Origin of the sequence: Amnibacterium endophyticum (assembly GCF_042680685.1) — a bacterium.
In the GTDB taxonomy this organism is placed as follows: domain Bacteria; phylum Actinomycetota; class Actinomycetes; order Actinomycetales; family Microbacteriaceae; genus Amnibacterium; species Amnibacterium endophyticum.
Genome location: NZ_JBHUEA010000016.1, coordinates 1 through 55291 on the forward strand (window position 1 = coordinate 1; position 55291 = coordinate 55291).

Below are 55291 nucleotides of genomic sequence, written 5' to 3' on the forward strand. Positions count from 1 at the left end.
CCCGCCGCGAGCCCGCACCCGCGCCCGCCCCGCGCCGCTCCGCCGCCCGCCTCCCCTCCCGCCGCGGGGTGCTGCTGCCGGTCGGCGCGCTGGCGGCGTCCGGCGCCGCCCTCCTCCTCGTCGGGACGCCCGGTGCCCCGAGGCCCGCTCGGACGGCGCCGGTCCGCGACGTGCAGCGCGCCGCGCTCGGCGCGAGCACCACGGAGGGCGAGCGGGAGGGCTTCGTGCGCGCCCTCGCCGACGGCGGCAGGGCCGACCTGACCGGCTGGCTCGAGCGGCACCGCCGCGCGGGCGACGCGCGCTGGGAGCACGTCGGCGCAGGGACCCGGCTGCTGCGGCTCGCGCTGCCGCGCCGAGCGGGCCGCGTCGAGGTGCTGGTGGTCGCCGCCGAGCGCGCGAGCGTCTCGTGGACGCTGCTCGACGCCGCTGGAGGCACGCCGGTCGACCTGCGCTCGCTGGTCGTCACGCCGGGCGACGTCGCCACCGGGACCCTGCGGTACGCCGCAGGAGCCGCACCCGCGCGGCTGCTCGTCACCGCCCCCGAGCAGGTCCGGTGGGGCGCAGCGGTCGTGGCGCACGCCTGACGGCTGCACAGCGGACACGCTGCGGATCAGCGGCTTCCGCACAACCTCAGCATCCATGCTTTCGGGCATGTCCCTCACCGTCGAGGATCGCGCTGCGCTCCGCCCCACCACCTGCGCCACCTGCGGGAGCCCGCTGCACGCCACCATCGTCGGGCCGCGCTGCCCCATCCACGGCGCGGACGGCGTCGTCACGCGACCGGAGCGGCGGCGCTGAGTCCCGCCGCGACGCACGCCTGGTTCGACGACTGGCTGGAGACCTGCAACCGCCACGACCTCGACGCGATGCGCGACTTCCTCGCCCCCGACGTCCGTCGGGCGGGTGCACCGCGAGGAGCGGACGCGTGGCTCGACGACGTCGCCGACCTGCTCGTCGGCTTCCCCGACTTCCGCTGGAAGCGCATCGCGCTCGTGGTCGAGGGCGACCGGCTCGCCGTGCACCTGCGCACCCGCGGCACGCACCGCGGGCCCTGGGGCGGCGTCGCCCCGACCGGCCGGCGCATCAGCTCGGCCGAGTTCGCGTTCTACCGGCTCGAGGGCGAGCGGATCGTGGAGGCGGCGGGCGGCGCCGACCCGTCGATCGCGGCGCAGCTGACGGGCTGAGCCGCGCCGCGGGACGGACCGACGTGCGCGAGGATCGGCGGGTGGACGACCCCGAGCTGCTGCGGCGGCGGCTCTACGCGCCCGGTGCCGGGGACCGCGACGTGGAGGCGTACCGCAGCGCGGCGCCGCCCCCTCCCCCGGACGCTCCCGAGGGGCCCGCTCCGCGTCCGCGGCGGCGGGCCCGTCCGCGCCTGCTGCCGCTCGGCGGCGTGCTGGCGATCCTCCTGGTGGCGGCCCTCGTCGTCGCGCTCGTGCCCCGGACCCCGCCCGCCCCGGCGGCGGAGCCCGTACCCCTCACGGCGCAGGACCGCGGCGAGCTGCTGACGAACCTCCGCGACGGCGGCTTCGCCGGCATCGCCGCCTACCTCGTCACCCACCGCTCCCCGCCGCAGCTGTCGGGCGGCAGCGGGTACCTGACGCAGGAGATCCACGGCGTCGGCGACGGCGTCCGCGGGCTCGACGGCGCCCGCTCCGCCGGCGCGACCCGGGCGACCGTGCTGCTCGTCACCGACTCGGCGAGCCGCGCGACGTGGACCGCGCTGCGCCTCACGACGCGCTCCGGCACGAGGGTCGTGGTGCTGGACCCGGTCGAGACGCGCAGCCAGGCGGAGGCCCCCGGCACGCTCACGGCCACGACGTTCCGCGTCGTCGAGGGGCGGGCGCCGGTTCGGCTGCGGATCGAGGCGGCCGACGGGGTGCGCTGGGGCGCCGCGGTCGTCTGGAGCCGCTGACCGCTCGCTAGCGTGACCTCCGTGTCCGCCGCAGCCCCGACGACCCCCGAGCTGCGCGACGCGGGGCGGGAGGCGCGGCGCCGGGTGCCGCTCGACGTGCACGCCGACCTCGAGCCGCCGCGGCGTGACCCGGTCGCGATCCTCGCGGCGCAGAACGCGACCCGCGAGCCGGACCTCGTGAGCCTGCGGATGCGCCGCACCCTCGTCGACGCGTTCGGCTTCTATCGCGGCACCGCCGCGATCATGGCGACCGACCTCGCCGCCGGGCCCGCCACCGGCCTCGAGGTCACCGCCGACGGCGACGCGCACCTGCTCAACTTCGGCGTCTTCGCCTCGCCGGAGCGCGCCCTCGTGTTCGACCTGAACGACTTCGACGAGGCCGGCGAGGCGCCGTGGGAGTGGGACGTGAAGCGGCTGGCGGTCAGCGCGCTGCTCGCGGCGCGCTCGCTCGGCGCCGACGAGGACGGGCGGCGGGCGGCGGCGGAGGCGTCCGTGGCCGGGTACCGCGACGCGCTCGCCGCGCTGGCCGGGCTCACCGTGCTCGAGCGCTACTACGTCCGCAGCGACGAGGACGACCTGCGCGCCGCCCTCGGAACCCGCCGCGGCGCGGCGCTCGACCGGATGGTGGCGGAGGCGCGGCGGCGCACGTCGCTGCGGGCCGCCGAGCGGATGACGGAGGTGCTGCCGGACGGTCGCCGCCGCTTCCTCGAGGACCCGCCCGTGCTCGTGCACCGGCCGGACTCGCAGCCCGGCCACACGGAGCGGCTGCTCGACGCCTACCTCGAGTCGGTCGACCCCGCCGTGCGCGAGCTGCTCGGCCGCTTCCGCATCGACGACGTCGCCCGCAAGGTGGTCGGCGTGGGCAGCGTCGGCACCCGCTGCTGGCTGCTCGTGCTGCGCGGCCCGGACGGCGAGCCGCTGCTGCTGCAGATCAAGCAGGCGGTGCCCTCGGTGCTCGAGTCGCACGGCGGCCGGCCGCAGCCGGGGCTGCCGCCGCTCGGCGAGCCGGGGCGCGAGGGGCTCCGGGTCTTCTCGCACCAGCGGGTGCTGCAGGCGGTGACGGACCCGTTCCTCGGGCACTTCGAGGGCCGCTCGCACGACTACTACGTGCGGCAGTACCACGACATGAAGGGCGCGGTCCGGCTGCCCGACCTCACCGCGGAGGAGCTGCGCGCCTACGTCCGCACCTGCGGCGCCCTGCTCGCGCGGGCGCACGCGCAGAGCGGCGCGGCGACCGCGATCGCGGCCTACCTGGAGGACGGCGCCGAGTTCGACCGCGCCGTCGCGGCCTGGTCCGCCCGCTACGCGGCGGTCGCGGACGAGGACCACGCCCGGGTCGCGGCCGCCTTCCCCGACGCCCGCTGACCCGCCGCGCCCCGGCCCCTCCCCCCGCCGGGCGCGATCCGACATCCCGGGCGCACTGGAGCGCCCATGTTGTCGGAGGCCGCCCGCGCAGCCGGGGTGCGGTCGTGATCGGCGGATCGGGGCGGGTTCGGACGTCGGTTCGCGCCCGGATGCGCCGATCGCGCCCGGGCGTGCGCCGGGACATTCCCGGCGCCTGCGCGGAGCTCGGAGTACGGGCGCGTCCCGACAGTGCGGGCGCGGAGGTGCGCCCGGGATGTCGGGAGTCGCCCGTGCAGCCGGACACGGGCGTGATCGGCGGTTCGGGGCGGGTTCGGGCGTCCGTTCGCGCCCGGATGCGCCGTTCGCGCCCGAGCGTGCGCGAGGAGGCTCCCGGCGCCTTCGCGGAGCGCGCAGTCCGGGCGCGTCCCGACAGTGCGGGCGCGGAGGTGCGCGCGCGATGTCGGGAGTCGCCCGCGCTGCCGGGGTGCGGGCTAGCGGCCGAGGGCGCGGCGGAGGAGGCCGGCGGGGCCGCGGTCGGCCCAGGCGGTGCACTCCTGCAGGGCCAGCTCGATCCGGTGCGCGGCGCGCTGCACGTCGAGGTGCTGCAGCTCGCGCGTCAGGTGGCGGGCGAGCTGGCCGCAGAGGTCGAGCTCGACGCGGCGGGCGGCGGTGCGGCTCGGGTGCTCCTCGAGCGCCGCGAGGTGCGCCTCGAGCACGAGCAGCAGGCCCGACGCCGGGAGGATGCGGGCCACCGCGCCGACCGGCTGGAACTGCCGCTCGGCGGCGACGAGCACCTGCTCCTCGTCGGTCAGGACCAGCTCCGACATGCGCTCGACAGCGGAGCGGAGCACCTCCTCCGTCCGCTCGATGCGGGCGAGACGACGACCGGCGGCACCGCGACGGCGGTCCGCGAAGAACTCGTCGAGGCAGGTCGCGGAGGAGAGGGGCAGCAGCACGCCGCAACTATGGCGTACCCCCGGCCGGGGGTCACGTCCCCCGTTGTCTTCCGATTCCCTGAACGTGCGGCGAGCGTCCCGGGTCAGGGCGCGACGCCGTCCGCCACCTCGGCACCGGGGATCCGCGCGAGGAGCCCGCCGGGCACGAGCAGCTTCGACCGGCGCACCCCGGACCCGACCACCACGAGGGGTTGCGCGACCGCCGCGGCGGCGACGAGCACGGGCCAGCCGGCGGGCAGCCCGAACGCGGTGATGCCCCCGAACTCCATGCCGGAGGACTCGACCGCCTGCTCACGTGGCAGGAACGAGGCCTTCCGCACGTCGAGGCGCCGGCGGACGAAGCCGTTCACGTCCGCCCGCCGGTCCGCCGGCACGAGGCAGGCCGCGACGCGCTGGTCGCCGCCGCGGGCGCCGCCGACGAGCACGCAGTTGACGAGCGAGGCCGCCTCGAGCCCGTACGCCTCCTGCGTGGCGGCGGTGTCGGAGATCGCCGGATCGATCGGGACGACGCCGACCGCTTCCAGCAGCCCGAGCGCGGTCAGGGCGTCGAGCACGGGAGCGGCGAGCAGGTCGGGCCGCTCCCCCGCGGCCGTGCCGTCGAGACCGCCGAGCACGAACGAGGTCATCGAGCGTCCGCGAGGGCGACGACCTCGCGGACCAGCGCGGCCACTAGCGCGGGGTCCTCGAGCGACGGCAGGTGGGCGACGCCCGGCAGCACCCGCGCCTGGATCCGCGGCAGGCGTGCGGCGGCCAGCTCGTAGAAGGGCTGGTCCGGCGGCATGTCGAGGTCGCCCCACGCGGCGATTCCGGGGACGTCGACCTCCGCGAGGCGGTGCCACGCGTCGATCCCGGAGGCGCCCGTCGAGCCGCCGCCCTGCAGGGCGCGGCGGGACATGGCGGCGGCGAGCTCGCGGGCCGCGCCGCCGACCCGGCCCTCGCGCTGCGTGGGCCCGTCGAGCCAGGCGTGCAGCTCGAGCCGCACCTGCCCGTCGAGGTCCCCCGAGGCCTCGGCGGCCTCCATCGCCTCGAGCAGCCGACCGGTCGCGGCATCGGGCGTCCAGGCGATCGACTCGCCCTCGTCGGTCATGCCGCTGACGGCGGAGCCGATCAGCAGCAGGCCGTGGACGCGGTCCGGCTCCGTGAGCGCGAGGTCGAGGGCGAGCCCGCCGCCCGTCGAGCTGCCGACGAGCACGGCGGGGCCGACTTCGAGGCCGTCGAGCACGTCGACGAGATCGTCCAGATGTGTGAACGCGGCGCCGGGCGCCGCGTCGGGCGACTCCCCGAAGCCGCGCCGGTCGATCGCGACGAGGTCGAGGCCGTCCGGCTCGAGCGCGTCGAGCACGGCGGCCCAGGAGCACGAGTCGGCGACGCCGGCGTGCAGCAGCACGACCCGGCGCCCGCCCGTGTCGCCGCGGCGCTCGACGGCGAGCGCCGTGCCGTCCCGCACGGCGACGCGGAGCGCGGTCACGGCCGCGATGCGGCGCGGGCCGCCGCCGCGCCCTGCACGACGACGGCCCGCGGGCGCATGAGCGCGGGGCTCAGAGCGGCTGGATGTTGGCGGCCTGCGGGCCGCGGTCGCCACGGGCGACCTCGAACTCGACGCGCTGGTTCTCCTCCAGCGAGCGGAAGCCGCGGCCCGTGATGGCGCTGTAGTGCGCGAACAGGTCGGCGCCGCCGTCGTCGGGCGCGATGAAGCCGTAGCCCTTCTCGTTGTTGAACCACTTCACGACTCCGGTGGCCATGAGATCCCCTCCGTCCTCCTCGACGGCCCGACCTTCGAGACCGTCGCACTGCGCATTCACGCCGGGGATGGCCGGGCGGACCCGGCCGGATGAACCCACCTGATTGCACGTCTTGCCTCGCAAGGGTAGTAGCCGGGCGGACACCGCCGTCAAGAGGCGGCACGGTCCGGATCCGCAGGTCAGGCGGGCAGCCAGTTGCCGTGGAAGCCGTGCGGCACCCGTACCGGCAGGTGCACCTGCGCCACGGGCTCGAGCGTGCCGGCGTCGCGCAGCTCGAGCCGGTCGGCGCCGGTCGTGCGGTCGTGGACGAACCCCATCAGCACCCCGTCGGCCTCCTCGGCGTCCGGCGAGGAGGGCACGAAGACCAGCTCGCCGACCTCCACCCCCTCCCCCAGGCTGTGCGAGGTCGTCGTGCCGGCGACGAGGTCGTGCGCGAGGATCCGGTCGTCGACCCGCCCCGTGCCGTCCTGCATCAGGCCGGTCGACCACCCGTGGCGGTAGGGGCGGCCGATGAACCGCTCGTCGATCCGCGGGAACTCCTGCTGGCGGTCGTCGACGGTCGTCTCGAGCACGGCGCCGGTGACGAGGTCGAGCCGCCACCGCGTCAGGCGGGTCGAGGCGCCGTCCGGCCCGTGGAGGTCCTCGTCGAAGGCCTTGTCGTAGCGCACCCCGTCGACGACGACGGCGGTCGCACGCCCGTCGTCATCGACCTCGTCGTACGCCCCGAGCACGTGGAAGACGAAGCACCGCGGGATCTCGAACCAGCGCACGGCGGCGCCCGGTGCCTCCCGCGGCAGCACGCCGAGCCGGCTCGGGTGCTCCGGCGACCAGGAGTACGGCATGTCGCCGTTGCGCAGCCGGCTCGCGGCGAGGTCGGCGAGGCGGCCGCTGATCGGCACCCGGCCGATCATCCGCGACGCGACCCGCGCGCCCGAGCGGATCAGCGGCTCCGGCACCCCGACCGCCCGCATCGCGCGGGGCAGGTCGAACTCGATCGGCAGGTCGAGCACGACCACGTGCCGCTGCGTGAGCCCCATGTCGTGGATCAGCGGGCTGCCCGCGACCGGCACGTCGACGGCGCGCCGGACCGTGCCCCGCGGGTCCACGACCGTGTACTGCGCGAGCCCCGGCCGGTCGAAGCGGTACGAGATCGCGTGCAGCTCGCCGCTGACGGCGTCGAGCTTCGGGTGGGCGGTGTAGCCGCCGCCCGGCAGCGTGCCGCGGGCGTCCCAGACGCCGAGGGTCTCCAGCGTGTCGGACAGCGCGTAGCAGGCGCCGCCCGCCTCGACGAGGGCGAGCGTCGTGCCCGCGTGGCCGATCACGGTGGTGTTCGCGGCGACGCTGACCCCGGCAGAGGCGGGCCGCGCCTCCCCCAGCGCCTTCGCCGCGTCGGCGGAGCGCACCCAGCGGTTCCGGTACCACTCCGCCCGGCCGCCCCGCAGGCGCACGCCGTGCACCATCCCGTCGCCCATGAACCAGTGGAACGTCGCGGGGTCGATGGCGCCGATCGGGTTCGGCCCGTTGCGCACGTAGCGGCCGTCGAGCCATGCCGGGATCGTGCCGGTTACGCGGAGCGCAGTCACCGTCTCCTCGGTCTGCACGGGCGCGTAGGCGCCGTCCTCGGCGGGGGCGGGCTCGGCCTGCTCGGTGGTGGTCACGGGGCCAGCGTGCGCCGTCGACCTCGGATCCGCCTGCGCCGGCCCGCGATCAGGACAGCCGGAGCCGGAGGCGCCGTGCAGCGGCGAGCGCCGCGACGCCTCGTGCCGTGGCCCCGGAGGCGAGGGAGGACCGGTACGCGGCGATGCAGGCGTTCCAGAAACCGTCGCTGAACGTCGGGTACGGGTGGGTGGTCGACGTCACCTGCTCGACGGTCAGCCCGGTGCGGACCGCGAGCGCGGCCTCGCCGATCGTCTCGCCGGCCCGCGGTGCGACGACGGTCGCGCCGACGACGCGGCCCCGCCCGTCGACCACGACCTCGGTGAAGCCGCCGGTCCGCCGCGCGGCGACCGCGCGGTCCACCTCGTCGTGGGCGACGCGGTGGACGCGGTCGCCGCCGGCGGGCCGGGTGCGGCCGACCGCGGCGACCTCCGGCTGCGTGAAGGTGCAGTGCGGCACGGCGTCCTCGTCGATCGTGCGGCGGAGGCCGAGGACCGCGTTCGCCGCGACCACGGCGCCGTTCATCCCGGCCGTGTGCGTGTACTGCGGCAGCGGGGTCGCGTCGCCGGCCGCCCAGACCCTCGGGCTGGTCGTGAGCAGGGTGCGCCGGACGCGCACGTGACCACGGGGTCCGACCGCGACGCCCGCGGCGCCGAGCCCGAGCGCCGCGGTGTTGGGCCGCCGGCCCGCGACGACGAGCACGCGGTCGCAGCGCACCGGCTCCCCGTCGACCACGGCCGTCCCGCCGTCCACGCGGTCGAGCGACGCGCCGAGCCGGACGTCGATCCCGTCCGCGACGATCGCGGCGATCACCGCGGCCGACGCGTCCGGCACGTCCCGCGGCAGCAGGCGCTCCGCACGCTGCACGAGCGTCACCGCGCTGCCGAGCCGTACGGCGGCCTGGGCGAGCTCGCAGCCGGCGGGTCCGCCGCCCAGCACCAGCAGGCGTGCCGGCAGCTCCTCCAGGTCCCACAGCGTGTCGGTCGTCAGCGGGTCCTCGAGCCCGGGCACGTCGGGGACGAGGGGGCGGGACCCGGTCGCGATCACGGCCTGCGCGAAGCGGAGCGGCCGGCCGTCGACGACCGCGGTCCGCGGGCCGGTGAAGCGGGCCGTCCCCCGCAGCACCCGGACGCCGTCCGCCTCGAGGGCAGCCGCGGAGTCGACCGGGGCGATGTCCGCCGTCGCGGCGCGGACGCGGGCGAGCGCCGCGCGGTCGTCGACGCCGTCGGCCGCGGCCTCCAGCAGGGCCTTCGACGGCACGCAGCCCGTCCAGAGGCAGTCGCCGCCCGGCTGCTCGTCCCGCTCCACCAGCACCGGCCGCGCGCCGAAGGAGGAGGCCGTGCGCGCGGCGACCAGGCCTGCGGTGCCGCCGCCGATCACGAGCAGGTCGATGCGGTCGTCGCAGGTCTCGCCCATCGGGCGAGGGTACGAGTGGAGGCTCCATGCGCATCGATCCGTACGGCCCGGCCGCCCGCTGGTACGACGTCGCGTCCGGGGAGCGGCTCGTCTACCGCGCCGGACGCCTGGCCGGGCTGCGCCTGCTGCGCCCCCGCCGGGGCGACGCCGTGGTCGACCTCGGCTGCGGCACCGGGCTGAACCTCCCGCTGCTCGCCCGCGCGGTCGGCCCCGAGGGCCTGCTCGTCGGCCTGGACCGCAGCCCGCACATGCTCGCCGTCGCCGCGCGGCGGCCCGGGCGCGGCTGGCCCGGCGTCCACCTCGTGGAGGCGGACGCCACCCGCCCGCCCCTCGACCGCGTCGCCGAGGTGCTCCGGGCGGCGGGCAGGCCGGCGGGCGCCGACGCGGTGATCGCCACCTACTCGCTGAGCGTCACCGACGACTGGCGAGCGGCCTGGGCCGGCGCGACGGCGCTGCTGAGGCCGGGCGGCCGGGCCGCGGTCGTCGACATGCGGCTGCCCGCCGGCCCGGCGCGCCCATTCGCGGCGCTCGCGATGCGGCTCGGCGGCGCCGACCCCGACGCGGCGCCCTGGCGGCCGCTCGCGGAGGCCGCCGACGCCCGGCGCGTCGTGCTGCGCGCGGGCCACGTGGTGGCCGTCGCGGGGACCCCCGCCTGAGCACGCGTCCAGGCCGCGCCGCACGGGCCGTGCTCCGATGGGCTCCGATCCACGGGAGGCATGTCATGGCAGGACGGTTGGACGGCGCGGTCGCGCTGGTGACGGGCGCGTCGAGCGGCATCGGCGAGGCGGCCGCGGAGGCGCTCGCCGCCGAGGGGGCGAGCGTCGCGATCGCGGCCCGGCGCCGCGACCGGCTCGAGGCGCTCGCCGAGCGCATCGGCGGCCGCACCCTCGTGCTCGAGACCGACGTGACCGACCAGGGCCAGGCGCAGGCGGCGGTCGAGCGGACCGTCGCGGAGCTCGGCCGGCTCGACGTCGTCGTGAACAACGCGGGCGTCATGCTGCTCGGCCCGATCGAGGGCGCGCCGATCGAGGAGTGGGACCGGATGGTGACCCTGAACGTGCAGGGGCTCCTCTACGTCGCGCACGCCGCGCTGCCGCACCTGCTCGCCGCCGCGGAGGACTCCTCCCGGGGCGTCGCCGACCTCGTGAACATCAGCAGCGTCGCGGGCCGCGTCGCGCGCAGCGGCTCCGGCGTCTACAACCTGACGAAGTGGGGCGTGAACGCCTTCAGCGAGTCGCTGCGGCAGGAGGTCACGGGCCGGCACGTCCGGGTCGGGATCGTCGAGCCGGGCGCCGTGGCGACCGAGCTGCGCGACCACCTGCGCGACGAGATCCGCGAGCAGCAGGCGAAGCGGTTCGAGGGGATGGAGCCGCTCGAGTCCGAGGACATCGCCGAGGCGATCGTCTACATGGTGACCCGGCCGCGGCGGATGGCCGTGAACGAGCTGCTGGTGCGGCCCACCGAGCAGGAGGGCTGAGGCCGTGGAGCACGACGACGCGACCCTGCCGTCGCCGGCGGACGGGCTCGCGCTCGCCGTGCACACCTGGCGCCCCGCGGGCGACCCGCACGGCGCGGTGCAGATCGCGCACGGCGTCGCGGAGTTCGCGGAGCGCTACGACCGCCTCGCGACCGAGCTGACGCGCGCCGGCTGGCTGGTCGTCGCGCACGACCACCGGGGCCACGGCGGATCGATCGGCGGCGACGTGCCGCTCGGGTCGTTCGGCCCGGGCGGCTGGGCGGCGCTGGTCGGCGACGTGAGCGCCGTCTCGCGGCACGTCGCGGACGCGCACCCGGGCCTGCCGCTCGTGCTCCTCGGCCACTCGATGGGCTCGTTCGCCGCGCAGCAGGTGCTGCTGCAGCACTCGGCGGAGTACGCCGCCGCGGTGCTGACGGGCACGAGCGCGGTCGACGTGTTCGCAGCCTCGGCGGCGGAGCAGGACGGCGGGCTCACCGCGCTGAACGCCGGGTTCGAGGAGCGCACCGGGTACGAGTGGCTCTCACGCGACGCGGCGGAGGTCGACGAGTACGTCCGCGACCCCCGGTCCGGCTTCGACCTGGCCGACGACGTGATGCCGCAGATGCTGTCCACCGCGGAGCGGCTCGCGGACCCCGCCGCACTCGCCGGCATCCGCCCGGACCTGCCCGTGCTGCTGATGAGCGGCACCGACGACCCGCTCGCGGGCGGCGGCGACCTGGTGCGGCTCGTCGCGCAGCGGTACCGGGACGCAGGCCTCACCGACGTGGAGGTCGACCTCTATCCGGGCGCCCGCCACGAGGTCTTCAACGAGACGAACCGCGAGGACGTCACGGCGGACCTGCTCGGCTGGCTCGACGCCAAGGTGCCCGTCGCCCGCTGAACGGCGCCTCCCCCGGCCCGCACCCGGCGGACGGGGAGGCGCGGGGGCGAGGATCGCGCCGTGAGCGACGAGCGGCCCCCGGGCGAGCCGGACCAGCAGGACGAGACCGTGCCGGCGGAGCGGGTAGGGCCGGGCCCCGAGCACGAGCGGGTCGCGGGCGACGCGGCCTCCGCGCCCGCGGCTCAGCCGCGCGAGTCGACGGGCAGCACCAGCGCTTGACGACGCGCCCGGCGTCACGGGAATAGTGGATAGCGGTCAACTGCTCCTCTATGGTGGACACAGATCAACCAGCTTGGAGCCTCCTTGAGCCGCACCTCCTCCGCGCCCGCCCGGATGCAGACCCCCGAAGACCGCGCCCGCCACCGAGAGGTGCTGTCGGCGCTCTCCGGCCTGCTGATGGGCATGTTCGTCGCGATCCTCGCCGGCACCGTCGTCTCGACGTCGCTGCCCCGGATCATCGCCGACCTCGGCGGCGACCAGACCGCCTACACGTGGGTCGTCACCTCGACCCTGCTCGCCACGACCGTCTCGACGCCGATCTGGGGCAAGCTCGCCGACCTCGTGAACCGCAAGGTCCTCGTGCAGATCGCGCTCGTGATCTTCGTCGTCGGATCGGCCCTCGCCGGGTTCTCGCAGGACACGAACACCCTCATCGCCTTCCGCGCCGTGCAGGGCCTCGGCGCCGGCGGCCTCACCGCGCTGGTCCAGGTCGTGATGGCGGACATCGTGAGCCCCCGCGAGCGCGGCCGCTACATGGGCTTCATCGGGGCCGTCATGGCGGTCGGCACGGTCGGCGGCCCGCTGATCGGCGGCCTCCTCACCGACGGGTTCGGCTGGCGGTGGAACTTCTACGTCGCGCTCCCCTTCGCCGTGGTGGCGCTCGTGCTGATCCAGCGGACCCTGCACCTGCCCGCCCGCGCCAAGCGCGCCGTGTCCATCGACTACCTGGGCGCCGCCCTGATCGCGAGCGGCGTCGCCCTGCTGCTGATCTGGGTGTCCCTCGCCGGCAAGCAGTTCGACTGGGGCTCCGCCACCAGCTGGACGATGGTCGTCGGCGCCGTCGTGCTGCTCGTCGCGGCCGTGGTGACCGAGCTGCGGGTCAAGGAGCCGATCATCCCGATGACGCTCTTCAGGAACCGCACCTTCGTGTTCGCGGTGCTCGCGAGCCTGCCGCTCGGCGTCGTGCTGTTCGGCACGTCGGTCTTCCTCAGCCAGTACCTGCAGCTCGCCGAGGGGCACACCCCGACCGAGTCCGGCCTGCTGACCCTGCCGATGGTGATCGGCCTGCTCGGGGCGAGCACCGTCATCGGCGGCGTCATCAGCCGCACCGGCGTCTGGAAGCGGTACATGGTCACGGGCGCCCTGCTGCTCGTGGCGGGCGTGAGCCTGCTCGGCACCATCCGCTACGACACCCCCTACTGGGTGCTCGCGATCTTCATGCTGCTGCTCGGCCTCGGGCTCGGCATGACGATGCAGAACCTCGTGCTGGTGACGCAGAACTCCCTGCGGGCGGACCAGCTGGGCGCGGGCAGCGCGTCGATCGCCTTCTTCCGCAGCCTCGGCGGCACGCTCGGCGTCTCCGCGCTCGGCGCCTTCCTCGGCCCGCGCATCGCGGACCTCGTGAAGTCCGGCCTCGCGGCGCTCGACCCCGCGCTCGCGCAGGCCGCCGGCCGCTCGCTCGGCGGCGGCACCGTGCCCGTCGTCTCGTCGCTGCCCGGCCCCATCCGGACGGTCGTGGAGAGCGCCTACGGCGAGGGCATCGGCGACGTGTTCCTGCTCGCCGCCCCGCTGACGCTGGTCACGCTGCTCTTCATCGCCCTGCTGCCGAACCGGCCGCTCGGCACCCGGACGGCCGCCCAGCAGCTGGCCGAGGACGTGCGGCCGGAGGACCGCCTGCAGACCACCGAGGCCGAGCGCGTGCTCGAGCTCGGCGCGAACGAGGTCGGCTCGACCACGGAGGGCGTGCGCTCGGAGGCGCCCGAGGCCGAGACCGCGGGACGCCGCTGATGCCCGGCCCGGCTACGGTGGGCGCCGTGGCGACCGACGACGCGATCCGCACCATCGAGGGATCGTTCGAGCGGATCGCCGTGGCCGCCCGCCGGGCCGGGCGCAGCATCGCGCAGCGCTTCGACCCGGAGCTGCAGCCGGCGGCGTGGGCCGTCCTGCGCGAGCTGCTGCGCGGCGGCCCGATGCAGCCGCACGCGCTCGCGGCCGCCATGTCGATGGACCGCAGCGCGATCAGCCGGCTGCTGAAGGAGCTGCGCGAGCGCGGCCTGATCGAGGCCGAGCGCGACGAGCAGGACGGCCGCTCCCAGTGGATCTCCGTCACGCCCGCCGCGAGGGCTCGCGCCGAGGCCGTGCTCGCCGACCGGCGGCAGCGGCTGCACGAGCACCTGTCCGCCTGGGACGAGGGCGACCTCGACCGCTTCGCGGTGCTGCTCGACCGCTTCGCGGACCCGGAGTGGCTGAGCGAGACGTGACCGGCCCGCTGGTGCTGCGGGTCGGCGCGATCGACGAGCCCGACGCGGTGCGGATGACCGACGAGGTGCAGCGCTGGTACGTCGAGGTCTACGGCGGACCGGACGACGACCCGACGCCGCCCGCGGACTTCGCCGCCCCGCGCGGCCGCTTCGTCATCGGGGAGGTCGACGGCGCCGCCGTCGCGATGGGCGGCTGGACGCGCGACGGCGACGACGTGAAGCTGCGGCGGATGTACGTGCGCCCCGCCGGGCGCCGGCGTGGGTACGCCGGCCTGCTGCTCGGGGAGCTCGAGCGCCTCGCCGCCCTGGACGGGGCGAGGCGGGCCGTGCTCACCACCGGGCTGCCGCAGACCGCGGCGATCGCGCTCTACCGGGCGCACGGCTACGCCGACGTCCCGGCGTTCGGCTTCCACGCGGCGTCCTCCACCGCCGTCCACCTCGGCAAGCCGCTCGCCCTCGTCGGCGCCTGACCCGCCCAGAGGGGTGCACGCCGGAGCCGGCGAGGGCCATCCTGATCCGGTGGAGGACGCGGAGCGGGAGGCGCTGCGGCGCAGCCTCTACCGCGCCGGCGCGACGGACGAGGACGTCCGCGCCTACCGCGACGTGTCGCCGCCGCCCGCGGGCCCGGTGGCGCCCCCGCCCGCGGCCCGGCCCGGGCGTCGCGGCGTCCTGCTCGCGGGCGGGGCGCTCGTCGCGGGCCTGATCGGGGCCGCGGCGGCGGCCGGGGGGCGGTCGGCCGGTGGGGCGGGCTCCGCGACGACCGCGGCGACGGCCTCCTCGTCCTCCGACACGACGTCGACGACCTGGACGACGTCCGCGAGCGCCCCGGCGCCGCGGGTGGCGCGGCCGCCGGACCTGCCCGACGTGGTCTTCACCGAGGCCGGGATCGTCTTCACCCACGAGGGGCGCGGCGACCAGACGGTGCCGCTGCAGCCGGGGCTCGCGGCGAAGGGCGGTGCCGTCGCCGTCGCGCTCTCCCCGCGCGACCCCCGGGAGCCGACGGCGTGGCGGCTGCTCGCCGCGGGCGGTGCGGCGCCGGTGGTGCTCGCGCAGCGCGCGTGGGGCGTCCGCGATCCGGACGAGGGGCCCGTCGTGCTGCCGGGGCTCGCGTCGGCGTCCGACCGGCTGCAGGTGCTGGCGTCGAGGGACGCGCGCTGGACGCTGATCGTCACCTTCATCCGCTGACCCGCCCGTCCGCGGCGCGGGCTCACCCCACCGGGGCCGACAGGGTCGCGCTCCGGATCGCCGCGGTCAGCGCCTCCACCGCCGGCTTGGAGGCGGACGGGTTCGCGACCAGCCGGAAGTCGACCCCGCCGAGCCCGGGCAGCCCGAGCCGCGTCTCGACCTTCTGCAGGTCGGACGGGATCAGGGAGTGCGCGAGCACCGACACCCCGAGGCCCGCGCGGGTCGCGGCCAGCACGGCGCCGATGTCGCGGACCGTGCAGGCGATCCGCCAGCGGCGGCCGGCGGCGTCGAGCGCGTCGGTCGCCATCCGCCGCGTGAAGCTCGGCGACCGGTAGGCGATCAGCGGCAGCGGGTCCTCCTTCACGAACGGCTCCGCGTCCTCCGCCACCCACACGAACTGGTCGCGGAGCACGAGGGTGCCCTCCCCCGCCTCCACCGCCGGCTGCTTGAGGAAGACGAGGTCGAGGTGCCCGGCGGCCAGCCGCCGCGCGAGCACCGCGCTCTGGTCGACGGTCAGCTCCAGGTCCACCTGCGGGTTCAGCCGCCGGAACTGCCGGAGGATCCGCGGCAGCTGCGTGATCGCCAGGTCGTCCGCCGTGCCGAAGCGCAGCCGTCCGCGGGTCGGTGACGACCGGAACCAGCTCTCCGCGTCGGCCATGGCGGCGAGGATCGTGCGCGCGAAGCCGGCGAGCGCCTCCCCCGCCTCGGTCAGCCGCACCCCGCGGGTCTCGCGGACGAACAGCGAGCGGCCGACCTCGTCCTCGAGCCGCCGCATCTGCTGGCTCACGGTCGGCTGGCTGATGCCGAGCTGGCGGGCGGCGGCCGTGAAGCCGCCCCCGCCCTCGACGGCGAGGAAGGTGCGGAGCAGGACGGGGTCGTACACGGGGCCTCCCATCACGGAACGTGATGACTCATATCAGTGTCCATCACCCGGATGCATGTCCCGGCGTGCCTACCGTGGCTCACGGCATGACGCACGCGCTCCCTCTCCCCGCCCGCCTCCGCCCCGCGTTCGACGGGTTCGCGCCGCTCAAGGTCCCGAACTACCGCCGCTTCGCGGGGTCCAACGTGCTGGCGATGAGCGCGACCTGGATGCAGCGCATCGCGCAGGACTGGCTGGTGCTGCAGCTGACGCACAGCGTCGCCGCCGTCGGGGTGACGACCGCGCTGCAGTTCGCACCGATGCTGCTGTTCGGGCTGCACGGCGGCCTGCTCGTCGACCGGTACGACAAGCGGCGGCTGCTGCTCGTCACGCAGTCGACGGTCGGGCTCGTGAGCGTGATGCTCGCGGTGCTCGCGCTCACCGGGCACGCGACGGTGCTCGTGGTCTGGGCGGCCGCCTTCTTGATCGGCTGCGCCACGGTGGTCGACAACCCGGCGCGGCAGGTGTTCGTGAACGAGCTGGTCGGGCGCGAGCACCTGAAGAACGCGATCACGATCAACTCGGCGGTGTTCCAGCTGGGCGGCCTGATCGGCCCCGCGGTCGCCGGCATCCTGATCGGCGCGGTCGGCGGCGGCTGGGCCTTCGCGATCAACGCGCTCGCCTGCGCGGTGACGGTGACGATGCTCACGCGGCTCGACGGGCGCGCGCTCCATCCGGCGCCGGCGCCCGTGCGCCACCCGCACGCGCTGCGCGAGGGCCTCGGCTTCGTGCTGCGCACCCCCGCCATCCGCTACTCGGTCGTGATGCTCGCGTTCCTCGCCGTCTTCACGCTGACCATGCCGGTGCTGCTCGCCGCGTTCGCCACGGAGGTGTTCGGGCTCGGCGCCTCCGGCTACGGCCTCTTCAACTCCCTCGTCGCCGTCGGGGCGCTGGCCGGTGCACTCGGCTGCACCGCGCGGAAGGTGCTGCGCCTGCGCACCGTCGTGCTGTCCGGGCTGCTCTGGGCCTCCGTGCTGACCGCCGCCGCGCTCATGCCGTCGGTCCCGACCTTCGGCGCCGCGCTCGTCGCCTGCGGCGTCGGCAGCCAGCTGTTCTTCCAGGCGGGCAACCCGCTCGTGCAGCTCTCGAGCGGGCCGCAGGTGCGTGGCCGCGTGATGGCCGTGTGGGTGCTCGTCGTGCTCGGCGGCCAGGGTCTCGGCGGCGTGCTGATGGGCGGCATCGTGGAGGCGATCGGCGCCCGGCCCGGCATGCTGATCGCGGGCGGGGTGCCCGCCGTCGCCGCGCTCGTGCTCACCGCGGTCCTCGCGCGGCGCGGCGCGCTGCGCGTCGCGACCTCCGCGCAGCGGCCCTACGTCGCGATCGTCCCCCGCTGACCGACCGCGGAGGGTGCCGGGCTAGCCTGCCCGCCTCATGACGACGACTCGCCGCGGCCTGCTCGGGGGTGCCGCCCTGCTCGGCGCCGGGCTGCTCGCCGGCTGCACCGCGGCCCCCTCCGCGCCGACGCCGTCGCCCACGCGGACCGGGTACGGCGGGGTCCCGCTGACCCGGGCGGCGGAGCCCGGTGACGCGCCGGAGCCGACCGAGGCGCCCGCCGGGCGCGTGATCCCGCTGCCCGAGGACGGCCGCCCGTGGGGCGTCGCGGTCTCGGGCGGCACCGCCTACGTCGCGCTGCGCGGCCCCGCCCGGCTGGCGGTGGTCGACCTGGCGCAGGGCGCGGTGCGGACCGTCCCCATGGTCGGCAGCGCGCGGATGATCGACCTCGCGGGCGACGGCGGCCCGCTGCTCTACCCGGCGGAGAGCGCGAACCGGCTGCTCGAGCTGGCCCTGCCGTCGCTCGAGGTGACCCGCTCGGTCCCGACGCGGCGGCAGCCGCATCAGGCCGTGCAGGTCGGCGACGAGGTCTGGATCTCCGAGGAGTTCGGCCACGCCGTCCGCGTCGTGCGCGGCGACGACGTGCTCGCCGACCTGCCGCAGCCGGTGCAGCCCGGCGGCATCACCGCCGCGGCGGGCCGGGTCGCCGTCGTCGACGTCGCCGCGAACCTGCTCTTCGTCTACGACGCGGCCTCCCGGGACCTCGTCGCCGCGCTGCCCGCCGGGGAGGGGCCGAGCCACGTCGTGCCGACGGGCGGCTCCCGGGTGGCGGTGTGCGACGTGCGCGGGAACGCGGTGCTGACCTTCGACATCGGCGGCGAGCCCCGCCGGCTCGGCCGCGCCGCCGTCCCCGGTCGCGCCTTCTGGATCGAGGCGGACGCGGGCAGCGGCACCGTGTACACGGCGCTCGCGGACGCGAACCTGATCGCGCGGCTGCGGCTGAACGGTGCCGGCGCGCCCGTGCTCGACGGCACGATGCCGACGGTGCGGCAGCCGATCTCCTTCGACCTCGCGGGCGGGGACCTGGCGATCGCGGGCTACGCGGGCTCGCAGCTGCAGGTCGCACCGACCTCAGCGTTCGGCTGACCGCCGCACGCCCGGGGCTAGCGTGGCCGGATGCCCGCCAGTCTCACCCGCGAGGAGGCGGCCGAGCGTGCCGCCCTGCTCGACGTCACCCGCTACGACATCGACGTGGACCTCACCGGTCTCGAGGACGGCCCGACCTGGCGCTCCGTCTCCACCGTCGCCTTCGAATGCCGCGCGCCCGGCGCCTCGACCTTCGTCGACGTCGTCGCGACGATCGAGCGGGCGGTGCTGAACGGCCGGGCCCTCGACCCGTCGTCCGCGGCCGAGGGCCGCCTCCCCCTCGACGGGCTCGAGGAGCACAACGTGCTCGTCGTCGAGACGTCCCAGTCCGAGACCGACCGCGGGCAGGGGGTGCTCCGCACCGTCGACCCGACCGACGGCCTCGTCTACGTCTGGACGACCTTCGAGCCCGACGAGGCACGGCGGCTGTGGGCGTGCTTCGACCAGCCCGACCTGAAGGCCGTGCACCGCTTCACCGCGCTCGCGCCGTCCGCCTGGACCGTCACCAGCAACTCGGCGCCGGAGTCGATCGAGTACGAGGGCGACGCCCGCAGGTGGACGTTCGAGCCGACCCCGCCCCTGTCGACCTACGTCGCGGTCGTGAACGCCGGCCCGTTCCACCAGGCGCGGCGCGAGGCCGGCGACCACGACCTCGGCCTCTACTGCCGGCAGTCGCTGAAGGCGTTCCTCGAGCGCGACGCGGACGAGCTGTTCGGGCTCACCGCGGCGGGGCTCGCCTGGTTCGGCGAGCGGTTCGACCTGCCCTTCCCGCAGCGGCGCTACGACCAGGTGTTCGTGCCGGACCTCGGCGGGGCGATGGAGAACTGGGGCAGCGTCACCCACACCGACTCGGTGCTGTTCCGGAGCGAGCCGACCTACCGGCAGCGCTCCAGCCGGGCGAACCTCGTGCTGCACGAGATGGCGCACATGTGGTTCGGCGACCTCGTCACGATGCGCTGGTGGGACGACCTCTGGCTGAACGAGGCGTTCGCCAGCTGGGCCTCCGTCTGGGCGATGGCGGGAGCGACCGAGTTCACGGACGCCTGGGCGACCGAGCTGCTCGACGGGAAGCTCGCCGGCTACCGCCAGGACATGGGGCCGGCGACGCACCCGATCCGGGGCGACGTGCCGGACGTGCTGCACGCGATGGCGAACTTCGACGACATCACCTACGACAAGGGCGCGGCGGTGCTGCACCAGCTCTCCGCCTACCTCGGGGAGGACGCGTTCGTCGCGGGCCTCCGCGCCTACTTCGCCGAGCACGCCTGGGGCAGCACGGTGCTCGGCGACCTCATGGGCGCCTTCTCCGCCGCGTCGGGGCGGGACCTCGAGGCGTGGACGACGGAGTGGCTCGACCGCGCCGGCACCGACCTGCTCGTCCTCGACGGCGGCGTGCTGCGGGCGACCGCGCCCGACGGCGGCGCCCCGCGCCCGCACCGGCTGCGGATCGCCGGGTACGACGCGGACGGCGCCGTGCTCCGGCCCGCCGGTGAGACCGAGGTGGAGGTCGTGGGCCCCGAGACCCCGGTCGAGGCGCCCGGCGGCACCGTCTTCCAGGTGAACGCGGGCGACCTCGCCTTCGCCGCGGTGCGGGCCGACGAGGCCTCCCTCGAGACGCTCCGCGCGCGGGCGGGCGAGCTGCCCGACGCGCTGGCGCGCACGCTGGCGCTGACGACGACGTGGGACCGGCTCGTCAAGGGCGAGCTGACGGGCGACGCGGTCGTGGAGACGGTCCGCGCCGTCGTGGCCGTGGACGGACCCGCGGTGGTGGAGGGGCAGCTCGCGCTCGGGCTGCAGGCCGCCGAGCTGTGGACGCCGATCGAGCGCGTCCCCGCGGCGGTCGCGCGCCTGGCGGACGCGGCGGCCGCGCTCGTCGACCGGCCGGAGCACCGGCTGCCCGCGCTCCGGATGCTCGCCACCGCCGGGACGCGGCCGGAGCACCTCGCGGCGGTGGACGAGGCGGCGGGCGACGACGTCGACCTCGCCTGGCGGGTGCTCGCGCGCCGGGCCGAGCTCGGCGCCTACGACGAGGCGGCCGCGCGGGCGCTGAAGGAGCGCGACCCGGACCCGGACTCGGGCGCGAGCGCGCTCGCGGCGCTCGGGTCGCAGCCGGACCGCGCCGCGAAGGAGGTCGTCTGGCAGGCGCTGATGATCGACCGCTCGATCCCCGCGGGTCCCGCGCGGCGGCTGGTCGCGCAGCGGTTCTGGCGGCCGCTGCAGGGCGGGCTGCTCGCCGAGTTCGCCGACCGCTACCTCGACGTGCTCGCGTCGCTCGGCGACGCCGGCATGCTCGGGCAGCTGGGCCTGGTCCGCGCGATGTTCCCGTACGCGGTGCTCGACGACCGGTTCCTGGCCCGCGCCGAGGAGGCCGCGCAGGCCGACGGGGTCAACCCGACCGTGCGGACGACGCTGCTCGACGGCGTCGCCACGGGGCGGCGGATGCTCGCGGCGCGCAACGGCTGACGCCCGGGCCCGTTGCGGACAGTTGAGCCCGCCGCGGCAGGCTCAACTGTCCGCAACGGACCCAGAAGGAGCGGTCGCGCGGGTCCAGGCGGGGCTCCATACGCTGGAGCCGTGCCGACGACCGATGCCCTGACCGTCCACGGCGCCCGGGTCGCGACCGGTGACGCGGTCGTCGACGACGGGTGGGTCCGCTTCGAGGGCGGGGTCGTCGCCGCGACCGGCCGGGGCATGCCGCCGTCGGGCGGCGAGGTGCTCGACGCCGGCGGCGGCGTGCTGACGCCAGGGTTCGTCGACGTGCACGTGCACGGCGGCGGCGGGCAGGACTTCGGCGCCGGACCGGACGCGCTGCCCGCCGTGCTGGGCGCGCACCGCGCGCACGGCACGACCCGCTCCGCGCTGTCGCTGGTCAGCGCGCCCGTCGAGCAGGTGGTCGAGCAGGTCGCGGCGCTCGCGCCGGCGGTCCGCGAGGACCCGCTGCTGCTCGGCGTGCACCTGGAGGGCCCCTTCCTCAGCCCGGACAACCGCGGCGCGCACGACCCGGCCGCGCTGACCGCGCCGACCGCGGCCGAGGTGGACGCCCTGCTCGCCGCGGCGGACGGCACGCTGCTGCAGGTGACGATCGCGCCGGAGCTGCCCGGCGCGATCGACGCCGTCCGCCGCTTCGCCGCCGCCGGCGTGCGGGTGGCGGTCGGGCACACGGTCGCGGACATGAACGTCGCCGGCGCGGCCTTTGACGCGGGTGCGACCCTGCTGACGCACGCCTTCAACGCGATGCCCCAGCTCGCGCACCGCGCCCCCGGCCCCATCGGCGCGGCGCTCGCGCGGCCGGACGTCGTCCTCGAGGTCATCGCCGACGGCCTCCACGTGCACCCGGTCGTCGTCGCGGCCCTGTTCCGGATGGCGCCCGGCCGCGTCGCGCTCGTCACCGACGCGATGTCCGCCACCGGCATCGGCGACGGCGAGTACCGGCTCGGCACCCTCGACGTCACGGTGCGGGACGGCGCCGCCCGGCTCGCGAGCGGCAGCCTCGCGGGCTCCACCCTGACCCTCGACGCCGCGATCCGCACCGCGGTCGCCGCGGGCGTTCCGCTGACCGACGCGATCGCGGCCGCGACCTCGATCCCCGCCCGCGCCGCGGGCCGCCCCGACCTCGGCTCGTTCGCACCCGGCTCCCCCGCCGACGCGGTGCTGCTCACCGACGACCTCGAGGTCCGCGCGGTCTGGGCGGCGGGCACCCGCCTCCGCTGACGCGGTGCAACCCCCAGCGGCATCTGCAACCCCGCGCGGCGTTGCAGATGCCGCTCAGCGTTGCCGCGTCGCTCGACGCGGTCGGGCGATCGCCGCCGCTGCTGCGAAGTCCTCGAGCACGAAGGGCGGTCGTGAGGGGAGGACGCCGACGGCGCGCAGCACAACCGCGAGTCGAGGCGGATCCACGGCCTCGAGCCAGCCCCACCGGGCGAGGCCCTCAACCTGCAGCCGGACCGCGTCTTCGCGCCGCCGCTCCCGCTGCAGCGCGGCTCGGGCGTCCGGAGCGATGATGGGGTCGAGCAGCTTGACCGCCCCGTCGACCTCACCTCCGACACGAGTCGTCGGGAACAGCATGTCGAGGAACACCTCACGTCCGTCGGGGAGCAGGAGCCGGTACTGCAGCAGGGGCGGCTCGATGCCGAGGCGAAGGAGCCCGCACCGGCTGAGCGACTCGGCCGCGGACTCCGCACCCGGGTGCGCGAACCGGATCACCTGCTCGATTCGAGCGCGCGCTCGGCGTGCACCTGCGGTCTCCATCGCGCTGAGCAGCCGTGCCCGGTCCATCCCGCGGGAGAGGAGGGAGTCGGCGGCCATGACGCCTTCCTCGAAGGGCAGCGCGGACGCGAGGTCCACCACGGTCCTCGCCGGGACGGTGAGGAGAAGGCCGCGGTGCTCCATCACCTCGAGCGGGGAGATCGGGGCGAGGCGCGCCGAGACGCCGTCCTGACCGCGCTCGCGACGCTCGGACACGGTCGTGACCAGGCGGTCGAGTCGTCGACGGAGCACCGGGATCCCGTGCACGACCGCGGCCGACTGGTGGGAGAACACCACGGGCCGGTCCATCACGGCGGCTAGCGCTCGCATCCGCACGAGGTGCTGGCCCTCAGGACCGAGGGCGAGGAAGGCGGCGCGTTCGACGTACACGCCCTGGCGCAGCCGGAGGAGCAGCCCTCGCGCCGCATCCCTGCTGAGCGCGCTGCGTGCGGTGCCGTCGTGAGCTCCGCGAACGACGATCAGCTCGAGCAGCCAGGGGTCGACGGTCGAGGTCATGGCCGGGGAGTCTGCTGCCGAGCGGCGCGCCCTCCTGGTCCGGTTCCGAGGATGTGGGCTCGAAGAGGCCTGGGGAGGAGCGGACGTCCCGGCGTGCAACGCATCAGCGGCATGGGCGACGCCGCGCGGCGTCGCCCATGCCGCTGAGCGTTGCCCCGTGCGCGGGCTAGTCGACGCGCTGCCAGGACGGCTGGTTCGCGACCGTCCAGCGGTAGTAGTCGGCGAGGCGGAGGTCCGCGGCTGCGGCCTCGTCCACGAGCACGGTCGCGGCGGGATGCAGCTGCAGCACGCTGCCCGGGACCATCGCGGTCAGCGGGCCCTCGACCGCAGCGGCGACGGCGGCCGCCTTCGCCTCCCCCTGCGCGACGAGCACGAGCCGCCGCGCCTCGAGGATCGTGCCGAGCCCCTGGGTGATGCAGTGCAGCGGCACCGCCTCCAGGTCGCCGTCGAAGAAGCGCGCGTTGTCCTCCCGCGTCCGCTCGCTGAGCGTCTTGATGCGCGTGCGAGAGGCGATCGAGCTCGTCGGCTCGTTGAACCCGATGTGCCCGTTCGCGCCGATGCCGAGCAGCTGCACGTCGACGCCGCCCGCGTCGCGGATCGCCCGCTCGTAGTCCGCGCACGCCGCCTCGAGGTCGTGGGCGCCGCCGTCCGGCACCCGCACCCGGGCGGGGTCCATCCGCAGCGGCCCGGTCACCTCGGCGGCGATCGTCGCCGCATAGCTCTGCTCGGAGCCGGCCGGCAGCCCGACGTACTCGTCGAGCGCGAAGCCGGAGGCCCGTGACAGGTCGAGCGCGCCCGAGTCCACCCGCTCGCGCAGCGCCGCGTAGGCGCCGAGCGGCGACGAGCCGGTCGACAGGCCGAGCACCGCGTCGGGCTTCGCACGCACGACGGCGGCGATCCGCGCGGCGGCCGCGCGGCCCACCGCCTGTGCGTCGGGCAGGATCACGATCTCCATCAGTCCTCTTCTCCGGTCAGCAGCCCCAGCAGCGCGGCACCGACCGCGCGGGAGGAGCCGAAGGTGGCGACGTCCGCGTAGCGGCGGTCGGGCGACGGCCAGCCCATGTCGACGACGAGCACCGACCCGCCGCGGTCGCGGAGCGCGTCGACGACGGCGCGCACGTGCGGGTGCCGGTGCACGTCCCGGCCGACCACGAGCACCGGGCCCGCGACCTCCGGGGCCGCGCCCGCCTCGTCGGCGTCGACGTCGATCCGCGGCCAGGAGGCGAAGCGCCCGGTGTCGGAGGCCGCGGCGAAGGGTCCCCACCCGGTCTCCCCCACCGCGATGTTCGCCTCCACGTCGAGCCGCACCACGGTCCAGGCCTCGCCGGGCCGCGGCAGCACCGCGCCCGGGCGCACGTCGAACGCCGCCGCGAGCCGGGCAGGCAGGGGCCGCGGCCCGTCGGCGGCCGCCGGGACGCGGAGCGCGCGGACCCGTGCGACCGCGTCCTCGAGCCGGGCGAGGGGCAGGGCGCCCTCCTCGACCGCCGCCTCGATCGCCGCGGCCGCCGGCTCGACGTGGTGCTCGGAGTGCTTGCCGAGGCAGAGCAGGTCGGCGCCCGCGACGAGGGCCCGCACCGCGGCGGCCGGCACCCCGATGGTCCCGCTCGCGCCCGCCATGTCGAGCGCGTCGGACACGACGACCCCGTCGAACCCGAGCTCCTCCCGCAGCAGCCCGGTGAGGATGCGCCGGCTCATCGTCGCCGGGGCGTCCGGGTCGAGCGCCGGCAGGAGGATGTGCGAGGTCATCACCGCGGCGACACCCGCCTCGACCGCGGCGACGAACGGCGGCAGGTCGGTCGCCGTCAGCGCATCGAGGTCGCGGTCCACGACCGGCAGCCCGAGGTGCGAGTCGACGGCGGTGTCGCCGTGCCCCGGGAAGTGCTTCGCGCAGGCGGCCACGCCGGCGGACTGGAGCCCGCGGACCCACGCGGCCGCGTGGCGGGCGACGAGCGACGGGTCCTCGCCGAAGCTGCGGGCGCCGATCACCGGGTTGTCGGGGTTCGTGTTCACGTCGACGGTGGGCGCGAGGTCGAGCCTGACGCCCGCGGCGGCGAGCTCCAGGCCGATGCGGTGCGCGGACGCCGCGGTGCCGTCGACGTCGTCGAGCCGGCCGAGCACCCCGTTGCCGGGCTCCGGCGAGCCGTCGGGCACGTGCAGGCGGGTGACGTCACCGCCCTCCTCGTCGATGGCGACGACGGCGGAGGGCGACGCCGTCCGCACCGCGTCGGTGAGCGCGCGCACCTGGGCGACGTCCACCACGTTCGGGCCGAACAGCGCGACGCCCGCGAGCCCGTCGCGCAGCAGCGCCTCGATCGAGGCGGGCAGCGCGGTGCCGGCGAACCCCGGCAGCAGCACCCCGAGCGCGAGGCGGCGCAGGTCCGCGCTCACGCCCCTCCGCGCTCGCGGCTCACTTGTCCGCCCCGACGACGACCGAGCCCGACAGCGCCCGCTGGAAGATCAGGTAGACGATCAGCACCGGGATGATCGTCATCACGACGGCCGCGAACAGGGCGCCGAAGTCGATCGAGTAGCCGGCGGTCCCCGCGAACGCGGCCATCCCCTGCGTCAGCACGTACTTCGAGGTGTCGGGGTTCAGCGCGACCGGCAGCAGGAACTGGTTCCAGAGGCCGACGAAGTTGAGGATCGACAGCGTCGCGATCGCGGGCCGCGCCATCGGCACGATGACCTGGAAGAAGGTTCGCCACTCCCCCGCCCCGTCGATCGCCGCGGCCTCCGTGACGCTCTCCGGCAGCGCGCGGAAGAACGGCACCATGAAGAACACGGTGAACGGCAGCGCGAACGCGGAGTACGTGATCGCGAGCCCCGGCAGCGTCCCGAGCAGGCCGAGCCCCTGCAGGATGAAGAACAGCGGCACGATCGCGAGGAAGATCGGGAACGTCAGCCCGGCGACCATCAGCAGGTAGATCGCCCGGTTGCCGAAGAAGCGGAAGCGCGCGAGGAAGTACGCGCACATCGAGCCCATCAGCATCGTCAGCACGAGCGCGCCGCCCACGACGATCAGCGTGTTGGCGAAGAACCGGCCGATGCCGGCCTGCGTCCACGCGTTCACGTAGTTCTCGAGGTGGAGGCGGTCCGGCAGGGTGAAGGGCGACTGCAGCACCTGCGCGCTCGTCTTGAACGAGGACATGAAGGTCCAGAGGAACGGCAGCACCACCACGACCGTGCAGGCGATCAGGACCGCCTGCGAGACCCCGCCGACGACGCGCTCGCCGGGCGGGACGGTGCGTCGGGTGCGGGCCCTGCTGCGCAGGACCGCGGGCGCGGCGACCTCGCTCGCCATGGTCACTCCTCCCTCAGGTCCTCGCGGCCGCCGGTGAGGCGGTCGACGAGGAAGACGACGCCGGCGAACAGCAGCGTGATCGCGGCGAGGATCACGCCCATCGCGCAGGCGTAGCCGAACTGGCCCTTCGTGAAGGCCGTGGTGAACAGCTGCTGCGAGATGACGAGCGTCGAGTTCTGGGGCCCGCCGCCGCCGATCAGCCCGGACATGAACACGAACGCGTCGAGCGCGAAGATCCCGGTGTAGATCATCGAGGTGCGGATGTTCGCCCGCAGCATCGGGACGGTCACCGACAGCGCGATGCGGAAGCGGCCCGCGCCGTCGAGCCGGGCGGCCTCGAACACCTCCGCCGGCAGCGCCTTGATCGCCGCCACGAAGATGACGACGTAGAAGCCGACCGACGCCCAGATCATCACGAACATGACCGCGGGCATCGCGGTCGTGGCGTCGCCGAGCCACGGGTAGGAGGCGAACCCGTCGAAGCCGAGCGCGGTCAGCACGCCGTTCAGCAGCCCGCCGGCCGGCTGGTAGACCTGCTGCCACATGATCGCGGCCGCGATGGCCGGGATGATGTACGGGAAGAAGAAGACGACCCGGTACAGCTCGCCGCCCCTCACCCCGCGGACCGGGCCGCTGGAGGACCCGCCGATGGTGACGAGGGACGCGATGGCGAGGGCCAGCGCGATGATCACGACCGGCAGGACCAGCACGAGCGTCACGCTGTTGCGGACGGCCGTGAGGAAGACGTCGTCCGAGAACGCGCGGACGTAGTTGCCGAGGCCGATGAACGGGATCGAGTCGTCGAACCCGCTCCAGCTCGTCAGCGAGTAGTAGACGGCCTGCACGAACGGCGACAGCACCAGCACCGCGTAGACGAGCAGCGGGACGCCGAGGAAGACGGCGGCGAACGAGATCCGGTCGGCCGTCAGCCGGCGCCGCCACCGGCGGGCGGCCCCGGAGGGACCGCCCGCCCGGCCGACCGTGCGGGCGAGGGTCGTCACGACACCTTGACCTTCGTGACCGACGAGTCGTTCGCCACCTTGTCGGTGATGTCCTGCAGCCCCTTCGTCAGCTGCGCGACCGACGAGCCGCCGGAGAGGAAGGTGTTCCACACGACCAGCTGGTCCTGGTTCATGCCGTACAGGTCGACGAAGTTCCAGGAGAACACGTTCGAGCCCGCGTCCTCCAGCAGCTTGGACTGCGAGACGAGCGCCGTGGAGCCGAAGCCGTCGGCCGGGACGATGCCCTTCACGATGGTGGGGGTCAGGCGCGTCTTCGTGAAGTTCGTCGCGGCGTCCTTCGACAGCATCGCCCGCAGCAGCTCCTTGCCGCCCGCGACGTTGCCCGCCTTCGACGGGACGATGAACGGCTCGCCCGCGGTGGAGTGCATCGCCTCGTACGGCATCGCGGGATTCGAGGACACGACGGGCTCCGGGGCCCCGGTCATCTTGAACCCGGACTTCGTCTGCTTCTTCATCTCGTTCTCGATCCACGAGCCCGACGGGTAGAGCAGCGCGTCCTCGTCGCTCGACCACTGCGCCTGGGCCGCGGTGAACTGCGTGCCGGCGCCGCCGGGCTTGAAGTAGCCGGCGTCGATGATCTTCTTCATCGCGGTGAACACCGCCTGCACGGCCGGCTTCGACCAGCAGTCCTTCTCCAGGTTCTCGAGGGCGAGGCGCACGTCGTCGCCGCCCTCCTTGATCGCCGACGCGATGGCGAGGGTCTGGTAGTAGGTCGCGGCCTCCTTGCCCCAGACGAAGAGGTACTTGCCCTTCGCCTTGGCCTTGCCGCCGAGGTCGTAGGCCTCGTCCCACGTCTTCGGCACCGTCCAGCCGTTCTCGTCGAACAGCGACTGCGAGTACCAGAGGGCGTAGACCGTGAGCACGTAGTTCAGGACGAGGAACTTGCCGTCGAGCGTGCCCGGCTTCGTGACGCCGGTGTAGAGGGTGTCGCTGATCTTCGTGCCCTCGTAGTTGTTCGCCTCGAGCACGTCGGACAGCTCGGCGAGCTGGCCGCGGATCGTCGAGATGCCGATCGCGTTCGCGCCGGAGTTGTCCACGAGGTCCGGCGGGTTGCCGGCGACGAACTTCGGCTGCAGCGACTGGGCGATGTTCGTGATCGCGTCGACGTTCGCGCCGACGCCGACCTTCTGCTTCATCACGTTCGCGGCGTAGTCGACGTAGTCCGTGCCGTAGCCGCCGTTGAAGATCGCCGCGGCGACGGTGGAGCCGGACGCGATGCCGAAGGGGTTGTTCGCGCTGGTCGAGGCGGAGGCGCTGCTGCCGCCCCCGCTCTGGCTGGATCCGGTCGCGGCGCAGCTGGCGAGCGTGCCGGCGATCGGCACGACGAGGCCGGTGATGAGGGCGCCGCGGAGGAAGTCGCGGCGGTGGAGGCGGGGCTGGTTCATGGCTGTTCGTTCCTTCTTCTTCGAGGGTGGTGCAGGGATGAGGTGGTGCGAGCCTCAGGCGGTGCGGTCGATGCCGTACCGGGCCTCGAGGGCGTCGTTGTGCTCGTCGCCGCCGGGGATGTTGGCGGACAGGTAGAGGGGGGCGGCGTCGCCGGATCGGACGAAGCGCTCCGCCACCGAGACGGTGATCACCTGCGCGATGTAGGCGGCGGTGATGGAGGAGACGGCGCCGGCCGGGACGTCGGCGCCGATCGTGATCGCCGCGTCGCCGTAGGGCGCGAGGTTGTCGATCACGACGTCGGCGACGTCGCGGAGCCGCTTGCCGCTCGGGTGCTTCGGCTCCACCCGCATCGTGTGCTCGGCGGAGGTGACGGCGACGACGGGGTTCCCGTTCGCCTTCGCGGCGAGGGCGAACCCGACGATGGAGCCGTTCACGCCGGAGTTCGAGGCGATCAGCACGACGTCGTGCGGGCCGACCTCCGCCAGCGCGAAGAGCTTCTCGGCGATGCCCGGGTCGCGCTCGAGCTTGCCGCCCTTCAGCTCGGACACCGGCATGCCGCCGGTGAGCGACAGGTCGCGCAGCGAGATCTTCTTCGTCGGGATCAGCCCGCCCGCGCGGCCCGCGATCTCCATCGCGAACGCCTCGGAGTGCCCCGTGCCGAACGCGTAGGCGACCCCGCCGGACCGGATCGCGCGCTCCACCAGGTCGACGGCGGCGTCGAAGCCGCCCTCCTCGGCGAGCTGCTGCAGCGCCTGGAGGCGCTCGGCGACGGCCGAGGAGAAGTCGCGGATCGCGGTCAGGGCGGCGGAGTCGGTCATGCGGGGTCCTTCCGGGGGGTGTGGTCGCGCAGCGGCGCGGCGACGCCGCCCGACCGGTGCGGGGTGACCGCACGGGCGGAGGCGGCGAGGTTGCGGCTCGCGCGGTCGTAGTCGACCTGCGCGGTGAGCACGTAGAGCAGGTCGCCGACGTAGACCTGGCTGTAGTAGGCGGCGAGGTCGTCCGGCTGCAGGAACTGCTCGTACGCGGCGGTGCGGAGCACGATGTCCGCGCCCTCCGCGAGCGGCGAGTCCGGGTCGTTCGTCACCGCCACCGTGAGGCAGCCGTGCCGCCCCGCCTCCTGCAGCATCTGGATCGTCTCGGCCGTGCGGCCCGTGTGCGAGTAGCCGATGGCGACGCAGTCCTCGGTCTGCAGCACGGCGCTGGTCAGCCCCGCGTGCACCTCCGACCAGACGTTGCAGACGACCCCGATGCGGTACATGCGGGCGGCCAGCGCCTCCGCGGCGAGGCCGCTGCTGCCGACGCCGTAGAGGTCGACGTGGCGGCTGCGCGCGATCGCCTCGGCGAGCCGCTGCAGGTCGTCGAGGTCGACGGACTCCGCCGTCTCGCGGAGCGTGCGGACGCAGCCGGCCAGCAGGCTGCCGCGGACGTCCTCGGCGGGGTCGTCCGGGCCGAACGCCCGGCCGAGGTCCGCCTCCTCCGGCCGCCGGCCGCGGTCCGTCGCGACGCTCATCCGCAGCGCCGGGTAGCCGGCGTAGCCGATCTGCCGGGCGAACCGCGTGACCGTGGCGGCGGAGGTGCCGGCCCGTTCCGCGAGCTCGGCGATCGGCAGGTCGAGCACGGCCTGCGGGTCGTCCAGCACCACCTGGGCGACCCGCAGGGTCGCGGCGGGCAGGTCCGCCCAGCGGGCGCGGATCCGGCTCTGCACGGCGGACGCGTCGATCTTCATGACCGCGAGGTCGTCATCCTCGTGGAGCAGATCGGAAGCCGTCACGTGAGAACCCGTTTCATCCAGATGCGCCATCGCCTGAGATCGAGTTTCACCATACGCTGCTCGTGTGACGGCGGTGTTGCAAGCGGGTAACGATGGGAACGTGTCGTCCATCGGGCTCCGCGCCGCCCTGATCGCCGTCGACGCGGGAGGCACGTCGACCCGCGCGGCGCTCGTCGACCTCGACGGCAGGGTGCTCGGCACGGGCCGCGCCGGGGGCGGCAACCCCACGTCCCGAGGAGCCGAAGGGGCCGGAGCCGCGGTCGCCGCCGCCGCCCGGCAGGCGCTCGGCGAGGCGCCGCCGCGGGTGGGGAGCGTGCTCGTCGCCCACGCCGGCGAGCGCCTCCCCGCCTACTACGCGGCGATCGCGGAGGGCCTCGCCGCGCACGGCGTCCAGGCGCCGATCCGGCAGGCCGGCGACCTGGAGGCGCTCTACGCCAGCGGCACGAGCGAGCCCGACGGTGCCGCGCTGATCGCCGGCACGGGCGCGATCGGCGGCGCGGTCGCCGGCGGCCGCGTGGTGGAGGTGGTCGACGGCACCGGCTGGCTGCTCGGCGACGCCGGCAGCGGCTTCTGGATCGGGCACCGCGTCGCGCGTGCCGCGGTCGACGACCTCGACGGCGGGCCCGCCACCGCCCTGACACGGCCCCTGCTGGCCGCGCTCGGGATCGACGAGGACCGCGGGGACGACGAGGGGCGGGCCGGAGCGCTCCGCGAGGTCGTCTCACGGCTCTACGCCGAGCGGCCGGTGGACCTCGCTCGCTTCGCGCCGCTCGCCTTCACGCACCGCGACGACCCGGTGGCGCGGCGGATCCTGGTCCGGGCGGTCGACGCCCTCGCCGCGCTGGTCGCCTGCATCCGCGCCGCGCAGCCCGCCGGCCCGCTCGTCGTCGGCGGCAGCGTCCTCGTGCAGGGGCTGCTTCGCCTGCCCGACGGGCTGGCGGATCCGCTGCTGCGGCTGGCGGGCGCCGCGCTGCCGGTCGCCGACGGGCTGGTCGGCGCCGCGGTGCTCGCGCTGCGCAGCGCCGGGACCCCGGTCGGCCCGACGCTGCACGCCGCGCTCGTACGGGACCTCGGCACGCCGCTGCCCCCGGTGCCGGCCGCCGCGGCGCCGCTGCCGGTCGAGGTCCGGGCGCCGCGGCCGTCGGACACCGCCGCCGTGTACCGGATCTGCTTCGAGACCGGGCCGGATCCGGAGGACCCGGGCCGCACCCCGGAGCTGCTGGGGCACGTCTGGGCCGGCCCCTACCTCGCGTTCGCGCCGCACTGGTGCCGCGTGCTCGTCGACGCGCGCGGCGTCGCGGGCTACCTGCTCGCAGTCCCCTCGAGCGCCGCGTACGAGCGCTGGGCGGCCGAGGAGTGGTGGCCGCCGCTCCGGCTCGAGCACCCCGCGGACGCCCCCGGCCTCTCCCCCGCCGACCGCGCGGTCGCGGAGCTGTTCGCGACGCCGCCGGCCTCCCCGCCCGACCTCGTCGCGACGCACCCCGCGCACCTCCACATCGACCTGCTGCAGCGGGCACGCGGCCGCGGGTTCGCCCGGCTGCTGATCGACGACCTGTGCGACCGGCTCGCGGCCGAGGGCGTCCCCGGCGTGCACCTCGGCGTCGCGCCGGACAACGCCCGCGCGACCGCGGTCTACCGCCGCCTCGGCTTCGAGGTGCTGCGGCACGAGCCCGACGTCGTCTGGATGGGCCGCCGCCTCTGACCGGGCCCGTTGCGGACATCCGGGCCCGCCGCGGCGGGCTCGGGTGTCCGCAACGGGCCCAGGAGCGGCCGGAGGCACCGCGGGGTGCGGCAGGCTGACGGCGTGCAGCAGCACGCTCTCACCGCGTACCGCACCGCGACGCCGCCGGACCTGGACGGCCGCCTCGCCGCGGACTGCTGGCGCCGGGCGCCGCGCTCCAGCCGCTTCGTCGATCTGGTGAGCGGCGGCCCGACCGGCCTCGACACCCGCGCTGCGGTGCTGTGGGACGACGACGCCCTCTACGTCGGCTTCGAGGTGGAGGAGCCGCGGGTCGAGGCGCGGCTCACGGAGCGGGACGCGCACGTCTGGCTGGACGACGACGTGGAGCTGTTCGTCGCGGGCGTCGACCGCTACTACGAGCTCGAGGTCAACGCCTTGAACACCGTCTACGAGGTCCTGTTCGAGTGGGACGACGCCGGCCGCGACCGGGCCGCGGGCCCGGCCGAGCTGCGTGGCGACCATCCGCAGGCCGCGCCCTTCGACGGCGTCGACCACCGGCACCCGCGCGGACCCCGCACCGGGTTCTGGGGCTGGGACCTGCCGGGCCTCGTCACCGCGGTCCACGTCGACGGCCGGCTGAACGACCCGTCGGTCGTCGACGCGGGCTGGTCCGTCGAGATCGCGCTGCCGTGGGCGGGCCTCGCCGTGCTGGCCGACGAGGCGCACCCGCTGCCGCCGCGGGACGGCGACATCTGGCGCATCGCGTTCGCCCGCTTCAACACCGACCGGATGAGCGCCGACGACTCCGGCGGCTGGGCGCTCTCCCCACACGGCGTGTGGGATGCGCACGTCCCGGAGCGGTTCCCGCTGGTCCGCTTCTCCAGCGACCCGCCGCCCGGCTGACGCACCCGGGCGCGTTGCGGACATCTGAGCCCGCCGCGGCGGGCCCGGATGTCCGGGACGGACCCGGGAGGAGCGGTCAGGCGGCGAGGGTCGGGAACCCGGGCTCCGCGAGCGCGCCCGGCGCGAGGCGGGCGAGGCCCGCGATCTGCCACACGGGCACGCCGACGAGGTCCGTCAGGTCGGTGCGGAGCCGCTTCGGCACGGCGCCGCCCGCGACGACGTAGGCCGCGTGCTGCGACAGCGCGGTGAGGACGCCGAGCTGCCGGCTCGCGAGCCGGGGCGCCTCGGCCATCGCGAACACGAGCGCGGCGCCCTCGACCCCCTCGAACGCGAACCACTCCGCGCCGGAGTCGCCGAGCACGCCGCCGCCGTTCCAGCGGACGCCGGAGCGGCCGAGCTCCGGCAGGTCGCGGGCCACGGCGCGGAAGAGGTCGTCCAGCGGGCCGTCGGCCCGGATCCAGCAGACGCCCTCGGCCCGCTCCACCGCCCACGCCGCGAAGGCGCCGATCGGGTCCTCGATCGCTGCTGCATCCGCGAGCCGATCCGCAGCCCGCCTCGTGCCCCGCAGTCCGAACACCGCACCCCCCGAACAGGTCACCCGACGACGAGGATGATCGCGGGTCCGCGGACGCGCCCGGCGGCGGCGCGCCGAGGCGAGGATGGACGCGGGACGAGCGGAGCGCGGCATGTCGGAGGCCATCGAGCCGATCGAGGTCGACACGCCCGCGGGCCGGGTCGCGGTGCACGCGCTCGGCGCCGGGCGGCCGACGGTGCTCTGGCACGGCCTCTATGCGGACGGCGCCAGCTGGGGCTACGTGCTGCCGGCGCTGCTGCCCGGCCGGCGGCTGCTGGTCGTCGACGCGCCCGGCTGGGGCCGCAGCGGCCGGCTCGCACCGGACGCCGGCTGGGCGGAGGTGGTGACGGCGGCGGCGGACGTGATCCGGCAGCTGGCCCCCGGTGAGGTCGCGGACTGGGTCGGCGCGGGCTGGGGCGGCCGCGTCGGGATCGCGCTCGCCGCGGACGCGCCCCGGCTGGTCCGCAGCGTCGTCGCCGCGATGGCGGACCCCGCGCCGATGGGGCCCGCGGAGCGGCGCCGGACGCGACGCGTCCTCGCCGGGCTCGCCGCGCTCGGCCCGGTCGGCGGCGTCGGCCGGGCGATCGTCCGGGAGCAGCTGTCCGCGCCGTCGGCGGCGGAACCGCAGACCGTCGGCGCGGTGCTCGACGCCCTGCTGCTCGCCGGCCGCGTCGGCGCGGCGCGCTCCGCCCTCCGCTTCGACGTGCGACGGCCGGATCTGACCGGGCTGCTGCCCCGGATCGCGGCGCCGCTGCTGCTCGTCGGCGGGGACGCCGCGAGTCCCTGGCCGCTGGCCGACGCCGAGCGGGCGGCGGCGCTCGCCCCCTTCGCGCGGGCGGGCGCCGTGCCGGGGTCGCGGACGCTCGTGCCCCTCGACCGTCCCGGCCCCCTCACCGCGGTCGTCGGCGAATTCTGGGCGGGGCTCGACGACTGACGGCCCCGCCCGACCGGCCTCAGGCGCTCAGGCGCGGGTAGTCCGTGTAGCCCTCCGCCCCGGCCGTGTAGAAGTGCTCCGGCCGCGGCGCGTTCTCCGGCGCCTCCGCCCGCCACCGGTCGACGAGGTCGGGGTTCGCGATGATCGCCCGGCCGACCGCCACGGCGTCCGCGTGGGCCCGCTCGATCAGCCCGGTCGCCTCCGCCCGGCTCGTGACCGAGCCGAAGCCGCTGTTCACGACGAGCGGGCCGGCGAAGTGCGCCCGCAGGTCCTGCACGAGCGCGCCGGCGGGATCCGCGTGGAGCACGCTGAGGTAGGCGAGCCCGAGCGGGCGCAGCCCGTCGAGCAGCGCCTCGTACGTGGCGCGGGTCTCCGCCTCGTCGGTCTCGACCACGTCCTGCGCCTGGTTCATCGGGGAGATCCGGATGCCGACCCGGTCGCCGCCGACCTCCGCCGCCACCGCCTCGGCGACCTCGATCACGAACCGGGCTCGGGCCGCGGCGGACCCGCCGTAGCCGTCCTCGCGGACGTTCGAGACGGGCGAGAGGAACTGGTGCAGCAGGTAGCCGTTCGCCCCGTGCAGCTCGACCCCGTCGAACCCGGCCCGCAGCGCCCGGCGCGCGGCCTCGACGAACTCGTCGCGCACGCGCACCAGCTCGTCGGCGGTGAGGGCGTGCGGCACGACGTGCTCGCGCTTGCCGTGCTGCGTGTGCACGGCGCCCGAGATCGCCACCGCGCTCGGCGCGAGGGTGCGGTCCGAGCCGCTCAGGTCCGGGTGGGAGACGCGGCCCGCATGCATCAGCTGCATGACGATCCGGCCGCCGGCGTCGTGCACCGCGTCGGCGACGAGCCGCCAACCGGCCTCCTGCTCGTCGGTGATCACGCCGGGCTGGCCGTAGTAGCCGCGGGACTCCGCCCCCGGGTAGACGCCCTCGCTGACGATCAGGCCGACGGACGCGCGCTGCGCGTACTGCTCCGCCATCAGCGCGTTCGGCACGCCCGCGTCGCCGGCGCGAAGTCGGGTCAGCGGCGCCATCACCACGCGGTTCGCCAGGTGCAGCGCACCGAGGTCGATCGGGTCGAACAGGTCCATCGGTTCCTCCGTCCGGCCGCATGACGCGGCCGGACGGGATCAACGCTCCGCGGCGTCCCGCATTCCGCCGTCCGTCAGCGGCGCTCGATCAGCTTCAGCGCGAGGACGGGGCAGAGCGCGACCGCGTCCACCGCGGCCTCCTCGTCGTCCGGGCCGATCGTCGCCTCGCCGCCCGGCAGCAGGGGGTAGCCCCAGTCGTCGCGACCGATCAGGTGCGGCAGCAGCTCCATGCAGAGGCCGCGGCCGTCGCACCGCGTGCGGTCCACGTGGAGCACGACCCGGCTCACCGCTGACCCCGCGCCGTGCAGCGCAGGGCGGCGTGCGCCGCGACGTCGTCCGCGAACGCGGCGAGGGCGCTCGCGGCGAGCGAGGCCGTGCCGTCGGGGTGGCTGCACGCCCCCGCTCCGGTCACGACGCCGCCGAGCCGGGCCGTCTCCTGCGCCCACCCGTCGTAGCCCGCGACGACCGCGTCGAACGCGGCGGCGAGGGCGGGCAGCCCGTGGACGCAGGGCCCGCACTGCCCCGCGGAGGCGTCGGCCAGGCGGTGCAGCACCTCCGCGGTCGCCTCGAGCCCGCACCGCCCGCGACCGAGCACGGTGATCGCCCCCGCGCCGGCACGCACCCGGCCGGGGCCGTCCGCGGCGGCGAGGCGGAGGTCGGCCTGCCCGGAGCGGATCCAGCGGCCGTGGTCGCCCCCGACCCGGACCGCCTCGATCGCGCCCGCGCCCGCGGCGGCGAGCACGTCCGCGAGCCGCGCGCCGCCCGGCGCCTCCAGCACCCCCGGGTGCGCGACGTCGCCGGTGACGGTGAGCAGCCGGGTGCCGGGGTCGTCGGGCGAGCCGAGGGCGCGGAAGCGGTCCGCGCCGATGCGCGCGACGACGGCGAGGTGGGCGAGCGTCTCGACGTTCTGCACGAGGGTCGGGCGGCGGCGCACCCCCGAGGTCGTGAGGCGCACGACGCGGTCCGTCGGCAGCGGGGCCCGGCGATCGACGGCTGCGGCGAGCGCGCTCGCCTCGCCGCTGACGTAGCCGGGCTCGACGACGTGCACCCGCAGCCGCCGCGCGTCGCGGCGGCGTCCGAGCGCGGTGCGCGCCTGGTCCGCGAGACCCGCCTTCACCGCGAGCACGGCGTGCCTGGCGCTGACCGCCCGCGAGGCCAGCAGCAGACCGTCGATCACGAGGTCCGGCGCCGTCCGCAGTAGCGCCGCGTCCTTGCCGCTGTCCGGCTCCCCCTCCGAGCCGTTCGCGATGACGGTGCCGTCCGGGCCCATCGCGGCGAGCTTGCGGGCGATCGGGAAGCCGGCGCCGCCGCGGCCGGTCAGCCCGGACCGGCCGACCTCGGTGAGGTCGAGGTGCTCGGGGCAGGGGCCGGCGTCGAGCCCGGACAGCAGGCCCTGGAACGCTGCCGCGGCGCTCATCGCAGCGCCGCCTGACGGGCGGAGCGGTGCTCGACGAAGCGGTCGCTGATCCGCCAGACCACCGCGGCGGCGACCGCGAGCCCGCAGAGGCCGCCCGTGATCAGGACCGCCTTCGCGTCGCTGCCGGAGCCGAGCGCGTGCAGCAGCGCCATCGGCCACAGCAGGTAGGCGGTCCAGTGCACGGCCTTGAAGGCGCGCACGCCGATGCGGTGCCGCAGCAGGGCCGTCACGGTCACGGCGACCGCGAGGTCGAGCGCGACGGTGCCGAGGCCGTACCAGAACGGGTTCGCTGCGGTCCGGAACGGGACGACGAGGTCGATCAGCGACAGCTTCGCGGAGGAGTCGAGCACCATCGTCAGCACGTGGACCGCGAGGAACACGACCGACAGCAGGGCGACGTTGCGGTGCAGCAGCGCGACGCCGAAGCGCGGCAGCAGCACGCGCCGGCCGCTGCGGGTCAGCACGCCGAGCAGCAGCGTCGCCGTCATCAGCACGAGCAGCACGACGCCGGAGGCGCGGCCGACGGCCCAGAGCGCTTCGGACATCAGGCGGCCTCCGCCCGGTCGTCGGGCCAGCCGCAGACCCGCAGCACGCCGCCTGCGGCATCGACGAGCCGGGCGGGGCGACCGTGCCGCTGCAGCAGGGCGAGGGCCCGCGCGCCGTCGACGATCGCCGCCGTGGTCAGCGTGTTCGCGGCCACGGCGGTCGGCGCCGCGACCGAGACGCTGCGCCACACGGGCGGCGCGGGGCGCCCGGTGCGCGGGTCGAGCACGTGGTGCATCGTCTCGCCGCCGCGGCGCCACGTGCGGCGCCGGGTGCTCGAGGTCGCGAGGCCCCAGCCGCTGCCGAGGGACACCTGGCAGGCGGGGTCGCCCGGCAGGTCCTGCACGGTGACCTGCCAGCCGCCGGCGGGCGCGGGCCCGCGGGTCGCGAGGTCGCCGCCGAGGTTCACGAGGACGCCGCAGCCGAGCGCGGCCGCGGCGACGTCGGCGACCGCGTCGGCCGTGCGCGCCTTGGCGGTGGCGCCCAGGTCCAGCTCGACGCCGTCGGGGACCGTCAGGCGCCCGTCCGCCAGCCGGATCCGCCGCCAGGCGGGCAGCCGGGTGGTCACGGCCTTGACGGGGCGACCGTCCTCGTCCTGCACGAGCCGGAGGTCGCGGTCGTAGCCGACCTCCCGCATGGCGCGGCCGAGCGTCGGGTCGACGAGGCCGCCGGTCGCCCTCGCGGCGTCGAGGGCGACCGCGACCAGGTACTCGAGCACGGGCGACACCGCGGCCCCGGCGGCGGCGCGGTCCCGCAGGCCGCTCAGCTCGGAGTCCGCGCGGAAGCGGTCGCAGGCGTCGCCGACGAGGCGGATGCGCTCCGCAGCGATCGCGCAGGCCTCGTCGAGCGCCGCGGGGTCCGTCACCAGCACCTCGGCGGTGGTGCTCCAGACCTGCCAGGCGCGTCCGGTGACGCTCACGAGCCGCTCGACTTCGTCATGCTGCCGCCCGATCCCGAGGAGAGGCCGCCGATGGAGGGGCTGCTCGCGCTCCGGCCGCTCGAGTCGTTCCCGTCGGAGGCGGTCCCGCTCGAGGACGAGTCCAGGCCGCTCGACGACGACGGCGCGCTCGAGGACGGGTCCGTCCCGCTCGACGTGCTCGGGGACGACGTGCTCGAGCTCGACGAGCTGGAGGACGAGGCGGAGTGCGCTGCGGTGATCGCCGTGAACGCCGCGATCGAGCCGCCCGTCGTGAACCCGATGCCGAGCACCGCGAGCACCGTCGTCCACGCGCGCACCGCGATCCTGCCCTTCGACCTGATGTCCATGTGCGACCTCCCGGATCGAGATTCCGGGAGCGGGTCCGGCGGCGGCTCTACGCCGTCAGTGCGCCTCCTATGAAGCGGCGCCCGCACATGGGGTTCCTCGAATGCGGCACCGCACGTCGCGTCGCAGCACGTCGGCGCGATACTGCGGCGTGCCCTCAGCCGAGCCGCCTCCGCCGCACGAGGCGGAGCTGGACGCGCTGCGACGGCGCCTGTACCGGCCGGACGCCTCGGACGCCGACCGCGCCCGCTACGACGCGCTGCGGTCGAGGCTCGAGACGCGTCCCTCCACGACCGCGGAGGCGCCGGCTCCGCGACCGCGGCCGTCGCGGCGCGTGCTCCTGGGGAGCGCGCTCGTCGGCGCGCTGCTCGTCGTCGCCGCAGTGCTGTCCGCGACGACCGCGCCCGAGCCCGCGCCCACCGACTCCCGTTTGCCGAGCAGCGTCGTCACGCCGCCGGCACCGGACCCCGCGCAGGCGACGCCCGTCGCGGTGCAGGTCGCCGGGGAGGGCGGCGCGGTCACCGGGCAGCGGTTCCACGGCGTCGGGCCGGCGGTGGTCCCCCTGATCACCGGCGAGGCGCCGCTGACGGGCGGTCGCCTGGTCGTCGTGCTCACGGCCGACTCCGCCTCGCCGCTCGGCTGGACGGCCCTGGACCCGCGGTCGATCGGCAGCGGCCCGTCGACCCCGCGGGTCGTCGCGAGCAGCCCGAGCCGGCCGCGCAGCGGGATCGGGACGCCCGAGACCGCGACCTACGACGGCGCCCCGCCCCCGCAGATCGCGATCGACGCCCGCGACCGCACCGCGTGGGAGCTGACCGTCCTGCTGCTGCGGCCCGCGACCTGACCGCACGGTGCAGCCCGCTCGGGCACCCGCCATACTGCGGCCGTGCCCGAGTCCCGCCTGATGCTGCTCGACACCGCCGCGCTGTACTTCCGCGCGTTCCACGGGCTGCCCGAGACGATCACCGCGCCCGACGGCACCCCGGTGAACGCGGTGCGCGGCCTGCTCGACATCGTCGCGCGCCTGGTCGACGAGTACGCCCCGACCGACCTCGTCGCCTGCTGGGACGACGCATGGCGCCCGTCCTGGCGCGTCGCGCTGCTGCCGTCGTACAAGGCGCAGCGCCTCGACGACGAGGAGGCCGGGACCGAGACGGTGCCGGAGGCGCTGACCGCGCAGATCCCCGTGATCCGGGAGGCGCTCGACGCCCTCGGGGTCCCCGTCGTCGGCGCCGACGACCACGAGGCGGACGACGTGATCGGCACCCTCGCCGCTCGGGCGTCGACGCCGGTCGACGTCGTCACGAGCGACCGCGACCTGTTGCAGGTGGTCGACGACGCGCGGGGTGTCCGCGTGATCTCGACCGCGAAGGGCATGCGCGCCCTCGAGGTCGTGACCGACGAGGTGCTGCAGCAGCGGTACGGGGTGACCGCGGCGCAGTACGCCGACTTCGCGACGCTGCGGGGCGACCCCTCCGACGGCCTGCCCGGCGTCGCCGGCATCGGCGCGAAGACCGCCGCGTCCCTGCTGCAGCGCCTCGGCGACCTCGCCGGCGTGCTCGACGCCGCGCACCGCGGCGGCAGCGGACTCTCGGCCGGCCAGGCGCAGCGGCTGCGCGACGGCGCCGACTACGTGCGCCGGGCGCTCCCCGTCGTCGAGGTCGTCCGCGACCTCGACCTGCCCGCGGTCGACACCGCGATCCGGCTCACCGACGAGCGCCGCGCGGCCGCGGAGGACCTCGCGGCGCGCCTCGACCTCGGCCGCTCCATGGCTCGGGCGCTCGAGGCGCTCGCGTGACGCGGGTCGCCGCCGTCCAGCTGGCGCCGGTGCTCGGCGACCTGCCCGGCAACCTCGAGCGCGCCGCCGACGCGGTCGCGTCAGCCGCCCGCGACGGCGCCCGGCTCGTCGTGCTGCCGGAGCTCGCGACCTCCGGCTACGTCTTCGCCTCCGTCGAGGAGGCCCGCGACCTCGCCCTGCCGGCGGACGACCCGCGACTCGCGGCCCTCGCCCGCGCGGCCGGCGAGGCGGTGGTCGTCGTCGGCTTCGCCGAGGCGGCCGCCGACGGGCGGCTGCACAACAGCGCCGCTCTGCTCGACGCCTCGGGCGTCCGCGCCGTCTACCGGAAGGCGCACCTGTGGGACCGGGAGAAGCTGGTCTTCGCGCCCGGCGACGCCCGGCCTCCGGTCGTCGAGACGCCGGTCGGCCGGGTCGGGGTGATGGTCTGCTTCGACCTCGAGTTCCCGGAGTGGCCCCGGCTGGCCGCCCTCGCCGGCGCGGACGTGCTGGCGGTGCCGACGAACTGGCCGCGGGCCGCGGCGCACGCCGAGGGGCAGGCGTCGGAAGTCGTGATCGCGGCCGCGACCGCCCGCCTGAACCGCATGGCGGTCGTCTGCGCCGACCGCACCGGCGCCGAGCGCGGCGTCGACTGGACCGAGGGCACGCTGATCGTCGACGCCGACGGCCGGCTGCAGGGTCGTGTCGGCCCCGGGGCCGGGACGGCGTGGGCGGACCTCGACCTCGCCGCGTCGCGCGACAAGCGGCAGACGGCGCTCTCCGACCTGCTCGGCGACCGGCGGCCGGAGCTGTACGGGCCCCTCGCAGGGCGCTGAGCGCCGGTCCCCTACAGTCCTCCGGGGCCTCGCGGCCCCGCCATGACCGCACGACCCGATGGAGGCTCGCGTGCCCACGACCGTCCCCGCCCTGCTCACCGATGCGCCCGGCGCCGCGTTCCACCGCGGCACCGTCGAGCGCCGCGACCTCGGCCCGCGCGACGTCGCGATCGACATCGCCTTCGCCGGCATCTGCCACTCCGACATCCACCAGGTGCGCGAGGAGTGGGGCGGCGCGATCTTCCCGATGGTTCCGGGCCACGAGATCGCCGGCACGGTGACCGCGGTCGGCGCCGACGTGGAGGGCTACGCGGTCGGCGACCGCGTCGGCGTCGGCTGCTTCGTCGACTCCTGCCGCGAGTGCGAGTACTGCCTGGCGGGCGAGGAGCAGTTCTGCCTCAAGGGCAACGTCGGCACCTACAACGCCCGCGGCTACGACGGCGAGGTCACCTACGGCGGCTACAGCACGTCTGTCGTGGTCGACGAGCGCTATGTCCTCCGCATCCCGGACGGCATCGAGCTGGACGTCGCCGCTCCCCTGCTCTGCGCCGGCATCACCACCTACAGCCCGCTGAAGCACTGGGGCGTCGGTCCGGGCTCCAAGGTCGCCGTCGTCGGCCTCGGCGGGCTCGGGCACATGGCCGTCCAGCTCGCGAAGGCCATGGGGGCGGAGGTCACCGTCATCTCCCGCTCGCGCGGCAAGGAGGAGGACGGCCGCCGCCTCGGCGCCGACTCCTGGGTCGCGACGAACGAGGAGGGCGCGCTGAAGGCCTTGCGCAACACCTTCGACCTGATCGTGAACACCGTCTCGGCGGACGTCGACGTCGACGCGCTCGCCCGCACGCTCCGCGTCGGCGGCAGCCTGGTCTACGTCGGCGCGCCGAGCGAGCGGCAGTCCTTCGCCGTGTTCTCGCTTATCGGCGGGCGCCGCAGCGTCGCCGGCTCGAACATCGGCGGCATCGCCGAGACGCAGGAGATGCTCGACTTCTGCGGCGTGCACGGCATCGGTGCCGAGGTGGAGCGGATCGGGGCCGACGAGGTCACGGACGCCTACGACCGCGTCGTCGACGGCGAGGTGCACTACCGCTTCGTCATCGACACGGCGACCATCCCCGCCTGACGAGCCCGTCAGCAGGAACAGCGAGCCCGTCAGCAGGAACGACGAGTCCGTCAGCAGGAACAGCGACCTCCAGCAGGATCAGGAGGGCCGCCTGTTCCTGCTGAAGCGCTCCGTTCCTGCTGACGGACTCGGCCCGCCGTGCGGGGGTCGTTCAGCCCCGGCGCGCGGCGTCGAGCGCGGCGTGCAGCCGGGCGCGCTCCGCGTCGTCGACGAAGGCGGCGTCGAAGGAGTTGCGGGCGAGCGCCACCAGCTGCTCCTCGGTCGCGCCCGCCCGTCGCAGCGCCGCATGGTTCTCGTCGACCCCGCCGCCGAAGTACGCCGGGTCGTCGCTCGACACCGTGACGCGCACGCCCTGCTCGAGCATCGCGAACACGGGGTGCGCCGCCATGTCCGGCACCGCCCGCAGCGCGACGTTCGACAGCGGGCAGACCGTGAGCGCGACCTGCTCGTCGGCGATGCGGGCGACGAGGTCCGGGTCCTCCATCGCGCGCAGGCCGTGGTCGACGCGCTCCACGTGCAGCGCGTCGAGCGCCTCGCGGACGTAGTCGGGGCCTCCCTCCTCCCCCGCGTGCGCGACGAGCCGCAGGCCCTCGCTCGCCGCCCGGGCGTAGATGTCGGCGAAGAGCGCGGGCGGCCAGCCGACCTCCGCCGAGTCGAGCCCGACGCCGATGAAGCGGTCGCGGAACGGAGGGACCGCGTCGAGCGTCGCCTGCGCGGCGTCCGCGCCGAGGTCGCGGGTGAAGCACACGATGAGGTCGCAGGAGAGGCCGTCGGCGCGGGCCGCGGCGAACGCGGCGCCGAAGCCGTCCATGACGGCCTCGATCGGCACGCCGCGCTGCAGGTGCACCATCGGGTCGATAAACGACTCGGCGCGGACGACCCCGGCGGCGCGCGCCTGCGCGAGGTAGTGCTCCGCCAGCTCGAAGAAGTCCTGCTCGGTCCGCATGACGGCGAGGTCCGAGTCCCGCAGGTCGAGGAACTGCTGCAGGTCCGCGTAGACGTAGCGGCCGGGGTCGAGGTCGGGCACGGCGATCCCGTTGCGCCGGGCGAAGCGCGCGAGCAGCTCGGGGTCGAGGGCGCCCTCGACGTGCAGGTGCAGCTCGGCGGTCGGGATCACGTCCATGCACCGATCCTGCCCGCACGGCATACCGTCGTGCCGTGCGGCGGGACCGGGGAGCGGGGAGCGAGGACCGCGCGCCCGTGCCGCCTCCGGCCGAGGTCGACGACCTGCGCCGCCGCCTCTACCGGCCCGGGGCGGGCGAGGAGGACGTGCGGCGGTACGTCGCCGCCCGGCCCGATCCGACCGAGGATCCCGAGCCCGCCGACGAGGTCGCCGCGCCCCGCCGTCCCTGGTCCCGGCGCGGCACCGCGGCAGCGCTCGTCGCCGTCGGCGCAGGCCTGCTCGCCGTCGCGGCCGCGCTCGTGGCGCCTCCCGGCGGGGCCGCGCCCGCGCCGTCGGCGAGCGCCCCGCCGAGGCCGCTGCTGGTCGACGTCGGCGAGGGCCGCGCGATCGACGTCGCGCGGGGCAGCGAGTCCCCGCCCGCGGTCGTGTTCACCGAGCTGCAGGGCACCCCGGTGCTCGGCCGCCGCGTCGAGGGGCGCGGCACCGCCGTCGTCGCGCTCGGCGCCTCCGAGGACGCGACCGGCGGTCGCGCGGTCGTCGCGGTCGCGACGGACGTCGGGGCGCGGGTGACCTGGCGGGCGCTCCTCGACGTCGAGCGGCCGGACTGGACCTCGTCGGTGACCGTCCTCGCGCGCGGACGCGCCGCGAGCCCGGGCGACGACGTGCGCCCCACCGCCTTCACCTGGGAGGACCGCTCCCCGACCCGCATCGCCGTCGTCGCGCCGGTCGGCGTGCGGTGGGCGCTCGTGTACGCCGCGACCGTCGGCCCGGAGCCGACGCTGCGCTGAGGGTTCCGCCGCCCCAGAGGACGGAGGCTGAGGGCTTTCCGCACGACGGCCGACGCATCCACCCGCCGTTCACCTGCGCGGATGAGGCTGGCGGGCGTGTCCACCGCAGAGCCGATGATGCCCCACCCCGACGAGCCCGACACCGCCCTCGACCCGCGCCGCGACGCGCCGGTGCCGGAGGAGCACGACGAGCCGGCGGAGGCGAACGAGACGCTGACCAGCGCCGGCGAGGCGCACGCGGGCGAGGACCCGCTGCCGGCCTTCGAGGAGGAGCAGGGCTGAACCGCGCGGGCGCCAGCCCCGCAGCGTCCGACGGTTCGGGGAGGATGGCCTCCCGACCTTCGAGGAGCGCCATGACGGACGCCGGTGACCGGCAGGACGAGCCCGAGCAGCGTCCGACGACGCGCCGCAATCCGCTGCAGACCGCGTCCGACGCGGTCGTCAGCCCCTCCCTCGCCCGCACCAACCCCGCCGCCTCGGTCGCCGTCGCCGTCGGACTGATCGGGCTGTTCTTCCCCTCGTTCGGCGTGCTGCCCGGGCTCGGGGTCGTCGTCGCGGTGATCGGGATCGTGCGGAGCCGGCGGCTGGCGCGCGAGGGCGCGGAGGCGACGGGGCTCGGCCGGGCGGGGGTCGGCCTCGCACTCGCCGCCGCCGGGCTGCTGCGGCTGGTCCCCGCCGTCGCGCAGCTGACCGGCTGACCCGCGGCCGGTCGCACTCAGGGCAGCAGACGCCGCTTCGCCTCGCCGAGCGCCGCCTGGAACCCGTCGGCCTCGCCGTCCAGCAGCAGCCGCGTCGCGAGCGCGTGCGTCCGCGCCGCGAACGCGCCGCTGCCGGCCGATCGCTCGAGCACGGCCCGCGCCGGCTCGCCGAGCGCGACGAGGGCGCGCGACAGGCTCTGCCGGCTGTCGCGGTCCCGCAGTCCGAGCTCGGTCGCCAGGTCGTCCGCGAGCGCGGCCTCCTCCCCCTCGGGCACGAGCGTGACGGCGGCGCGCCAGGCGGCGCGGGCGACCGCGTCCTCCTCGTCGTGCAGCAGCGCGCCCGTCAGCGCCGGCCAGGCGCGGGCGTCGCCGATCTTCGACAGGGTGTGCAGCGCCTGGCTGCGCGCCTGCGGGAACGGGGAGGCGAGCTCCTCCACCAGCCGCGGCACGACGTCGTCCGCGCGCTGGCGCAGCAGTGCCCAGGTCAGCATGTCGCGCACGAAGAAGTCGGGCTCGATCCCGCAGCGCTCCACGAGCACGTCGATCGCGGCCGGGTCGCGGGTGGCGCCCGCGTCCATCGCCGCCGACAGCCGAGCGGAGCTGGACGCCGCGCGCAGCCGCTCCCCCAGCGGCGGCGTCACGACCGGCTTCCCTCGCGCATCGCTCCACGCTACGTCGCGCGGCGCCGACCACCGGCCGAGGTCGCACACATCCCTTCGGCCTACCGTTCGACGCATGCAGTACCGCGCACTCGGCCGCACCGGCCTGACCGTCTCGGACATCGGCTACGGCGCCTGGGGCATCGGCGGCGGCGCGTGGGTGGGCGCCGAGGACGACGAGTCGATCCGCGCGTTGGAGCGCTTCATCGAGCTCGGCGGCACGTTCATCGACACCGCCCGCGGGTACGGCCGCAGCGAGGAGCTCGTCGGCCGCGTGCTGCGTCGGCACGAGGGCGAGGGCCTGTTCGTCGCCACGAAGGTGCCGCCGAAGAACATGCAGTGGCCCGCGGCCGACGACACCGCGGTCGAGGACGCGTTCCCCGGCGTCCACATCCGCTTCAGCCTCGAGACGAGCCTCGCCGCGAGCGGGCTCGACGCGTTCGACGTGCTGCAGTTCCACGTCTGGAACGACCGCTGGCTCGGGCGGGGCGACTGGCTGGAGACCGTGCAGGCGCTGAAGCAGGAGGGCAAGATCCGGCACTTCGGCGTCTCGATCAACGACCACCAGCCCGGCAACGGCGTCGAGCTGGTGCGGAGCGGCCAGGTCGACACGGTGCAGGTGATCCACAACGTGTTCCACCAGGAGCCCGAGGAGGCGCTGCTGCCCGCGTGCGAGGAGCACGGGGTCGGCGTGATCGTCCGCGTCGCGCTGGACGAGGGCGGCCTGACCGGCCGCATCACGCCGGAGACCGAGTTCGCCGAGGGCGACTTCCGCGCCGGGTACTTCGGCGGCGACCGCAAGCAGCAGCTGCAGCAGCACGTGGACGCGCTCGTGCAGGACCTCGGCGTCGAGACCGACGAGCTGCCCGACCTCGCGCTGCGCTACGTGCTCGCGCAGCCGGCGGTGTCGACCGTGATCGCGGGCATGCGCTCCGTGCGCAACGTGGAGCGCAACGCCGCGACGAGCGACCGCGGCCCGCTCACGGCGGAGCAGTCGGCCGCCCTGAAGCGCGCCCGCTGGGAGCGCAACTGGTACACCCCGGCCGAGTAGCCGCCCCGGCGCACTCCGTCGGTCGAGCCGCTCCCCGCTGATCGGGCCGCTCCCCGCTGATCGGGCCTGTCGAGATCGCCCGCCGTGCGCGGCGACCGGCCATGATGGTCCGCGACCAACGAGCACAGACCGGCACGAGGAGGCGCCGTGATCGAGGCGCTGACCGGCACCGGCCTCGCCGCAGCCGCGGGGCTGAACGCCTACATCCCGATGCTGGCGCTGGGCCTGCTCTCCCGCTTCACGGGCGCGGTGTCGCTGCCCGCGGGCTGGACGTGGCTCGAGAACCCGTGGGTGCTCGGCATCCTCGGCGTCCTGCTGGTGATCGAGTTCGTCGCCGACAAGGTGCCGGCGGTCGACCACGTGAACGACATCGTGCAGACCGTCGTGCGCCCGGCGGCGGGCGGCATCGTCTTCGGGTCGGGGACCGCGACGGAGACGCCCGCGATCAGCGACCCCGGCGGCTTCCTCGCCTCCGGCGGCTGGGTGCCGGTCGCGCTCGGCGTCGTGCTGGCGCTGACCGTGCACCTCGGCAAGGCGGGCACGCGGGCCGTCGCGAACACGGCGACGGTCGGCGTCGCGGCGCCGGTGCTCAGCACCGCGGAGGACGTGTCCTCGATCGCGCTCGTCGCCGCGGCGATCCTGCTGCCGGCGCTGGTCGCGGTGCTCGTGGTCGCGCTGGCCGTGGGCCTCGTCCTGCTCGCGCGGACCGCGGTCCGGCGTCGGTCGAAGCGGCGGGAGCGCGACCCGCTGCGCTCCGCGGCCGACTGACCGGCGCTCCGCCGAAGCGCACGGGCGGCATCCGACACCCCGGGCGCCCGAGCACGCCCGTGCGGTCGGAACCCGCCCGGATCGTCGGGCATCGGAGTGCCGGAGCTCCAGGCGCGGGAATCCGGGCGCGATCGGCGCATCCGGGCGCATTCGAACGTCCGATCCCGCCCGGATCCGCCGATCCCGCCCGCCTCCGCCGGAGCTGCTGCTCGCGAGGGCGGAGCCGGAACGACAGCGGGGCCGGGCGCTTCGCGCCCGGCCCCGCCTCAGATCGAACTCAGAGGGCGCGGATGTTCGCGGCCTGCGGGCCGCGGTTGCCCTGCTCGACGTCGAACTCGACGCGCTGGTTCTCCTCGAGCGAGCGGTAGCCGTTGCCCGAGATCGCCGAGAAGTGGGCGAACACGTCGTTGCCGCCCTCGTCGGGAGCGATGAAGCCGAAGCCCTTCTCGCTGTTGAACCACTTCACGATGCCGGTAGCCATAGGGATCTCATTCCTGTCGAACTCGCACGGCGCGGGATTCCGCACCGCCACATCACGCTGAACACACGCGTTCGAGACCGACCGGATCATCCGGGAGTACTAGAGCCACCTGCAACACAACAACCAATGCCCCTCCAGCGTAGAGGGCGGACGGGTCGGAGCGCACCCCCGCCAGCCTTCTCGTTCCTTCCGTGTCCGCTCGTAGGCTCTCGCAGGGATGGACGGGCTGCGGAGGACGAGGTGAGCGCGCCCGGGAGCCTGATCGGCGGCCGCTACCGCCTCCAGCGCCTCATCGCCGCCGGCGGGATGGGTCTCGTCTGGCAGGCCGACGACGAGGTGCTGCGGCGCACGGTCGCGGTGAAGCAGCTGCGGATCCCGGTCGGCGCGGCCCCGGAGGCCGCCGAGCTGGCGGAGCAGCGCGCGCTGCGGGAGGCGCGGATCACCGCGCGGCTGCACCACCCGAACGCGGTGCCCGTGTTCGACGTCGTGGAGCACGACGGCGCGCCCCACATCGTCATGCAGTACGTGCCGTCGGAGCCGCTGTCGGCGGTGCTCCGCCGCGAGGGGGCGCTGCCGGTCGCCGAGGTGGCGCGGATCGGCGCGGAGGTCGCCGCCGCGCTCCAGGCCGCGCACGGGCTCGGCATCGTGCACCGGGACGTGAAGCCGGCGAACATCCTGATCGCCCAGCCGGGCGGCGTGGCGATGCTGACCGACTTCGGCATCTCGCACGCGGCGGACGACGGCGCGATCACGGCGACGGGGCTGCTGTCCGGCACCCCCGCGTACCTGGCGCCGGAGGTGGCGCTCGGCGAGGACTCGACGACCGCCTCCGACGTCTACTCGCTCGGCTCGACGCTGTACGCGGCCGTGGAGGGCCGCCCGCCGTTCGGGCAGGACGCGAACGCGGTCGCCCTGCTGCACCGGGTCGCCGCCGGGGCGTTCCCGGCGCCGGAGCGCAGCGGGCCGCTCGGGCCGCTGCTCATGCGGCTGATGGACCCGGACCCCGCGGAGCGCCCGTCGATGGCGGAGGCCGCTCGTGTGCTCGGAGAGGTGACCGCCGCGATCGCCCGGCGCGACGTCGCGCCCGCTGCGGCAGCGGGCGACGAGACGATCGCGGACGGCTGGACCCCGACCCTCCTCGTGCCCGTCGCGACGCGGGATGAGGAGGAGGACGAGGCGGCTGCCACCGTCCTCGTCGCAGCACCCGCCGAGGCGCCCGTCCCCGAGCGACGTCGGAGGCGGCTGCTGCCGTGGCTCGTCGGTGCCGCGGCGGTGCTGGTGATCGCGCTGGTCGGCTTCGGCCTGCTCCGGGGCGCACCGCCGGCACCGGCCGCTCCCCCGCCCACGACGCCCGTGAGCGCCGCGCCCTCGACGCCGAGCGCGACCCCGTCCGCGACGCCCTCCCTTACCCCGACCCCGACCCCGACGACTCCGTCGACCCCGTCGACTGCGCCTTCGACCTCCGGGCAGCAGGCGCCCGGGCCGGCGAACGGCGGCAAGCCTGGGAAGGGGAAGGGCAAGGACAAGCCGGGCAAGGGGAACGGGAAGGGCAAGGGCAAGGGCAACGGGAAGGGCTAGGAGCGAGCCGCACGGGCGAGACTGTCCGCGATGCCGACGCGCCTGATCCTCCTGCTGCGGCGCGTGCTCTCCTTCGCGGCGGGCTCCTCCGCGGGGCTCGTGATCGACCTCGGCGGGTTCCTCGCGCTGCACGCGGCAGGCGTCGTGCCGTGGCTCGCGAATGCGATCAGCTCGTCCGCGGCCGTCACCGCGGTCTACCTGCTCGTGACCCGCTACGCCTTCGGGGCGAACCGCCGCATCCGCACCTATGTCGCCTTCGTCGCCTGGTACGCCTCGGTGATCGTCGCGCTGTCCGCGGTGATCCAGCTGCTCACGACCGCGACCGGGGTCGACCCGTTCGTCTGGAAGCTGCTGTCGATCCCGGTCACCTTCACGGCGAACTTCCTCTTCAGCCAGCTGCTGTTCCGCGGGCGGCCGTCCAGGGCCTCGATCGGTCCGCGCCCATAGGATCGGCGCGATCGGCCGGTGGTGCTCGGAGGTGTCGCGATGAGTGCCCCCCAGGATCTGATCGCGGGCCGGTACCGGCTGCAGCGGCGGATCGCGGCCGGCGGCATGGGCGTCGTGTGGGAGGCGCGCGACGAGCTGCTGCAGCGCGCGGTCGCCGTCAAGCAGCTGCGGGCCTTCCAGTGGATCTCCGACGAGGAGGCCGCGCTCGCGAAGCAGCGGGCGATGCGCGAGGCGCGGATCACCGCGAGGCTGCACCACCAGCACGCCGTCCCGGTCTTCGACTCCGTCGAGTACGACGGCGAACCATGCCTGGTCATGCAGTACGTGCCGTCGGAGCCGCTGTCGGCGCTGATCCGGCGCAGCGGCGCACGCCCCGCCGCCGAGGTCGCCCGGATCGGCGCGGAGGTGGGAGCCGCCCTGGCGGCGGCGCACGCGCTCGGCATCGTGCACCGGGACGTGAAGCCCGGCAACATCCTGATCGCGGACGTCGACGGCGCCGCGATGCTGAGCGACTTCGGGATCTCGCACGCCCTCGGCGACGCCACGCTCACCGCGACCGGCTTCGCCCACGGGACCCCGGCGTACCTGGCGCCGGAGGTGGCGCGGGGCGATGAGTCGACCTTCGCCTCCGACGTCTTCTCCCTCGGCTCGACGCTCTATGCGGCCTCGGAGGGGCGACCGCCGTTCGGCGAGGAGCCGAACTCGATCGCGGTCCTCCACCGCGTCGCGGTCGGCGGGTTCCAGGCGCCGAGGGACAGCGGCGCGCTCGGCCCCCTGCTCATGCAGATGATGGCCTCGGATCCCGAGGCGCGACCCGTGATGCGGGAGGTGGCGCGGCGGCTCGCCGCCCTGCAGCAGCAGCTCGGCGACCAGCTCGCACCGACCATCCCCCTCGTGTCCGACGACGAGGTGCCGGACGACGACCCGGACCAGTCGACCGCCCGTCTCGACGACGATGCGCCGACGCTCGCGGCCGCTGCCACCGCCGCCGTCGCGATGACGCCTGCCGCTTCCACGGCGACGCGGACGACCACGGCCCCGGTCGAGCCGGCGACGGCATCGACAGAGTCGGACGATTCCACGACGGAGCCGGCGGCGACCCCTCCCGAGGCTCCTCCGCCCCCGGCCGAAGGCGCGGGTGCGGGCGGGAGCGGGGCGCCGAGACGCTCGAGGCGCCGCGCCGTGCTGATCGCCGTGATCGCCGCCGCGGTGGTGCTCCTGGCGCTGCTCGCCCTCGTGCCGCTGCTCCTCGCGCGGCCGGAGGCGGCGCCGGTCGCGACCGGCTCCCCCGCCACCGCGCCGACCTCCTCGGCGCCGTCGTCGTCCGCGTCTCCCTCGGCCAGTCCGACGCCCACGCCGACCCCGACTCCGACCCCTACGCCGACGGCGACGCCGAGCGCGACGGCCACCGCCTCGACCCCGGCCGCCCCTTCTGCCGCCAGCCCGCGGCCGGCCGCGAGCAGCGGTGCCGGCTCCGGGTCCTCGACGTCGCCGGTCGCGGCGATCCAGCGGTACTACACGCTCGTCCCCGGGAACACGGACGCCGCATGGCCGCTGATGACCGCGGACTACCAGACGAACCACGCGGGCGGTCGCGCCGCATACGACTCGTTCTGGGCGCAGGTCCGCTCGGTGAGGGCGTCGAACGTCCGCGAGATCGGGCCGAACCAGGTCGAGGCGACGCTCACCTACACGCGCAGCAGCGGCGTCGCCGTCGAGGACACCACCTTCCGGCTGGTCCGGGAGGGCGGCGTCCTGAAGATCGCCGACTCCGCCGTTCGCTGACCGCCGCATCCCCGATCAGTGCGAGACCGGGCGTGCCCGCAGCCGGGCGCCGCAGGATGAGCCCGTGACCGACGAGCCCCGCTTCTTCACCGTGGCCGACTTCGAGACGGAGTCGGGGGTCGTGCTGCCCGAGGCGCGCCTCGCCTATCGCGTGTTCGGCTCCCCGGACGCACCCCGCGGCGCGGTCCTCGTTCCCTCGCACTTCATGGCGGGCTCCGCGGACAACGAGTTCCTCATCGGCGAGGGGCTCGCCCTCGACCCGGCCGAGTGGTTCGTCGTCGCGACCGACCTGCTCGGCAACGGCGTCTCGTCCTCCCCCAGCAACACGCCCGCGCCGTTCGTCGGCCCGCGCTTCCCCGTCACGACGATCCGCGACACGATCGCGCTGATCCGGCGGCTGCTGACCGAGGAGCTCGGCGTCGACCACCTCGCCGCGGTCGTCGGCTTCTCGATGGGCGCGGAGCAGGCGTTCCAGCTGGCCGTCAGCGCGCCCGGCTTCGTCGACCGCGTCGTCGCGCTGGCCGGCACCGCCCGCTGCTGGCCGCACGGCGTCGCCCGGCTGGAGGGCCAGCTCGCCGCCCTCTTCGCCGACCCCGCGTTCGCCGGCGGCGAGTACGAGGAGCAGCCCGTCGCCGGCATCCGCGCGTTCGGCACGGTCTGGGCCGCCTGGCTGTACTCGCAGCAGTGGTGGCGGGACGAGCTGTGGCGGGAGGCCGACCCCGACGCGACCTTCGAGTCGACGATGGCCGGCTTCCGCGACGACTTCCTGCCCGGCGCCGACGCGAACGACGTCGTGCTGCACTGCCGCACCTGGCAGCAGCACGATGTCGGGACGACGCCCGGCTTCGACGGGAACACGCTCGCCGCGCTCACCTCGATCGAGGTGCCGGTGCTCGTCATGCCCGGCGAGACCGATCTCTACTTCCCGGTCGACGACGCCCGGTACGAGGCGGAGCAGATCCCGCACGCGGTGTTCCTGCCGATCCCGTCGCTCTGGGGCCACCCGGCCGGCGCCGGCGCGAGCCCCGCCGACCTCGACTTCGTGAACCGCGCCGTCCGGCGATTCCTCGCGGACGAGCCGATCCCGGAGGCGGAGGACGTGAAGCCGCGCAGCTGACCCGCGCCCTTGTCCCCGCCGTCGGGCGGGTGCAGCCTGGACGGAGGGATGGAGGTCCGGATGCGCAGGTACGTCGTCTCGGTGTGCGTCTCGATCGACGGCTTCCAGGAGGGCGTCGACGGCGACCTCTCGGTGATGCCCTTCGACGACGGGTTCAGCCGGCACAACGTCGAGCTGCTGCGCCGCGCCTCGACCGTCGTGCACGGCGGCCGCGGGTTCGACGGCGGCGCCTACTGGGCGGCCGTGCTGCAGGACGACGCGCAGCCGCCGATCGAGCACGAGATCGCCCGGCTGAACGAGGGGCTCGAGCACGTCGTCGTCTCCGACTCGGTGGAGGTCGACCCGAGCTGGCCGTGGGCAGATGCGACTCGGGTCGTACCGCGGGCGGAGGCGATCGAGGCGGTGCGGCGGATGAAGGGCGGCGACGGCGGCGACCTCGTCACCTACGGCAGCGCCACGACGTGGAGCCCGCTGCTCGAGGCCGGGCTCGTCGACGAGCTGCACGTGCTCGTCGGTCCCGCCGTCCTCGGCGGGGGCGGCCCGGCCTATCGCGGTGACCGGGTGCCGCTCCGCCTCCTCGACGCGACGGCGCTCCCCGACTCGCAGCTCGTGCGCCTGCGCTACGACGCGCGAGGGCGCTGAGCGCCGGCGCGTTCTCCGGCTCGAACGAATCCCGGCCCGCACACCGGATCCGTTCATGCGAACGAAACAGTTGTATACAACGGGCGTAACAGCGCGGTGATTGTCTGCAGTGGTCCGGTTCCGACCTCGTCCACGGAGTCCTCGTGCCCAGCAGCCCGCGCCGCCTCGCCCTCCCCCTCCTCGCCGCCGTCCTCGCCCTCGGCATCGCCGGCTGCGCGCCGGTGCAGAAGTCCACGTCGTCTCCCGCGGCGTCCGGCGCCGCGAAGCTGAGCGCGCCGATCGGCGACCGCACCGTGCAGGAGGGCGGCGACCTCGTGATGGCGCTGTCCGCCGAGCCGGACAAGCTGGACCCGACCACGTCGTCCTCGCTCTACATGCGCTACGTCGCCGAGACGATGTGCCAGAAGCTGTACGACATCGACGGCTCGGGGAAGCTCGTGCCGATGCTCGCGACGGCGCTGCCGACGACGTCGTCCGACGGGAAGACGGTCACGATCCCGCTGCGCTCCGGCGTGAAGTTCGCCGACGGCACGGCCTTCGACGCCGCGGCCGTCGTCACGACGCTGCAGCGCAATCTGACGAAGTCCGACTCGGCGCGCAGGAGCGAGCTGGGCCCGCTGACGAAGGTCGCCGCGGACGGGACGGGGTCGGTGCAGCTGACCTTCAGCGCGCCCTTCGCGCCGATCACCGCGGCGCTGGCCGACCGCGCGGGGATGATCATGTCGCCGAAGGCGCTGCAGGAGGAGGGTGACGACTTCGGGGACCACCCGGTCTGCGTCGGGCCGTACAAGTTCGTGAACCGCGTGCCGCAGACCTCGATCACGGTCGAGCGCGACCCGAACTACTACGCGCCGAAGACGGCGCACTTCGACCGGATCACCTACCGCATCATCACCGACGCGAGCATCCGGGCCGCGAACCTCCGCTCGGGCGACGTCCAGGTGGCGGACACGATCTCGAACCAGGACGTCGACGCCCTCAAGAAGGACTCGTCGCTCACCATGCTCCAGGTCGCCTCGCTCGGCTACCAGGGCATCACGGTCAACCTCGCGAACAAGAACGGCGTGGGCACGAAGCCCGAGCCGCTCGGCACCGACATCGCGAGCAAGCCGGAGGTGCGGCAGGCGCTGTCGATGTCGATCGACCGGAAGCAACTGGTCCGCACCGTCTTCAACGGCTACGCGGACGCGGCCTGCTCCCCCATCGGTGCGGCCAGCGTGTACGCCACCGCGGCGAGCAACGCCTGCCCGGCCTACGACCCGGCGAAGGCGAAGCAGCTGCTGAAGGACGCCGGGGTGACCGCGCCCGTCTCGTTCGAGATGGAGGTCGTGAACAGCCCCGACAGCATCCGCCTCGCGCAGGCACTGCAGGCGATGGTGAAGG

General features: G+C 75.5%; 60 protein-coding genes (1 of these 60 cut by a window edge). 36 read left to right on the forward strand and 24 right to left on the reverse strand.

Going from position 1 to position 55291, the window contains the following annotated elements; genetic code table 11:
- The 5 genes from ACFSBI_RS10825 to ACFSBI_RS10845 all read left to right on the forward strand — a co-directional run.
- Positions 1–584: hypothetical protein (locus ACFSBI_RS10825; RefSeq protein WP_377934814.1), on the forward strand; the 584-nt coding region annotated here is incomplete at its 5' end.
- Positions 585–651: 67 nt separating this feature from the next.
- The gene (locus ACFSBI_RS10830) at positions 652–798 is read left to right on the forward strand and encodes a hypothetical protein (protein ID WP_377934815.1); all 147 of its coding nucleotides are present in this window, start codon (positions 652–654) and stop codon (positions 796–798) included.
- A 35-nt stretch (positions 799–833) separates the two neighbouring features.
- Entirely contained in the window at positions 834–1184 is a 351-nt protein-coding gene (locus ACFSBI_RS10835; protein WP_377934960.1) for an ester cyclase, read from the forward strand.
- A 41-nt stretch (positions 1185–1225) separates the two neighbouring features.
- Entirely contained in the window at positions 1226–1915 is a 690-nt protein-coding gene (locus ACFSBI_RS10840) for a hypothetical protein (protein ID WP_377934817.1), read from the forward strand.
- Between the two features lie 21 nt (positions 1916–1936).
- Positions 1937–3280 (forward strand): DUF2252 domain-containing protein, encoded by a 1344-nt coding sequence (locus ACFSBI_RS10845; protein ID WP_377934818.1) that lies wholly within the window; start codon positions 1937–1939, stop codon positions 3278–3280.
- Positions 3281–3750: 470 nt separating this feature from the next.
- On the opposite strand, the gene ACFSBI_RS10850 is transcribed toward ACFSBI_RS10845, so the two are convergent.
- From ACFSBI_RS10850 to ACFSBI_RS10875, 6 genes are all read right to left on the reverse strand, one after another.
- Complete coding sequence (locus ACFSBI_RS10850; RefSeq protein ID WP_377934819.1) at positions 3751–4215, reverse strand: hypothetical protein; 465 nt, start codon at positions 4213–4215, stop codon at positions 3751–3753.
- An 83-nt stretch (positions 4216–4298) separates the two neighbouring features.
- On the reverse strand, positions 4299–4841 hold the full coding sequence (locus ACFSBI_RS10855; protein ID WP_377934821.1) for a YbaK/EbsC family protein: 543 nt from the start codon (positions 4839–4841) through the stop codon (positions 4299–4301).
- Positions 4838–5683, reverse strand: a complete 846-nt coding sequence (locus ACFSBI_RS10860) for an alpha/beta fold hydrolase (protein WP_377934823.1) — start codon at positions 5681–5683, stop codon at positions 4838–4840. Before ACFSBI_RS10860 ends, ACFSBI_RS10855 begins: the two co-directional genes overlap by 4 nt.
- A gap of 70 nt (positions 5684–5753) precedes the next feature.
- Positions 5754–5957 (reverse strand): cold-shock protein, encoded by a 204-nt coding sequence (locus tag ACFSBI_RS10865; RefSeq protein WP_377934825.1) that lies wholly within the window; start codon positions 5955–5957, stop codon positions 5754–5756.
- A gap of 179 nt (positions 5958–6136) precedes the next feature.
- On the reverse strand, positions 6137–7615 hold the full coding sequence (locus ACFSBI_RS10870) for a carotenoid oxygenase family protein (protein WP_377934827.1): 1479 nt from the start codon (positions 7613–7615) through the stop codon (positions 6137–6139).
- Between the two features lie 49 nt (positions 7616–7664).
- The gene (locus ACFSBI_RS10875) at positions 7665–9029 is read right to left on the reverse strand and encodes a dihydrolipoyl dehydrogenase family protein (RefSeq protein WP_377934829.1); all 1365 of its coding nucleotides are present in this window, start codon (positions 9027–9029) and stop codon (positions 7665–7667) included.
- A gap of 26 nt (positions 9030–9055) precedes the next feature.
- On the opposite strand from ACFSBI_RS10875, the gene ACFSBI_RS10880 reads away from it, so the two are divergent.
- The 8 genes from ACFSBI_RS10880 (at position 9056) to ACFSBI_RS10915 (ending at position 15051) form a co-directional block, all read left to right on the forward strand.
- The gene (locus ACFSBI_RS10880; RefSeq protein ID WP_377934830.1) at positions 9056–9685 is read left to right on the forward strand and encodes a class I SAM-dependent methyltransferase; all 630 of its coding nucleotides are present in this window, start codon (positions 9056–9058) and stop codon (positions 9683–9685) included.
- 65 nt (positions 9686–9750) lie between these two features.
- Positions 9751–10506 carry an SDR family NAD(P)-dependent oxidoreductase gene (locus ACFSBI_RS10885; RefSeq protein WP_377934832.1) on the forward strand — a complete coding sequence of 252 codons (756 nt, stop codon included), beginning with the start codon at positions 9751–9753 and terminating at the stop codon, positions 10504–10506.
- A 4-nt stretch (positions 10507–10510) separates the two neighbouring features.
- Positions 10511–11386, forward strand: coding sequence for an alpha/beta fold hydrolase (locus tag ACFSBI_RS10890; RefSeq protein ID WP_377934833.1), 876 nt, complete (start codon positions 10511–10513; stop codon positions 11384–11386).
- Between the two features lie 60 nt (positions 11387–11446).
- Positions 11447–11605: a hypothetical protein gene (locus ACFSBI_RS10895; protein WP_377934835.1), complete on the forward strand. Its 159-nt coding sequence runs from the start codon at positions 11447–11449 to the stop codon at positions 11603–11605.
- Positions 11606–11719: 114 nt separating this feature from the next.
- Entirely contained in the window at positions 11720–13393 is a 1674-nt protein-coding gene (locus tag ACFSBI_RS10900; RefSeq protein WP_377934962.1) for an MDR family MFS transporter, read from the forward strand.
- Between the two features lie 26 nt (positions 13394–13419).
- Positions 13420–13866, forward strand: coding sequence for a MarR family winged helix-turn-helix transcriptional regulator (locus ACFSBI_RS10905; protein WP_377934837.1), 447 nt, complete (start codon positions 13420–13422; stop codon positions 13864–13866).
- Positions 13863–14336: a GNAT family N-acetyltransferase gene (locus tag ACFSBI_RS10910; protein WP_377934838.1), complete on the forward strand. Its 474-nt coding sequence runs from the start codon at positions 13863–13865 to the stop codon at positions 14334–14336. The genes ACFSBI_RS10905 and ACFSBI_RS10910 overlap by 4 nt, the downstream gene beginning before the upstream one ends.
- Positions 14337–14385: 49 nt before the next feature.
- Positions 14386–15051: a hypothetical protein gene (locus ACFSBI_RS10915; protein WP_377934840.1), complete on the forward strand. Its 666-nt coding sequence runs from the start codon at positions 14386–14388 to the stop codon at positions 15049–15051.
- Positions 15052–15073: 22 nt separating this feature from the next.
- Here ACFSBI_RS10915 and ACFSBI_RS10920 read toward each other — a convergent pair whose 3' ends face one another.
- A complete protein-coding gene (locus tag ACFSBI_RS10920) occupies positions 15074–15934 on the reverse strand; it encodes a LysR substrate-binding domain-containing protein (RefSeq protein ID WP_377934841.1) in 861 nt (286 codons plus the stop codon).
- Positions 15935–16020: 86 nt separating this feature from the next.
- Between ACFSBI_RS10920 and ACFSBI_RS10925 the strand changes: the two genes are divergently transcribed.
- The 4 genes from ACFSBI_RS10925 to nagA all read left to right on the forward strand — a co-directional run bounded on the left by ACFSBI_RS10925 (position 16021) and on the right by nagA (position 22102).
- Positions 16021–17307 (forward strand): MFS transporter, encoded by a 1287-nt coding sequence (locus ACFSBI_RS10925; protein WP_377934842.1) that lies wholly within the window; start codon positions 16021–16023, stop codon positions 17305–17307.
- 37 nt (positions 17308–17344) lie between these two features.
- Positions 17345–18391, forward strand: a complete 1047-nt coding sequence (locus ACFSBI_RS10930; protein ID WP_377934843.1) for a YncE family protein — start codon at positions 17345–17347, stop codon at positions 18389–18391.
- A 30-nt stretch (positions 18392–18421) separates the two neighbouring features.
- On the forward strand, positions 18422–20854 hold the full coding sequence (gene pepN / locus ACFSBI_RS10935) for an aminopeptidase N (RefSeq protein ID WP_377934844.1): 2433 nt from the start codon (positions 18422–18424) through the stop codon (positions 20852–20854).
- Positions 20855–20965: 111 nt separating this feature from the next.
- A complete protein-coding gene (gene nagA, locus ACFSBI_RS10940) occupies positions 20966–22102 on the forward strand; it encodes an N-acetylglucosamine-6-phosphate deacetylase (protein WP_377934846.1) in 1137 nt (378 codons plus the stop codon).
- A 54-nt stretch (positions 22103–22156) separates the two neighbouring features.
- On the opposite strand, the gene ACFSBI_RS10945 is transcribed toward nagA, so the two are convergent.
- From ACFSBI_RS10945 to ACFSBI_RS10980, 8 genes are all read right to left on the reverse strand, one after another.
- Positions 22157–23152 carry a hypothetical protein gene (locus tag ACFSBI_RS10945; protein WP_377934847.1) on the reverse strand — a complete coding sequence of 332 codons (996 nt, stop codon included), beginning with the start codon at positions 23150–23152 and terminating at the stop codon, positions 22157–22159.
- Between the two features lie 166 nt (positions 23153–23318).
- On the reverse strand, positions 23319–24107 hold the full coding sequence (gene nagB / locus ACFSBI_RS10950) for a glucosamine-6-phosphate deaminase (protein WP_377934849.1): 789 nt from the start codon (positions 24105–24107) through the stop codon (positions 23319–23321).
- Positions 24107–25540, reverse strand: coding sequence for a beta-N-acetylhexosaminidase (nagZ, locus tag ACFSBI_RS10955; RefSeq protein ID WP_377934850.1), 1434 nt, complete (start codon positions 25538–25540; stop codon positions 24107–24109). Before nagZ ends, nagB begins: the two co-directional genes overlap by 1 nt.
- 19 nt (positions 25541–25559) lie before the next feature.
- A complete protein-coding gene (locus ACFSBI_RS10960; protein ID WP_377934851.1) occupies positions 25560–26453 on the reverse strand; it encodes a carbohydrate ABC transporter permease in 894 nt (297 codons plus the stop codon).
- 2 nt (positions 26454–26455) lie between these two features.
- Complete coding sequence (locus ACFSBI_RS10965) at positions 26456–27454, reverse strand: carbohydrate ABC transporter permease (protein WP_377934853.1); 999 nt, start codon at positions 27452–27454, stop codon at positions 26456–26458.
- Positions 27451–28860: an N-acetylglucosamine/diacetylchitobiose ABC transporter substrate-binding protein gene (gene ngcE / locus ACFSBI_RS10970; protein ID WP_377934854.1), complete on the reverse strand. Its 1410-nt coding sequence runs from the start codon at positions 28858–28860 to the stop codon at positions 27451–27453. Before ngcE ends, ACFSBI_RS10965 begins: the two co-directional genes overlap by 4 nt.
- Positions 28861–28914: 54 nt before the next feature.
- Positions 28915–29679 carry a sugar isomerase domain-containing protein gene (locus ACFSBI_RS10975; protein ID WP_377934856.1) on the reverse strand — a complete coding sequence of 255 codons (765 nt, stop codon included), beginning with the start codon at positions 29677–29679 and terminating at the stop codon, positions 28915–28917.
- Complete coding sequence (locus tag ACFSBI_RS10980; protein ID WP_377934858.1) at positions 29676–30632, reverse strand: MurR/RpiR family transcriptional regulator; 957 nt, start codon at positions 30630–30632, stop codon at positions 29676–29678. Before ACFSBI_RS10980 ends, ACFSBI_RS10975 begins: the two co-directional genes overlap by 4 nt.
- 100 nt (positions 30633–30732) lie before the next feature.
- Between ACFSBI_RS10980 and ACFSBI_RS10985 the strand changes: the two genes are divergently transcribed.
- Together ACFSBI_RS10985 and ACFSBI_RS10990 are read left to right on the forward strand one after the other, a co-directional pair.
- Positions 30733–32334: a GNAT family N-acetyltransferase gene (locus ACFSBI_RS10985; protein ID WP_377934859.1), complete on the forward strand. Its 1602-nt coding sequence runs from the start codon at positions 30733–30735 to the stop codon at positions 32332–32334.
- 102 nt (positions 32335–32436) lie between these two features.
- Positions 32437–33216 carry a carbohydrate-binding family 9-like protein gene (locus ACFSBI_RS10990; RefSeq protein WP_377934861.1) on the forward strand — a complete coding sequence of 260 codons (780 nt, stop codon included), beginning with the start codon at positions 32437–32439 and terminating at the stop codon, positions 33214–33216.
- Between the two features lie 76 nt (positions 33217–33292).
- Here ACFSBI_RS10990 and ACFSBI_RS10995 read toward each other — a convergent pair whose 3' ends face one another.
- Positions 33293–33793, reverse strand: a complete 501-nt coding sequence (locus ACFSBI_RS10995; protein WP_377934863.1) for a hypothetical protein — start codon at positions 33791–33793, stop codon at positions 33293–33295.
- A 109-nt stretch (positions 33794–33902) separates the two neighbouring features.
- Here ACFSBI_RS10995 and ACFSBI_RS11000 point away from each other — a divergent pair, with 109 nt between their 5' ends.
- The gene (locus ACFSBI_RS11000; protein ID WP_377934865.1) at positions 33903–34724 is read left to right on the forward strand and encodes an alpha/beta fold hydrolase; all 822 of its coding nucleotides are present in this window, start codon (positions 33903–33905) and stop codon (positions 34722–34724) included.
- A gap of 19 nt (positions 34725–34743) precedes the next feature.
- Here the strand turns inward: ACFSBI_RS11000 and ACFSBI_RS11005 are convergent, their stop codons facing one another.
- The 5 genes from ACFSBI_RS11005 to ACFSBI_RS11025 all read right to left on the reverse strand — a co-directional run bounded on the left by ACFSBI_RS11005 (position 34744) and on the right by ACFSBI_RS11025 (position 38696).
- Positions 34744–35817 (reverse strand): alkene reductase, encoded by a 1074-nt coding sequence (locus ACFSBI_RS11005; RefSeq protein ID WP_377934866.1) that lies wholly within the window; start codon positions 35815–35817, stop codon positions 34744–34746.
- A gap of 74 nt (positions 35818–35891) precedes the next feature.
- Entirely contained in the window at positions 35892–36104 is a 213-nt protein-coding gene (locus ACFSBI_RS11010; protein ID WP_377934867.1) for a ferredoxin, read from the reverse strand.
- The gene (locus ACFSBI_RS11015; RefSeq protein WP_377934869.1) at positions 36101–37234 is read right to left on the reverse strand and encodes an NADH-ubiquinone oxidoreductase-F iron-sulfur binding region domain-containing protein; all 1134 of its coding nucleotides are present in this window, start codon (positions 37232–37234) and stop codon (positions 36101–36103) included. Before ACFSBI_RS11015 ends, ACFSBI_RS11010 begins: the two co-directional genes overlap by 4 nt.
- Positions 37231–37779, reverse strand: coding sequence for a ferric reductase-like transmembrane domain-containing protein (locus ACFSBI_RS11020; RefSeq protein WP_377934870.1), 549 nt, complete (start codon positions 37777–37779; stop codon positions 37231–37233). Before ACFSBI_RS11020 ends, ACFSBI_RS11015 begins: the two co-directional genes overlap by 4 nt.
- Entirely contained in the window at positions 37779–38696 is a 918-nt protein-coding gene (locus ACFSBI_RS11025; protein ID WP_377934872.1) for an FAD:protein FMN transferase, read from the reverse strand. The genes ACFSBI_RS11020 and ACFSBI_RS11025 overlap by 1 nt, the downstream gene beginning before the upstream one ends.
- 51 nt (positions 38697–38747) lie before the next feature.
- Between ACFSBI_RS11025 and ACFSBI_RS11030 the strand changes: the two genes are divergently transcribed.
- The 5 genes from ACFSBI_RS11030 to ACFSBI_RS11050 all read left to right on the forward strand — a co-directional run bounded on the left by ACFSBI_RS11030 (position 38748) and on the right by ACFSBI_RS11050 (position 42771).
- Complete coding sequence (locus tag ACFSBI_RS11030; RefSeq protein ID WP_377934874.1) at positions 38748–39116, forward strand: hypothetical protein; 369 nt, start codon at positions 38748–38750, stop codon at positions 39114–39116.
- A gap of 76 nt (positions 39117–39192) precedes the next feature.
- Positions 39193–39885 (forward strand): hypothetical protein, encoded by a 693-nt coding sequence (locus ACFSBI_RS11035; RefSeq protein ID WP_377934876.1) that lies wholly within the window; start codon positions 39193–39195, stop codon positions 39883–39885.
- Positions 39886–39945: 60 nt separating this feature from the next.
- Complete coding sequence (locus tag ACFSBI_RS11040; RefSeq protein ID WP_377934964.1) at positions 39946–40839, forward strand: 5'-3' exonuclease; 894 nt, start codon at positions 39946–39948, stop codon at positions 40837–40839.
- Entirely contained in the window at positions 40836–41651 is an 816-nt protein-coding gene (locus ACFSBI_RS11045) for a nitrilase-related carbon-nitrogen hydrolase (RefSeq protein ID WP_377934877.1), read from the forward strand. The genes ACFSBI_RS11040 and ACFSBI_RS11045 overlap by 4 nt, the downstream gene beginning before the upstream one ends.
- Positions 41652–41721: 70 nt before the next feature.
- Complete coding sequence (locus ACFSBI_RS11050) at positions 41722–42771, forward strand: NAD(P)-dependent alcohol dehydrogenase (RefSeq protein ID WP_377934879.1); 1050 nt, start codon at positions 41722–41724, stop codon at positions 42769–42771.
- Positions 42772–42922: 151 nt separating this feature from the next.
- Here the strand turns inward: ACFSBI_RS11050 and add are convergent, their stop codons facing one another.
- A complete protein-coding gene (gene add / locus ACFSBI_RS11055) occupies positions 42923–43894 on the reverse strand; it encodes an adenosine deaminase (RefSeq protein WP_377934881.1) in 972 nt (323 codons plus the stop codon).
- 35 nt (positions 43895–43929) lie between these two features.
- Between add and ACFSBI_RS11060 the strand changes: the two genes are divergently transcribed.
- From ACFSBI_RS11060 to ACFSBI_RS11070, 3 genes are all read left to right on the forward strand, one after another.
- Positions 43930–44682, forward strand: coding sequence for a hypothetical protein (locus ACFSBI_RS11060; protein ID WP_377934883.1), 753 nt, complete (start codon positions 43930–43932; stop codon positions 44680–44682).
- Positions 44683–44778: 96 nt separating this feature from the next.
- On the forward strand, positions 44779–44964 hold the full coding sequence (locus ACFSBI_RS11065; RefSeq protein ID WP_377934884.1) for a hypothetical protein: 186 nt from the start codon (positions 44779–44781) through the stop codon (positions 44962–44964).
- A gap of 71 nt (positions 44965–45035) precedes the next feature.
- Positions 45036–45380 (forward strand): hypothetical protein, encoded by a 345-nt coding sequence (locus tag ACFSBI_RS11070; protein ID WP_377934886.1) that lies wholly within the window; start codon positions 45036–45038, stop codon positions 45378–45380.
- Positions 45381–45397: 17 nt separating this feature from the next.
- Here the strand turns inward: ACFSBI_RS11070 and ACFSBI_RS11075 are convergent, their stop codons facing one another.
- Positions 45398–46021, reverse strand: a complete 624-nt coding sequence (locus ACFSBI_RS11075) for a HEAT repeat domain-containing protein (protein ID WP_377934888.1) — start codon at positions 46019–46021, stop codon at positions 45398–45400.
- Between the two features lie 94 nt (positions 46022–46115).
- On the opposite strand from ACFSBI_RS11075, the gene ACFSBI_RS11080 reads away from it, so the two are divergent.
- Entirely contained in the window at positions 46116–47090 is a 975-nt protein-coding gene (locus ACFSBI_RS11080; protein ID WP_377934890.1) for an aldo/keto reductase, read from the forward strand.
- Positions 47091–47237: 147 nt separating this feature from the next.
- Entirely contained in the window at positions 47238–47858 is a 621-nt protein-coding gene (locus ACFSBI_RS11085) for a DUF4126 domain-containing protein (RefSeq protein ID WP_377934891.1), read from the forward strand.
- A 277-nt stretch (positions 47859–48135) separates the two neighbouring features.
- On the opposite strand, the gene cspE is transcribed toward ACFSBI_RS11085, so the two are convergent.
- Positions 48136–48339, reverse strand: a complete 204-nt coding sequence (cspE, locus tag ACFSBI_RS11090) for a transcription antiterminator/RNA stability regulator CspE (protein ID WP_377934893.1) — start codon at positions 48337–48339, stop codon at positions 48136–48138.
- A 240-nt stretch (positions 48340–48579) separates the two neighbouring features.
- Between cspE and ACFSBI_RS11095 the strand changes: the two genes are divergently transcribed.
- The 6 genes from ACFSBI_RS11095 to ACFSBI_RS11120 all read left to right on the forward strand — a co-directional run.
- On the forward strand, positions 48580–49917 hold the full coding sequence (locus ACFSBI_RS11095) for a serine/threonine-protein kinase (RefSeq protein ID WP_377934894.1): 1338 nt from the start codon (positions 48580–48582) through the stop codon (positions 49915–49917).
- A 30-nt stretch (positions 49918–49947) separates the two neighbouring features.
- Positions 49948–50364: a GtrA family protein gene (locus tag ACFSBI_RS11100; protein ID WP_377934895.1), complete on the forward strand. Its 417-nt coding sequence runs from the start codon at positions 49948–49950 to the stop codon at positions 50362–50364.
- Between the two features lie 39 nt (positions 50365–50403).
- Entirely contained in the window at positions 50404–52149 is a 1746-nt protein-coding gene (locus ACFSBI_RS11105; protein ID WP_377934897.1) for a serine/threonine-protein kinase, read from the forward strand.
- A 64-nt stretch (positions 52150–52213) separates the two neighbouring features.
- Positions 52214–53266 carry an alpha/beta fold hydrolase gene (locus tag ACFSBI_RS11110; RefSeq protein WP_377934899.1) on the forward strand — a complete coding sequence of 351 codons (1053 nt, stop codon included), beginning with the start codon at positions 52214–52216 and terminating at the stop codon, positions 53264–53266.
- Between the two features lie 60 nt (positions 53267–53326).
- Positions 53327–53908 (forward strand): dihydrofolate reductase family protein, encoded by a 582-nt coding sequence (locus tag ACFSBI_RS11115; protein ID WP_377934901.1) that lies wholly within the window; start codon positions 53327–53329, stop codon positions 53906–53908.
- Between the two features lie 143 nt (positions 53909–54051).
- Positions 54052–55291, forward strand: the 5' portion of a protein-coding gene (locus ACFSBI_RS11120) for an ABC transporter substrate-binding protein (protein WP_377934903.1). It continues 395 nt past the right edge of the window; the window shows 1240 of its 1635 coding nt (coding positions 1–1240); its start codon is at positions 54052–54054; its stop codon lies off the right edge, out of view.

Excerpts from the sequence above, each read along its gene's own strand:
- ACFSBI_RS11030 (WP_377934874.1), top strand. The coding sequence starts at position 38,748 with ATGGAGGGGCTGCTCGCGCTCCGGCCGCTCGAGTCGTTCCCGTCGGAG.
- ACFSBI_RS10880 (WP_377934830.1), top strand. The coding sequence starts at position 9,056 with ATGCGCATCGATCCGTACGGCCCGGCCGCCCGCTGGTACGACGTCGCG.
- ACFSBI_RS11040 (WP_377934964.1), top strand. The coding sequence starts at position 39,946 with ATGCTGCTCGACACCGCCGCGCTGTACTTCCGCGCGTTCCACGGGCTG.
- ACFSBI_RS11070 (WP_377934886.1), top strand. The coding sequence starts at position 45,036 with ATGACGGACGCCGGTGACCGGCAGGACGAGCCCGAGCAGCGTCCGACG.
- ACFSBI_RS11020 (WP_377934870.1), bottom strand. The coding sequence starts at position 37,779 with ATGTCCGAAGCGCTCTGGGCCGTCGGCCGCGCCTCCGGCGTCGTGCTG.
- ACFSBI_RS11115 (WP_377934901.1), top strand. The coding sequence starts at position 53,327 with ATGCGCAGGTACGTCGTCTCGGTGTGCGTCTCGATCGACGGCTTCCAG.
- ACFSBI_RS10945 (WP_377934847.1), bottom strand. The coding sequence starts at position 23,152 with ATGACCTCGACCGTCGACCCCTGGCTGCTCGAGCTGATCGTCGTTCGC.
- ACFSBI_RS10925 (WP_377934842.1), top strand. The coding sequence starts at position 16,021 with ATGACGCACGCGCTCCCTCTCCCCGCCCGCCTCCGCCCCGCGTTCGAC.
- ACFSBI_RS11105 (WP_377934897.1), top strand. The coding sequence starts at position 50,404 with ATGAGTGCCCCCCAGGATCTGATCGCGGGCCGGTACCGGCTGCAGCGG.
- ACFSBI_RS11005 (WP_377934866.1), bottom strand. The coding sequence starts at position 35,817 with ATGGACCTGTTCGACCCGATCGACCTCGGTGCGCTGCACCTGGCGAAC.
- ACFSBI_RS10960 (WP_377934851.1), bottom strand. The coding sequence starts at position 26,453 with ATGGCGAGCGAGGTCGCCGCGCCCGCGGTCCTGCGCAGCAGGGCCCGC.
- ACFSBI_RS10975 (WP_377934856.1), bottom strand. The coding sequence starts at position 29,679 with ATGACCGACTCCGCCGCCCTGACCGCGATCCGCGACTTCTCCTCGGCC.
- ACFSBI_RS11080 (WP_377934890.1), top strand. The coding sequence starts at position 46,116 with ATGCAGTACCGCGCACTCGGCCGCACCGGCCTGACCGTCTCGGACATC.
- add (WP_377934881.1), bottom strand. The coding sequence starts at position 43,894 with ATGGACGTGATCCCGACCGCCGAGCTGCACCTGCACGTCGAGGGCGCC.
- ACFSBI_RS10900 (WP_377934962.1), top strand. The coding sequence starts at position 11,720 with ATGCAGACCCCCGAAGACCGCGCCCGCCACCGAGAGGTGCTGTCGGCG.
- pepN (WP_377934844.1), top strand. The coding sequence starts at position 18,422 with ATGCCCGCCAGTCTCACCCGCGAGGAGGCGGCCGAGCGTGCCGCCCTG.
- ACFSBI_RS10830 (WP_377934815.1), top strand. The coding sequence starts at position 652 with ATGTCCCTCACCGTCGAGGATCGCGCTGCGCTCCGCCCCACCACCTGC.
- ACFSBI_RS10855 (WP_377934821.1), bottom strand. The coding sequence starts at position 4,841 with ATGACCTCGTTCGTGCTCGGCGGTCTCGACGGCACGGCCGCGGGGGAG.
- cspE (WP_377934893.1), bottom strand. The coding sequence starts at position 48,339 with ATGGCTACCGGCATCGTGAAGTGGTTCAACAGCGAGAAGGGCTTCGGC.
- nagB (WP_377934849.1), bottom strand. The coding sequence starts at position 24,107 with ATGGAGATCGTGATCCTGCCCGACGCACAGGCGGTGGGCCGCGCGGCC.
- ACFSBI_RS10865 (WP_377934825.1), bottom strand. The coding sequence starts at position 5,957 with ATGGCCACCGGAGTCGTGAAGTGGTTCAACAACGAGAAGGGCTACGGC.
- ACFSBI_RS11100 (WP_377934895.1), top strand. The coding sequence starts at position 49,948 with ATGCCGACGCGCCTGATCCTCCTGCTGCGGCGCGTGCTCTCCTTCGCG.
- ACFSBI_RS11000 (WP_377934865.1), top strand. The coding sequence starts at position 33,903 with ATGTCGGAGGCCATCGAGCCGATCGAGGTCGACACGCCCGCGGGCCGG.
- ACFSBI_RS11015 (WP_377934869.1), bottom strand. The coding sequence starts at position 37,234 with ATGAGCGCCGCGGCAGCGTTCCAGGGCCTGCTGTCCGGGCTCGACGCC.
- ACFSBI_RS10885 (WP_377934832.1), top strand. The coding sequence starts at position 9,751 with ATGGCAGGACGGTTGGACGGCGCGGTCGCGCTGGTGACGGGCGCGTCG.
- ACFSBI_RS10875 (WP_377934829.1), bottom strand. The coding sequence starts at position 9,029 with ATGGGCGAGACCTGCGACGACCGCATCGACCTGCTCGTGATCGGCGGC.
- ACFSBI_RS10930 (WP_377934843.1), top strand. The coding sequence starts at position 17,345 with ATGACGACGACTCGCCGCGGCCTGCTCGGGGGTGCCGCCCTGCTCGGC.
- ngcE (WP_377934854.1), bottom strand. The coding sequence starts at position 28,860 with ATGAACCAGCCCCGCCTCCACCGCCGCGACTTCCTCCGCGGCGCCCTC.